This is a genomic window from bacterium SCSIO 12741, assembly GCA_024398055.1.
GTDB lineage: Bacteria > Bacteroidota > Bacteroidia > Flavobacteriales_G > Salibacteraceae > SCSIO-12741.
This window is the reverse complement of sequence record CP073749.1, coordinates 2,364,530-2,422,200: the sequence shown is the minus strand read 5'-3', so window position 1 is coordinate 2,422,200 and position 57,671 is coordinate 2,364,530. Positions and strand designations below refer to the sequence as shown.

Here is a 57,671-nt window from a genome sequence, read left to right as displayed (position 1 = left end):
TTTTAGCCGGAACGTAACTTCCCATTTGGGCGAGGATAACGATCAGCGCATTTTGCCTTAAGAAAGCCGACTTACCCGCCATGTTAGGACCGGTAATCATCAGCAATTGCTGCTTATCCTGATCGAGGTACACATCGTTGGCAACGTATTCCTCCCCTACAGGCAGCTGTTGCTCAATAACCGGATGGCGTCCATCCTGGATAGCTATAGCCAGACCGTCGTTCATAGAAGGTCGGGTATATTGATTGCGATTAGCTACCCGGGCAAAACTCAAAAGGCAATCGGTTTCGGCCAATACTTCTGCGTTGCGCTGAACGGGCTGTACTCCTCGAGCCACAAAGGCTACCAGCTTCTCAAAGAGTTCCGTTTCTAATTTCAATATCTTTTCCTCAGCACCGAGAATACGGCTTTCGTATTCCTTCAGTTCCTCGGTAATGTAGCGTTCTGAATTGGTGAGTGTCTGTTTACGAACCCACTCTTCCGGTACCTTGTCTTTATGTCTGTGCGTAACCTCCAGGTAATAGCCAAACACATTGTTAAAGCCAATCTTGAGGGACGGAATTTCTGTTTTTTCAATCTCCCGTTGCTGAATCGTCACCAAGTAATCTTTACCGGAAAACATCAATTTACGGAGTTCGTCCAATTCTTCAGAAACGCCTTCGCGAATCACATTTCCCTTGATTACTTGAGCTGGAGGATCGTCAGAAAGCTCCTTTTCGATTCTTGTGGCCATTTCCACACAATCATCTAATCGGGCATTTAGCTGCTCCAATTCTACCAGACCACTTTTAGCAAAGAGCTCTTTTACCCTTGGAATAAGTTTCACACCTACCAAAAGCTGCCTCATCTCTTTGGGGCTAATTCGACCGATAGAGGCTTTACTTATCAATCGCTCCAGGTCTCCCACCTCTTTAATCAAAGAGCTGAGTTCATCAGCAATGGAGTCCTGCTCCAGAAAAAAGCCAACCCGGCTATGGCGTGATTCTATAGCTTCTCTATCCTTCAATGGTAGAGCCAGCCAGCGACGCATCAATCGGGCACCCATCGGAGAAACCGTATCGTCGATAATGCCTAAAAGCGTTTTTGCCCCCGCATGAGGACTGTTAAACAGCTCCAGGTTTCGGATCGTAAACCGATCCAGCCAAACGAAGTTATCTTCTTCAATTCGGGCGATTCGGGCGATATGATCTACCCGGTTATGCTGCGTTTCGGAAAGGTAGTGCAAGGCAGCTCCTGCTGCTTCAACCCCTAAGGGCAAATCTTCTACTCCAAATCCCTTGAGGGAATTGGTTCCAAATTGGCGTAGTAATAGTTCTTCTGCAAAGTCTTTCTGAAAAGCCCAATCTTCCAGATAAAAGACATGAAGCTTATCGCCGAACAAAGGAGTAAGCTGCGCCTTCTTCTGACGATTGAACAATACCTCAGAGGGCTGAAAGCTTTGTAACAGTTTATCTACATACTCCGGTTTTCCTTCAGCCACCAAAAATTCTCCGGTGGAGATATCCAGGAAAGCAACCCCGGCTCTCTTCTTGTCTATGGTGACCGCCGCCAGAAAGTTGTTCCGGTTGTGATCCAACACCTTGTCGTTGTACGACACCCCAGGAGTTACCAATTCAGTAACCCCTCTTTTGACGATCTTCTTGGTCATCTTGGGGTCTTCCAACTGATCGCAAATGGCTACTCGCTCTCCAGCTCTTACCAACTTAGGTAAATAGGTATCCAGAGAGTGGTGAGGGAACCCAGCCAGCTCAATATGAGCCGCAGCACCATTCTTTCTTTTGGTTAGAATAATGCCCAGAATCCGGGATGCTTTGATCGCATCCTCACCAAAGGTTTCGTAAAAATCTCCTACCCGGAAGAGCAAAAGTGCATCCGGATATTTCCCTTTGATTTGATTATACTGCTTCATCAAAGGGGTTTCGCTAGCTTTTTTGGTTGCCAAATCTACCGCTTGTATTTTCTTTGTCCGTGAACGGATAAAGGTAAAAAGACGGCTACACGAAGCCCGAATTGCCTCTTACATCTTTTGGCGATTTATGAACAGGAAATTAAAAGTGGAGGAAATGGACCGCTTGTCGGTCGAAGCCTTTAAAAAGGCCTCTAAAATCCCTCTGGTAGTGGTCTTAGACAACATTCGTAGCCTGAATAATATTGGCTCGGTTTTTCGCTCCTCTGATGCCTTTCGGGTGGAAAAAGTGTGGTTATGCGGAATTACGGCTACTCCACCGCATCGCGGCATTCGAAAAACGGCCCTCGGGGCCAGTGAGTCGGTGGAATGGGAATACCGGGAGAATACCCTCGATCTTATTGAGGAGCTCAAGGAAAAAGGCTACCAGACCCTGGCCGTGGAACAAACGAAAGACAGCCATAATCTACTCAGCTTTGAACCACAAGCCGATCAAGCGTATGTATTGGTATTGGGCAATGAAGTAAAGGGAGTGGATCAGGATGTAGTAAATGCCTGCGATGGTGTTTTGGAAATCCCTCAGGAAGGAACCAAGCATTCTCTGAACATTTCGGTATCGGCTGGTATCGTGCTCTGGCACTTCTACCAGGCCCATAAAAAAACCCTTTAACGGATTTCCGAAAAAGGGCTTTACTTATGTAGTTGTTATCTCTTCTTAGTTTTTGGTGCAGGACCAACCGTTTTCGTCGTACTGCTCCATAATTTGATCGTACTGTCTGGATTTGCCACAAACTTCTTCGCTGGTCAATGTTCCTCTATTGGGATCTTGGTAAGTACAGGTTGAACACTTTTCACAAGAAATCATCCCCAGGCTCATGGCCATCACTGCAAGTAACATTAACTTCTTCATATCCATTTCAAATTTGAGCAAATATAGAAAATTAAGTATTGGATTTGCGAACGATTTAGGGAGTGTTCATGCAAAATACGTCTCCATATTGACCATAGCGCTCATTGAGGTCTTTTTCCAGGTTATCCAAGCCATCTTTATCGTTGCAAATCTCTGAAGTCGATTTGCGCTCTCCCTTGGCATTGGTGTATTCACAAACATAACAGTTGTTGCAGGCTCCGAAAACAAAACCGGTCAACAGGGTTAAAAGTATTAGCCGCTTTTTCATGGTTCGAATATACAAATGGAATTGATCGGAAATAAAAAATCCCCGTAAGTACTTTGACCAACGGGGACTTTCTAAAAAGATTTATGTCTAAAACTTACTTCACCAATCCACTGAAGGCAGCATCTTCACGTAGACTGATAAATTCAGCATCATTAGCAGCTTTGGACTTCAGCTTACCTTCCAATCCGAAAGCAGATTTCAGGTTGCTGGTTACCATATCGTTGTTTGAAGTACGAGCTCCGATAACCGCTTTAAGGTAGTATCCTTCAGCAGTTGCTTTAGCTTCAGAAGCATCCAAAGTTTTCAAAGCTCCGTCGTTGTTTCCGTTCAACATTTGAGCCAAGGCAGCGTTGAAGGTTTTCTCTCCACCAAACTTAGAAACTGCAGTTCCGTAGTCTCCTTTCTTGATATTGATAATACCCATGTTGTAGCTTACCTCAGGACCAGCTCCGGAAGCAGACTTGAACAAGCCTTCAGCCTTAGCTGTGTTTCCTTCAAACAATTCGCAAACACCCAAGTTGTTAGATACAATCGGAGTATTTTGAGCAGAAGCCGCTTTTTCAAATTCAGCTTTTGCACCAGAAACATTGTTTTGAAGTACCATTACATAACCTACGTTGTTGTGAGCTCTCCAGTCAGATGGATACTGAGACTGAGCCAACTTATAGATTCTCAATTTCTCATCAAGATCGTTAGTCAATGTAGCAGCGTACAACAACTCTTCTACTGAAAGTGTATCAGGGTTAGACTTGGTCAAAGCCGTGATTTCCTCATCAGTACGAGCCATTTCGTCAGCGTTCAAAGTAATCATGGAACGACGTAGAGAAGGAAGTACTTTCTCAGCCAACTCAACGTATACAGCAGCCATGTTCTTGATCTCAGCTTCACGCTTAGCGTTGTCAGCGTTCATTTTAAGAACACCCAAGATGATGTCTTTATCTTCGATATCAGAAGCCTTGGTTGCTTTTTCAAAACCTTCCCAGTCTTCACCTTTACCGATCTCGGTAATAAATCCTTCAGCCTTGGCAGCTTCCACTTTCTTACGCTTAAGAATTCTCATGATTGCTTGAGCGGCAGTCTTAGCACGATTGTTGGCCAAGTTGTCGTTCAAATCCATTTCTCCATCAGGAGAAGCGTAAGCTGAAACAGTAACTCCTTTGAAAACGTACTCATTGGCAACGGCCATTTCTACGAATTCAGTGAAGGCTTTAATATCTTCATCTCTCAATTCAGTTGAACGAACTTGAGAAGATTGAATCAAGTAGTGAATTTGAGCCTCAACGGTGTGAGGAATAACTTTCTTAAAGTTGTCTTTAGCCAAGATAGGACGAGCGTCTGACTGAACCAGGTAAGGAGTGGTAATGGTACCATCACCAATCTTGCGTGATTCGAACTCTTGAGTCTTGGTTTTGAAAGATCCGGTAGCCTGAACGAACAACTGAACGTTTTCCATGATAGGCTCGTAAGCGATCTTGTCAGTGTAGCTAAAAGATCCTCCTTTTTCGTAGTCAATCTTTTTTCCATCACCGTCTGCTTCGTTTCCGAGCAGGGTCATTTCCTTCAATTCTTTAACCACTTCTCCGTCAGCATTTTTCAATACTGCTTTGGCCTTTACGGTAGCTAATTTATGGAAGTATTTGGGTGGAATCTTTCCGCTAATGTTTACTTCTACACTATCTCCGTGCATTTCAAGGGGGTCGGGGTTCACGGAATATTTAATGTTCTCCGCGTACTTATCCATTTTCTTCAAAGGGTTACATGCTGCCAACCCCACAGATACCAACGCTACTAAGGACAGAGTCTTTATGGTATTCTTTTTCATGACTTTAGACATTTTTAGTCTTTCGATTAAAGAATCATTTTGCTAATAAAGTGCAATAATAACTAATTGTTCTCAATAAGAAGGAGGTCTCACTGCATTGAAATCAGCGAACTACGGTTTAATTCTCGTTATTCCGAAGGGATAATTTTCCTTCAACAGTCCAAGGATTATTTGATAATGTTTTGGATCTGATACAAAATCCAAATCCGTTGTATCCAAAATCAGAATAACCGATTTCCGTTGCTGCCGGAAAAAAGCCATATACCGTTTTTGAATTCGTTTAAGGTAGTTTAACGGAATATCCTTCTCATAGGGTCTACCCCGTTTTAGGATATTTTGTTTCAATTTTTCGGGCTCTTGGTACAAATAAACCGTCAAATCGGGCTTTGGAGCCTGCCGAATCATCAAATCATAAAGGGTTCGATACAGCTGCAAGGTGTCCCCTTTCAGGTTTTCCCGGGCAAAAATGAGTGACTTCTGAAGAATGTAATCAGACACCACCATCTGCTGAAACAAATCCCGGTTGCTCAGTTCCCGACCAATCTGCTGGTAACGCTCCGCCAAAAAACTCAATTCGAGCTGAAAGGCAAACTTATCGGGCTGACTATAAAATCCAGGCAGAAATGGATTGTCGCTAAATTCCTCTAGCACCACTCGGGCATTAAATTCTTCAGCCAACTTATGGGACAACGAGGTTTTTCCAGCCCCAATGGTTCCTTCTATAGCGAGGTAGTGATAATTCATAGTTCGTAAAGCTCCACCTTGGAATCGTCGGTGCAATAATCCAACATTTCTCGCACGGATTGTGCAGTAATTGGATGAATTAAATCCGGAGCTACTTCGGACAAGGGTATGAGAATAAATTTTCGCTGGTGCAATCGGGGGTGAGGAATTTCCAAATTTGAATCTGCCACCTGCTCGTTTCCATAGAATAGAATATCTAAATCCAGAGATCGTGGCCCCCAGCGGTCCTCTTTTTCCCGATCACGACCGCACTCTTTTTCAATGTTGAGCAATTGATTCAGTACCTCCGGTGCCGATAAACGGGTGTGAACCAAAACCACCTGATTCTTAAAATAGGGCTGATCTTTTACACCCCAGGGCTCCGTTCGATAGACCTGAGACAAACGTTCAAGCCTTCCTATCCGAGCTTCAATTTCGTCTAAAGCAAGCTGTTGCACAGCCTCCCAACTTCCTAAATTTGATCCCAGTGAAATCAACACCTCCATCATCTCCTCCGACTGCATAAGGCAAAAATATTCCATTCATACGACCGGAACACCTTTAATGTAATTGTAACTCCATTTTCCTCAGTAGTAAACCTACCTTTGAAGGCGAAATTCAATAGTACACACGATGAAACAGTTTATAAAAATCATGTTTGCCTCAATGCTGGGGTTTGTGATATCAGGATTAGTTCTGGTATTCATAATGGTAGGCGTGATTGCGGCCAGCATTGACTCGGGCGAAAAAGAAGTGAAGATTGAAGAAAACTCAATTCTTCGCCTTTCCTTTAATAAAGGATTGATCGATAAGCCTTCTAACAACCCTTTTGAATCTTTTGATTTTGCCACTATGGAATCCAACAAGCCTTTGGGGCTGAAGGAAGTATTGGACAACATCGAAAAAGCCAAAGATGACGACAACATTGAAGGTATTTACCTGGAACTAAAAGGCGTACCTATGGCCTTAGCTAACCTGGATGAGGTTCGCGAAGCGCTTTTGGACTTCCGTACTTCAGGCAAGTTTATCATCGCCTACGGACAATACGTTGACCAAGGTTCTTACTACCTGGCTTCGGTTGCCGACAAAATTTACCTCTATCCAGAAGGCGATCTGGAATTCAAAGGACTTATGTCTGAGTTGACTTTCTTTAAAGGCGCTTTGGAAAAGTTGGATGTAGAAATGCAAATCATCCGAGGAAAAAACAACAAGTTTAAGAGTGCAGTAGAACCATTTATCAAGGATAAAATGAGTGATGCTAACCGCGAACAAATCGATCGTTTCCTAAATTCGATTTGGGGTGTTTGGTTGAGCAAAATTGCTGAGTCCAGAGACCTAAGCGTAGCCCAATTGAACGACATCGCTGATAGTCTTGCTTCAATGGGACCACAAAATGCAGTGGACTTGGGAATGATTGACGGCCTGCTTTATGGCGACGAAGTGATCGATACTTTGATGGCTCGTATTGACGTGGAGGAAGAAGATGACATGCACCTGGTAAAACTGGGTAAATACTCCAAAGCACCTAAGAAAACAGAAGAAGACGAAGCCAAGCCATGGGAATTGAACGATAAGGTAGCTGTGGTATATGCGGCTGGTGAAATCAGAAGTGGAAGCAGTTCTTCCAGCGTTTTGGGATCAAAAACCATCGCTCAAGCGATTCGTAAAGCTCGTAAAGATTCTACGGTAAAAGCCATCGTATTGCGTGTTAACTCTCCTGGTGGAAGCGCCTTGGCCTCTGATGTTATCTGGAGAGAAACTCAATTGGCTAAAAAGGAAAAACCATTTGTTGTAAGTATGGGTGGATTGGCCGCCTCTGGAGGTTACTACATCAGCTGTGGAGCTGACCGCATTTTTGCCGGAGCCAACACCATCACCGGATCTATCGGTGTTTTTGGAATGATTCCTTACACAGAAGAATTCTTCTCCAACAAATTGGGTGTCACCTTTGACGGAACAACAACAAACGCAAACTCTAACATCGGTATCGCAACTCGTAAATTGACTCCTTGGCAGCACGACAAAATCCAGGAATCAGTGGAAACTGTATACGCTACCTTCCTGGGCCGTGTATCCGATGGTCGTGGTCTTACCGTCCCTGAAGTTGATTCTATTGGACAAGGCCGTGTATGGACTGGTAAGGATGCTCTGGAAAGAGGTTTGGTTGACGAACTGGGTGGACTAAACGATGCTATTGCTTACGCAGCGGACATGGCAAACTTGGATGACTTCCGTTTGAAATCATATCCAGAAGAAAAAGATCCCTTCGAGACCTTTACCGAAGAACTGTTTAACCAAGGTAAAGTATCCATCATGGAAAGCTACCTGGGAGATGACTTCAAATACTACCAAACTATTCAGCGCATGAAAGAAACTTCTGGCATTCAAGCCCGTATTCCTTTCGACCTGACAGTTTACTAAGAACTGTAAATCAATAAGATAAACTACCCCCGTTCGGGAGGCTAACCAGCCTCAAGGACGGGGGTTCTTTTTGCCCTAAAAATCCCATGGACATGGGTAGAGCCGGGGAATGAAATATTGACCATCTTTGTTGCTGGAGGCAATCAAAAGAAACAGGTCTATGGCTCTCGTCAACTCCATCGCCGGTTGGATTCTTAAAAAACGTATGCATCAAATTGAGCTGTTCAAGAAGTACCCTATTGAGGTGCAGAATGAATGGTTTAATCGATTAATTGGCAATGCCAGGCATACCGAATTTGGTAGAAAATACCGGTTCGAAAAATTAGAGGATCGAAAGCGATTCAGCGAAGAAGTACCCCTGCAGGACTATGAAAGCCTGAAGGGTTACATAGACCGAATCATGAAGGGAGAACAGAACCTTCTTTGGCCGACCGAAATTAAGTGGTTTGCCAAATCCTCGGGCACCACCTCAGACAAAAGCAAATTCATTCCTGTTTCCCGAGAATCGTTGGAAAACTGTCACTACAAAGGCGGAACAGACCTTCTTACCATTCACTATTGCAACCAGGAAGATCCGCATCTATTTGATGGCAAAGGATTGATTCTCGGCGGTAGCAGCGAAGTAAACAAACACAGCAAAAACTCTTACTCTGGAGACCTCTCATCCATCATTATTAAAAATTTGCCAGCTTGGGCGGAGTATCTTCGGGTACCGGATTTGAGCATCGCGCTGACTCCTCAATGGGAGAAAAAAATCGACAAGATGGCCGAAGTGGGTGCGGTGGAGAACATCACCAGCATCTCTGGAGTCCCTTCCTGGAACCTGCTTCTTCTCAATCGAATTCTGGAGATCACCGGGAAGAGCAATATGATGGAAGTGTGGCCTCAATTTGAGCTCTACGGTCACGGCGGTGTAAGCTTTCACCCCTACCGCGAAAAGTTCAAAGAATTGTTTCCGAGCGATCGGGTGAGGTTTTTGGAATCGTATAACGCCTCAGAAGGATTTTTTGGTTTGCAGGACCGCTGGTTGGAAGAGGAAGAGGACAGCGATATGCTCCTCATGTTGGATTACGGAATCTATTACGAGTTTCTTCCCCTGGACGAATTGCACAAAGACAGACCTCAAACCGTACTGCTCGAAGAAACGGAACTGAATAAGGACTACGCCTTGATCATTAGCACCAATGCCGGTTTGTGGAGATACATGGTAGGTGATACCATTCGATTCACAAGTCAACATCCCTACCGGATTCAGGTAAGCGGGCGTACGAAATACTACATCAACGCGTTTGGAGAAGAATTGGTAGCCGAGAATGCCGAAAAGGCCTTGGCTGTAGCTTGTAAAGACACTGGCTCAACGATTAGCGAATACACGGCGGCCCCCTATTTTGATGGAGTTGAACACTCAGGAGGGCACGAATGGATCATTGAATTTAGTCAGGCTCCCTCCAACTTAGCTACCTTTACTCAACGCCTCGATGAGGAGTTGAAAAAAGTAAACAGCGATTACGAAGCCAAGCGCTACAAAGACATGAACATGAAGCTGCCTAGAGTAACGGCAGTGGAACCCGGCACGTTTTATGCTTGGCTCAAAAGCAAAGGAAAGCTGGGTGGTCAAAACAAGGTACCCCGGCTATCGAACAAACGAAAAATAATTGAAGAGATTCATGCTCTGTTGCAACAGTCTTAAAACTCTTTGGGCAACCCTTTTATGTTTAGGGTTCTCTTTATCGGTTTTTTCCCAGGCCCCGGAATTGATTCCACTTAAAACTCTGGAAGAAAAGGCAGACTTTGTACGGGTTGACAATTTCGGAAAGATTTACCTAATCCGAAACAACGAGGTTTTCTTGTACTCTCCGGATGGCAAGCTGCTTTCCCGCAACAGCAACAACTTTTTGGGCAACATCACAGATTTGGATGCGACCAATGGCTTAGAGGTATTGGTCTTTTTTGAAGATCAACTTCAGGTTTTGTTTCTGGACAATCAATTGGCACTGAGAGGTAGGGACATTCCACTCGACGAACTCGGATTTGTTCAAGTATCGCAGGTATGTACATCGCATGGCAACGGTATTTGGTTATTCGATAAAACCCGATTCGAACTCATCCGGCTGGATAAAAGCAACCAACACATTGCCCGAAGCGGAGATTTAAATCAATTATTGGGTTTTATCCCCGAGCCGATTTACATGCGAGAAATCAACAACTGGCTGTATGTAGTAGATCCTGATCGCGGCGTTTTGGTCTTTGATATTTTCGGGGCCTATTACAAGACAATCCCCATTTGTTGCCCGGCCGAAATCCAAGTGAAGGATGGAAATTTGATCTATTATTCTACCCCCTATTTGATAAACTTTAACCTCACCACTCTCGATTCGGACACCGTGATGCATTTTGAGGAGGAAAATCAGCAGATTCTCCTTACTAAAAACAGAATCAACATTCTGAATAATAGCCAGTTAAACATCCTTAAACAATCCCCCTGATTGTTGAGAACTTTTACTTGACCGCGCAGTCAGTTTTTATAATTTAGTGTGCTTTTTAATTTAGCCTAGGAGGAAAAAATATGCACGTAGCCATCGCAGGAAACATAGGTTCAGGAAAAACAACTCTGACTACCCTTCTGTCCAAACATTATAAGTGGGAACCCCACTTTGAGGACGTTGATGAGAACCCTTACCTGAATGATTTCTACGATGATATGCAACGTTGGTCTTTCAACCTGCAGATCTATTACCTCAATAGTCGCTTTGCTCAAATTCAAGACATTAAGCAAAAAGGAAGAGGAATCATTCAGGATCGTACGATCTATGAAGATGCCTTCATCTTTGCGCCCAACTTGCACAGCATGGGCTTGATGACTACCCGGGATTTTGAGAATTATTTTTCTCTCTTCAACCTGATGGAATCGTTCATCGCAGCTCCGGATTTGATTATTTACTTGCGTGCTTCGGTTCCTACTTTGGTAAGCCAGATTCAGCAACGTGGGCGTGAATACGAAGAGCAAATTCGCCTGGACTATCTAAAACGCTTGAATGAACGCTATGAAGCTTGGATTTCTACCTACAACAAAGGCCGTTTGGTGGTTGTGAATGTCGATGAAAACAACTTCAAAGAAGACAAAGAAGACTTGGGAAAAATCATTTCCCGAGTAGATGCCGAGCTACACGGCCTTTTCTAATTTCCTGTTAACTTAATTAGCTTCCAGGTATGGGAGCAGGCTCAGGCTCCGCCTTCGATAAATCGAAGCGGTAAATTAACCTGCCCTGAAAAATCAGACCATCGCTAAATGTACCGTTATTCCGGTCGCGATCATCACCAAATCGGAAAGCCATGAATCCAAACGTTACCCGATCTTCTACATCGTAGGCGGCAAATCTTCGGCCGATGGAATACCCAATTTTACCTTGAAGTAAAACCGACTTGGTCAGGTGAAATTGCCCGTAAGCATAAAGCTCGTTAGACGCCTTCACCAGATACTCCTCCCTACCTTGGGTAGAATGAGGCGTTAGGTAATAAGACCGTACAAAAGAACTGAAGTTTAGCCCCGCAGTAAACCACTTCGTAAAGCGGTAGTTCAAATCAACCCAAACTGGCAGCGTTACGTTGGCCTCAAACTTCTTATTCTTACTCCGATGCCAGAAACCCACTAAAGGCACGAAAAAAGGCCCGAATAGCTCCGAATTGTAATACATACCGAAGCGGTACTTTAAGAACTCTTTTTTGTGGTATTTGTAGAGCACCAACCCTCCAAGCTGAAGATCCTTTCTACCGATGTCGTGAAAATCGGAAGAGAACTTAGGCATGAAGAGGTACGTTCCCTCGAGTTTTTCGCTGTGTTTGTAGTTCATACCCATCTTAAGGGCCGTGGAGAACACCTGATTAACATTATACCCTTCAGGGGCAGTTTGCAGGCTTAATTGCTCCAAGGTGATCCCCGTGATGATGGCATGGCCTTTTTGCAATTTAATGGGAACCGTAAGGTCCAGGTAGAATTCCTGAACACGGGCCACGTCTACCACCGTATCGGCGTTGGAATAGCGGTTAAATGGGGAATTTAAATAGGTAAACTTAGCCAGATCGACGTAGTCTTGAGCACTACCGAGTAAGGATGATCCAACCAAAAAAGCAAGCACAATGGTAATCCTCATGCCGCCAAATGTAGAAAATTCTACGAGCCCCCAAAAAAAGACCGCCTGCCAACAGCTGAAACTAATCAACTACCAGACAGGCGGTCAAGCTCTTTTAACTAAGATATATCTTATCTCACCGGATCAAACACCAGGTGGAAGTTCAGTGTAAATTCGTCGTAGATGAATTTATCACCCAAATCGCCAAAAACAGATTTGGACTTGTAAGTCACATTAAATTCAGTTCTGTCCAGGATCAAAATTCCATCAAAGATCATTTGATCGCCATTCATCTTCCGCTGTGCTTCGAAAGAAACGATACGATTAATTCCTTTGATTACAATTTCACCTTCAATCTGGAAAGTTCCATCACTACCTTTTTGAGTCATGGACATGACCATCAAATTGGCAGTAGGATACTTAGTAACGTCAAAGAAGTCTTCATTTTTCAAATGCCCGACGAAATCCTTGTTATCCTCTTCATCCTGAATATCGATACAAGTAATGGTAGTCATATCCACCTCTACCACGCCATGATTCAAGTCCATGTTCCCATTGAAACCCATGGCTCCGTTTGAAAAACTAATGTTTCCATTGTGTGATCCAGTGGGCTTATTCCCCATCCAATCTACACTACTCTCTTCCTTGTTGAGCAAGTATTCGTATGCCTTGGCCGGAGCATCCGCCTGGGTCATACTTCCTGCTTCGGTAGTAGAGTCTTGATTTTTTGCAGAATTAGAAGCTCCTTCAGAATTGCAACCAAAGGCTACCAACGCTAATCCCAGAACAGCAGTTTGCCAAATCAATTTCATACTTCTTAGTGAATAGTGTTAATGGTGCTATTAGTTGCTTCAGAAACCTCAATTTCAGTTGGGGTTTGATCTTTAGAAGCGTGCTCTCCGTTTCCTTCCATTTGACCTAAGATTGGGGCAATTACCAAACCAACCAAACAAGTCAACTTAATCAAAATGTTCATGGATGGACCAGAAGTATCTTTAAATGGATCACCTACAGTATCACCTGTTACGGCTGCTTTGTGAGCATCAGATCCTTTGTAAGTCATTTCACCGTCGATCATTACACCTGCTTCAAAAGATTTCTTAGCGTTGTCCCAGGCACCACCAGCGTTGTTCTGGAAGATGGCCCACATAACACCACTTACACAAACACCAGCCATGTAACCTCCAAGAGGCTCAGATCCGAAAACCAAACCAACGATAATTGGAGTAATGATGGTAATCAAACCAGGAAGCAACATCTCTTTCAAGGCAGCCTTGGTAGAGATATCTACACACTTGGCGTACTCAGGAGTACCAGTACCTTCCATAATTCCAGGAATTTCGCGGAACTGACGACGTACTTCCTGAACCATTTCCATGGCTGCTTTACCCACTGACTTCATAGCCATGGCTGAGAATACAACCGGAATCATACCTCCTACAAAAAGCATGGCCAAAACGTCTGCTTTAAAAATGTTGATACCGTCGATACCAGTAAAGGTTACGTAAGCAGCAAACAGAGCCAAAGCAGTCAATGCTGCAGAAGCGATCGCAAATCCTTTTCCAACAGCTGCAGTAGTATTACCTACAGAGTCCAAAATATCGGTACGCTCACGAACGTGGTCTTCCAATTCACTCATTTCAGCAACTCCACCAGCGTTATCTGCAATCGGTCCGAAAGCATCGATAGCCAACTGCATAGCTGTGGTAGCCATCATAGCAGAAGCGGCCAAAGCCACACCGTAGAAACCGGCTAAGGCATAAGAACCGTAAATGGCAGCAGCAAAAAGGATTACTGAAGCAAAAGTGGACTTCATACCTACGGCCAAACCAGCGATAATATTGGTAGCAGCACCGGTAGAAGAATTTTGTACGATATCCAATACTGGTTTTTTACCCAAACTGGTATAGTAAGCAGTCACCATAGAGATCAAAGCTCCTACTGCAAGACCAATACAAGCCGAGTAGAAAACATTGATAGAAGCTACTTCTTTATATCCTTCACCGAAGAACTTCATGTTCATGGTTTCAGGAAGCATCCAGTTGATCAGGAAGTAACTGGCGATCAAAGTCAAAATGATAGAGGTCCAGTTTCCGATATCCAAAGCTTTTTGTACTTGAGGTTCTTTAGCATCGTTGCTTCCAATTTTTACCAGGAATGTTCCGATAATAGAAGCCAAAATTCCAACTCCGGCGATAACCATTGGAAGAAGGATTGGGCCCATGTTGTTGAAAGCATCGGAGAAACCAACTGTTTCGCTCATATCGCGAATCACATAGTTACCCAGTACCATGGCCGCCAAAACGGTAGCTACATACGAACCAAAAAGGTCGGCTCCCATACCAGCTACGTCACCTACGTTATCTCCTACGTTATCAGCAATAGTTGCCGGGTTACGTGGATCATCTTCTGGGATGCCTGCTTCTACTTTACCTACCAGGTCAGCTCCAACGTCAGCAGCTTTGGTATAAATACCACCACCCACACGAGCAAACAAGGCGATTGACTCAGCTCCCAGAGAGAAACCAGCCAAGGCCTCAAGAACCACAGTCATATTTCCGTAGAAGTCTCCGCCTCCACCCATAAACTGGGAAGCAAAAAACATAAAGAACAGACTCAATCCGAGTACAGCCAATCCAGCTACACCCAATCCCATTACAGTACCTCCACCGAAGGAAACTTTAAGAGCTTGTGGCAAACTTGTTTTAGCTGCTTCTGCAGTACGAGCATTAGCTTCGGTAGCAACACGCATTCCGATGTTTCCAGCCAAGGCCGAAAAAATGGCTCCGAAAATGAAAGCCGGTACAATCATCCAACTGGTGGTAGGCACCAAAGTTGAAATCACAAACAACAGACCTGCTGCAACAACAGCGAAAATGACCAACAAACGGTATTCTGCATTCAAAAAGGCAAGAGCACCTTCTTTAATACTCTTGGAAATAAATTGCATCCGCTCACTTCCGGGAGCTTGCTTTTTTACCCAGCTCATTTTGACGAGCATAAAGAGAAGTCCGAGGATCGAAAGTGCAATTGGCACAAAAATGATGTTCTGTTCCATTCTTATTTAATTTCTATTGATAACTTATTTAATCTCTAACAGATAGCGTTAAAAGCCAGCAAAAGTAGGCTTTATATCGGTTCGTACAAATTGTATTTCCCAGATATAATAACCTGCTGAATGACAGAGGGATAATAAAAAACAGAAGGTTCGGATCTACCGAGAAGGACTTAGGCCTGATACATCAGCTCCTTCACCACACGAACCACATCTTCGGTGTGAGGAAGTGCCTCATCGATAAGTGTGGTAGCAAAGGCAAAAGGAGTATCCTTTTGAGTCAATCGACGGATAGGCGCATCGAGGTAATCGAAGGCTTCACGCTGAACCCGGAAAGAAATCTCAGAAGCGATAGAAGCAACTGGCCAAGACTCTTCCACAATCAACAAGCGATTGGTCTTCATCACCGATTTAATAACGGTAGCCTCATCCCATGGACGAATGGTACGCAAGTCGATCACTTCTACCTCAATTCCTTCTTTGGCCAAAGCTTCAGCAGCTTCGTCCACAATCTTGATGATTTTTCCGAAGGTTACGATGGTACAATGAGTACCGGTTCTTTTTACGTTGGCCTGACCAATTGGAATAATATATTCACTATCCGGCACTTCACCTTTATCACCATACATTTTTTCAGACTCCAGGAAAACTACTGGATCTTCATCACGGATCGCAGCTTTCAACAATCCTTTAGCGTCGTATGGATTAGAAGGAGTAAGAACTTTTAGTCCTGGTACGTGAGCGTAAAAGGCTTCGAAACTCTGGGAGTGTGTTGCCGCCAACTGACCAGCCTGACCATTTCCACCGCGGAAAACGATGGGTACGTGGTATTGCCCACCACTCATCTGGAGCATTTTGGCTGCCGAGTTAATAATTTGGTCCGCCGCCAAGATGGCGAAATTCCAGGTCATAAACTCAACGATGGGACGCAATCCATTCATGGCAGCTCCCACACCGATTCCGGCAAAACCCAGTTCAGCAATAGGTGTATCGATAACCCGGTCTGGACCAAATTCGTCCAACATTCCCTGGCTTACCTTATAGGCACCGTTGTATTCGGCTACCTCTTCACCCATCAGAAAGACGTTGTTGTCACGTCTCATTTCTTCACTCATCGCCTCTCTCAGGGCCTCACGAAATTGAATCACTCTCATTGTTCTTCGATTTTGAAGGGCCACAAAAATAGGATATAATACAAATTCAGCCCTAAAGAAAATTGACCATTTAACGGACCGGCCTGATCTCGCAGACTTCAAAGCAAATCCGCACCTGAAGTGGTCAGCTCTCCCCCCTCCAAGCAGGACGTTTTTTACTTACCTTTGCAGCCTTAATTTGAAGCAAATAATTTCTATGAATATTCTGGTTTGTATAAGTAAAGCACCGGATACCACAACGAAGATTTCGTTCACCGATGGGGATACGAAATTTAACGAGGCTGGCGTACAGTTTATCGTTAACCCTTATGACGAGTGGTATGCTTTGGTGCGTGGATTGGAGCTGAAAGAAACTCTTGGAGGAACAGTAACTACTATTACCGTTGGTGGTGCGGAAAATGATCCGATTATTCGTAAGGCCCTCGCTATTGGTGCCGATTCTGCCGTTCGTATCGATGCTTCTGCTACCGATGCTTTGCAGGTTGCTAACGAAATTGCCAATTACGCCAAAGACAAAAACTACGACCTTATTCTCGCTGGTAAAGAAACCATTAACTACAATGGCGCTCAAGTACCAGGAATGATCGCAGCCTTGTTGGACATGCCATTCCTATCTCAAGCTACTAAACTTGATGTGGCCGGTACTGTTGCCACTATTGAATGTGACGTTCAAGGTGGAACCGAAGTACTGGAAGCTGACCTTCCTCTTGTATTGAGTGCAGCTAAGGGAATGGCCGAGCAGCGTATTCCTAACATGCGTGGAATTATGGCCGCAAGAACCAAAAAATTGGAAGTAGTACCTGCTTCAGGTAGCGCTACTTCAACTGAGGTAAGCTCTTACAGCCTTCCTCCTGCCAAATCTGAGTGTCGTTTCATCGATCCGGATAATGCAGCTGAGCTAATTGATCTATTAAGAAACGAAGCAAAAGTTATTTAAGATGGCAGTAGTAGTTTTAGTAGAAAATAAAGACGGAAAGATTTTAAAATCTTCCAATGAAGCTGTTTACTACGCTTCTCAAATGGACGCTGATTGTACCGCATTGACTTTTGGTAATGTGGATGATAGCGCTTTGGCCGCTTTGGGTCAATTTGGTGCCAGCAAAGTGATTTGCAATACTGCCATCGATGGACATGACAATAGCCAGCTTGCTCTATGGGTATCCCAAAAGGCTGACGCTCTTGGAGCATCAATCGTTGTTACTGCCCACGATCACGGTGGAAAAGCAGTAGCTCCTATTGTAGCTGCCAAAAGAAATGCTGGTATCGTTTCTGGTGTGGTGGCATTGCCTGACACATCAAATGGTTTTGTAGTTAACAAAGCGGTTTTCTCAGGAAAAGCTTTCGCTCAGTTCTCCGTAAGTTCTGACAACAAAGTATTGACTGTATTGCCTAACTCACTTTCAGTAGAAACTACCGACGGAAGTGCTTCCGTTGAGAAAGTTGCTGAAGAAGCAGGTGCAAGCAAAGTACGTTTCAAAGAATTCCGCAAGAAAGGAACCGAAGGCAAACTCGATTTGACCGAAGCCGAAATGGTGGTAAGTGCAGGTCGCGGATTGAAAGGTCCTGAAAACTGGGGAATGGTAGAAGAATTGGCCGAAAACTTAGGCGCTGCTACTGCTTGTTCTCGTCCCGTTGCCGATATCGGATGGAGACCTCACCACGAGCACGTAGGTCAAACAGGTATTGCTATTCGTCCAAACTTGTACATCGCCATTGGTATTTCCGGAGCTATTCAGCACTTGGCTGGAGTTAACGGATCCAAGGTGATCGTAGTTATCAATACGGACCCTGAAGCTCCTTTCTTTAAGGCAGCCGATTACGGTATCGTTGGAGATGCTTTTGAAGTAGTTCCTAAATTGGTCGAAGCAACAAAAAATATCCTGGCCTAATTTGGTCTTAACGCATCGAATCTGAATCGATGGAAGAAAAAATCAAACTTGAAATATCAGGTTTATCCTATAGCCAAACTCAGACGGGGGCGTATGCCCTTGTTCTGAGCGAGGTGGAGGGAAACCGTAGCTTACCAATCATTATTGGCAGTTTCGAAGCTCAGGCTATCGCTATTGAGTTGGAGCAGATGAAACCAAGCCGTCCGCTAACGCATGATGTATTCAAGCATTTTGCCGAAGCTTTTTCAATCAACCTGGAAGAGGTCATTATCTACAACCTAAAGGAAGGGGTGTTCTACGCTCAATTGATTTGCCTATCTCCTTCGGGAGAGCGAGTGGAAATTGATGCGCGTACTTCAGATGCCATTGCCCTGGCTGTACGATTTAAATGTCCGGTCTTCACGTATGAATTCATCCTTAAAAATGCCGGTGTCATCATTGACGAAGATGCTGCCATTCGTCCGATGGAAGAAACAAGTGAAGAAGAAGTTCAAGAGGACAAGCCCCTGGTTTCCAAAACCCAGGAACAGCTTGAAGAAATGCTACGTGACGCCTTGGATGCAGAAGACTACGAATTCGCTTCCCAGATCCGTGACGAGCTAAATCGGAGAAAGTAGTAACTTTCCCGGCATGAGCTTACTACTGGCCCTCAATTTCATGTCTATTGCACGAGGTGCATTGGGCATGTTAGTCATCATCTTTATTGCCTGGTTATTTAGTTCCAACCGAAAAGCTATCTCCTGGAGATTGGTAGGCGTTGGTCTTTCCATGCAATTGGTTTTAGCCGTTCTAATTCTTAAAATCTATTACGTCCAAAGGGCCTTTGAATTGGTTGGTAAGGCTTTTATACTGATTCTGGAATTCACCAGGGAGGGGAGCTTATTCCTATTTGGCAACTACATCATGGATCAGGAATCCTTCGGCTTTGTATTTGCCTTTCAGGTTCTTCCTACAATCATCTTTTTCTCGGCCCTTACCTCCGTCCTTTTCTATTTGGGAATTATTCAGGTAGTTGTAAAGGGATTAGCCGGACTTTTCACCCGATTCTTAAAAGTGAGCGGAGCTGAAAGCCTATCGGTAGCGGGAAACATATTCCTGGGCCAAACGGAATCTCCATTGATGATCAAGAACTACCTGGCCTCGATGAACCGGTCAGAAATCTTACTGGTAATGGTGGGAGGTATGGCTACGGTTGCAGGTGGAGTTTTATCAGCTTACATCGCTTTCTTGGGTGGTGGTGATGAAGTACAGCGACTTTTCTATGCCAAGCACTTATTAGCCGCCTCTATTATGGCAGCACCAGGGGCCATTGTCATCTCCAAAATTCTGGTTCCGCAAACCGAAGAAATCAACTCCAATATTGAAGTATCTAAACAACAAGTGGGCTCCAATTTTCTGGATGCCTTGTCTAATGGAACCACAGAAGGGCTAAAACTGGCTGTTAATGTGGGAGCCATGCTTCTGGTCTTTTTTGCCTTCATTGCCATGGTTAACTATGGCTTGAACATGCTGGGCGAATACACCCACATCAACGATCTGGTTGCCGATTGGACCAACAACAAGTATACTGGCCTTTCGCTTCAAATGGTGCTGGGATACATCTTCGCCCCATTAATGTGGCTTATCGGGGTAGAAGGACCTGACATGACACTGGTTGGTCAATTATTGGGTGAAAAGATTATCGTTTCTGAATTTGTAGGCTATGCAAGCTTAGCAGAACTTAAAGATGCAGGAGCCTTTGCCAGTCAAAAATCCATTGTGATGGCAACTTATATCCTTTGTGGTTTTGCCAATTTCGCTTCTATTGGCATCCAGATCGGAGGAATTGGGTCCTTGGCTCCATCTCAGCGCAAACAGCTTTCAGAATATGGATTAAAGGCCTTAATCGGAGGAACGCTTGCCTCTCTTACTTCAGCTACCATTGTTGGAATGATTCTATAAAAAAAGCGCTACCCCGAATCGGAGTAACGCTTCCTTCTTATTATTCTTAACCGCTTACTGACCCACGATCAAACGGGCAGCATAGTTTTTTCCTTGAGCATCGGAAAGACTCAATAAATACAAGCCTTGATTCCAGTCGCTCAAATCCAGGGTCAACTGACTTCCTGACAATTGATTTTCCTGATGTAGGATTCGACCGCTCAAATCCGTTAGCTGAATGTTGGAGACCTCTCCTTGATCCAACTTAATAGTCACCTCACCTTGAGTTGGATTAGGATATACCGTCCAGCCTTCACTTTCTTCTGCTTCGCTAATTCCAAAGTAGCTTTCCAGCTCTGTCATTACAGCCAAAGCATCAATTTTCCCTCTTCCCCAGAAGTTATTTCCTCCTGAAGGAATACTACCTGTGTGTTGATCTTTAATGGAGTGGCCATTCAACAGATCTTTGATTCCATTTGGATCGAGATTTTCATCAGCTTGAAGCCAAAGAGCAATGATACCTGTGGTCATTGGAGTAGCCATAGATGTTCCTGACATTTGCCCATAATACCAGGTATCCGTTCCATCGGTCACACTGTCTACTAAGTGCCCCTCGTAGGGTCCACCTCGAAGGTATTCTTGATCGTAGGAATTAACCGCTGAAACAACCAAGTGTCCCGGAGCAGTAATATCTGGCTTAACCCGACCATCAGCTGTTGGCCCAAGGCTTGAAAACAGAGCCAGCTCTCCTTCCCCTTCACCAACCGTATCCGATTGACCAAATATGTTGGTATAATGGGTTTTGGAGGTATAAGCGCCAACGGTAATAATATCCTTAGCTGTTCCTCCAATTTCTCCCATAGTAGATAGCGTATCTCCGGCAGTTAAATTGAAAGGAGCTGGCGTAAAAGGAACAAAGTCATAAAAACCAGCACCCAGTCCAGTACCGTGGTTCCATAGGTCCACTTTTTTTCCATTGGGCCCGGTAATTCCCATCACGAGGAAGTACTCACTGGAATTGCTGTACATTTCAATACGGGCGCTCGGCTTATCGTTGATTCCATTTTTTCTAACCATGGCCACTTCAAAGGCAGCGGTATCTCCTTGGTCGTCCATCAATCCGTCGTAGGTAGTATCGGTAACCGTAATCCACCCGGTACTTCCCAAAATACTTCCTGAAGTATCGATAACACCGATGGCAATGGAAAAGCTTTCATTTTTTTCACCCCAAATATCTATAACAGTCGCCCCGACTGTTCCTTCATTCAAAGCTGGCCAGGTATTCACCGTATCTCCGGATCCAAAAGAATGTCCGATGTGCAACTGGGTTGACCCTTCATTACCGGAAGCACCAACTACAATTTTACCAGGTCCCACCATGTTGTCAATGGCTTGATCAAGTAACGAGGTTCCGTCGTGGGGTCCTAAATGAGAACCTAAGCTCATATTTACTACGGCCGGCTTTCCTTGAGCGGCGGCATAATCGAAAATGTACTTAATACCATTGATGATTTCTGAGCTACCACTGTTATCCAATTCCACCAAAACCAAATCAGACTCATAGGCTACTCCGGTGTAATCTCCATCAGGGTAACCGGATCCACCAGCGATTCCAGCCACATGAGTACCGTGAGACCCGTCGGTTGTTCCACCATAATCCCATAGGGTATCAGGATCGGTAATTTCTGAACCGGCAATTTGTCCAGCTGGAGGTGTACCGGTTTGGTCACCCATGATCCAGGCTCTTTTAACTCTCAGGCTATTTCCAGAGGTATCTAAAAAGGTTGGATGTGTAAAATCAAAACCGTAGTCAATAACTCCTACCACCACTCCTTTCCCCGAGTATTTGGCGGAGAGTCCGGTTCCATCATGTACTTGTGGGACATTACAGGCTGGCAGGGCTTTGTCTAACTTAGCCTCCACGGGCATGTCCACTTCAATGTAACGAATTCCAGCTATACGCTTTAAACCATCCAGGTTCTTCACGGGCACACGAACAGTTACAATTTCGCCCAACTCAGATCCTACCTGTCCTTGCAGGGCATTAATGTCATTGGGATTAAAGTTCTCATCGGTCAATAAAGTCACTCCAATCCATTCTTCGCCATCCACTGCTTGAATGGAATGAGGGATGTGATTTTGCCAAAAACCGTTTGGCAGTTTTGAAGATTCATGCGGCTCATTGAGCAGCAATCCACCCGAAACCGGGCTTGTCGAATTCTGCTGGGCGATTGAGGGTACAGATCCCACCAACAGGGCTAATGCTAATAGATGTTTTTTCATAACCTACTTTGTTATTTCACTTTGGGTATCCAAGTCTAAATAGGACAACTCGCTCACCTCGGTCAAGTCTTTGAGACGATCTACAGGGATAAGCAAGGTCCAGATTTCTCCTGTTTTACTTTCTATAAGGGTTCCGGTAGCTGAAATGCTTTTTGATGCCACATCTGGCTGGGTAACTTTGGCCGTACCACGTAGGTATTGCTGGCCATCTCGCTCGAGGGTGGAATATTTCTCCTGTAAAGCTGGGGTAAGTTTTCCTCCGCTTTTTTCCAGGGCGCTTAAGACAAGTTTAACGGTTGAAGAAAGGTTATCGGATGAAATGGAAGACGAATTTTCTGACTTCACGGCATCCTTGTTCGACTGACAGCCTGAAAATGACCATACCAATAGAGTCAATCCCAGGATATAAAGGACCTTCGACATAGAAAAATACATTTGGGTTTTGCTGCAACGCTCTTCTACTAATATACAATTCCTGTGGTAATCCATTTCTCTGCCCTTTTTCCGATGCCAATATTACACCGACTCTTTGTTCTATGAATTAGGGGTTTTCCCTGCAAAATAAAATTCCACGTCACCACTTCGGGGAACTGGTCTGTGCATTTTCTGTTAGTAAAAAGAGACCTCCACTCCCCCTTTTGGGTAGCGGATAACTTTACTTTGTAAGACAAAATAAATGTCATGCAGCAATACCACGATCTGTTAAATCACATCCTGGAAAACGGAACCCAAAAAGGTGACCGAACAGGCACTGGAACTTTAAGTTGTTTCGGATATCAAATGCGTTTCGATCTTAAAGAAGGATTTCCGGTATTAACAACCAAAAAGCTGCATTTACGTTCCATTATTCATGAATTGCTTTGGTTTTTGAGCGGCGACACCAACATTGGCTACCTCAAAGAAAACGGAGTTAGAATTTGGGATGAATGGGCCGATGAAAATGGTGACCTGGGTCCTGTATACGGATACCAATGGCGCTCTTGGCCTACATCAAATGGCCAAAGTGTAGATCAGATCACCCGATTGATTGAAATGATTAAAACGAATCCCAATTCTCGTCGCCTAATTGTGAGTGCCTGGAATGTGGAATTCATCGAAGACATGGCCCTGCCTCCCTGCCACACCATGTTTCAATTTTATGTGGCCGACGGAAAGCTTTCCTGCCAGCTGTACCAGCGTAGTGCTGATACCTTCTTAGGAGTACCTTTTAACATTGCCTCCTATGCTCTATTAACCTTGATGATTGCCCAGGTGTGCGATCTGGAACCGGGAGAGTTTATCCATACTTTTGGTGACGTTCATTTGTATAACAATCACCTGGAGCAAGCCCGACTGCAACTTACACGTGATCCAAGGCCACTGCCTCAAATGAAGATTAACCCAGAAGTCAAAAACATCTTTGACTTCAAGTTTGAAGACTTCGAATTGGTTAATTACGATCCACACCCTCACATTAAAGCAGCTGTTTCCGTATGATCGTTTCCCTGATTGTAGCCATGGGCTCAGACCATGCCATTGGACGAGATAACGACCTCATGTGGCACCTTCCTGCCGACATGAAATTTTTTAAGGAAACGACTCGTGGGCATCACGTGCTAATGGGCCGCAAAAACTACCTCAGCATTCCTGAAAGGTTTCGCCCCTTACCTGGAAGACCAAATCAGGTATTAACCCGACAGCAGGATTTTGAAGCTCCGGGATGTACAGTAATTCACAATATTGAAGAAGGAATTGACTTAGCCCGCCAGGCCGGTGAGGAAGAGCTCTTTGTAATTGGAGGTGGTGAAGTTTATGCCTTAGCCCTCAAGCAAGGGTTAATCGACAAAATGTACATCACGCATGTACAAGCCTCTTTCGAAGATGCGGAAGCTTTTTTCCCCAAGTTTGAGCAAGACGATTGGAACGCCAACTTAATTCAAAAGCAGGATCCCGACGACAAACATCAGTTTGCGTTCGAAGTATGGGAATACAAGAAAAAGGGGTAAAACGCTTTAGGCTACCTTTAGATTCTGGATCGTTGAATTCTTCAACTTTTCTTGAGCGTAACTCAAAGTCACTCTAAACTCAGTTACCTGATCCTTTTCAGACGGAAGCTCGTACATGGCATCCATCATAATGGCTTCGCAAATGGAACGAAGTCCACGAGCACCCAAGGCAAATTCAACGGCTTTTTCCACCATAAAGTCCAGCACCTCTTTATCGAAACTGAGTTTGATATTCTCCATTTCAAAAAGCTTGCTGTACTGCTTGATCAAAGCATTCTTAGGTTCTGTCAAAATACGGCTGAGGGCCACATTATCCAAAGGATTCAAATAGGTAAGAACGGGGAAACGACCGATAAGCTCGGGAATCAAGCCGTACTTTTTCAAATCTTGAGGAGTCACATACTGAAGAATGTTTTGGTCTTCGATATGATCAAGGTTCTTTTGAGCACCAAAACCGAGGGCCGAAGTATTGAGCCTACGTTTAATCAGCGAATCAATTCCAACAAAGGCACCTCCACAAATGAAGAGAATGTCTTTGGTGTTGATCTGAACCAATTTTTGCTCAGGGTGCTTTCTTCCACCTTTTGGCGGAACCCCAACATCAGCGCCTTCCAGGAGCTTAAGCATAGCCTGCTGCACTCCTTCCCCGGATACATCACGGGTAATGGAAGGATTATCGCTTTTGCGGGAAATTTTATCGATCTCATCAATAAACACGATACCACGTTGAGCAGCCGACACATCGTAGTCAGCAGCTTGAAGCAGCTTGGTCAGAATACTTTCTACATCCTCTCCAACATAACCTGCCTCGGTAATAACCGTAGCATCAGCCACAGCAAAAGGCACGTTTAGAATTCGAGCAATGGTTTTGGCCAAAAGGGTCTTTCCGGTTCCCGTTTCACCCAATAGAATAACATTCGACTTTTCGATTTCGACGTCGTTTTCGTCACTCTTTTGAGTAATTCGTTTGTAGTGGTTGTATACCGCTACAGAAAGAGCCTTTTTGGCCTGATCCTGTCCAATGACATGTTCATCCAAATGAGACTTAATGTCTTTGGGTTTAAGAAGGTTAAGGGTTTTAGAAATGGAAGACTCCACCCGTTGGGTAATCTCTTCCTCCACGATGTGTTGGGCTTGCGAAATACAGCCATCACAGATGTGGCCGGAAATTCCAGCGATCAGAATGTTAACTTCACTTTTGCTTTTGCCGCAAAACGAACAACGTGGTTCTCCCTTTGCCATCTTATTTCTTGTTGCGTACGAGCACTTCGTCCACCATACCGTAAGCCTTAGCTTCTTCGGCAATCATCCAGTGGTCGCGATCACCGTCTTCCCAAATCTTGTCGTAAGACTGACCTGAGTGTTCAGCGATAATTTCGTACAGTTCTTTTTTCAGTAATTGAATTTGTTTGGCTGTGATTTCGATGTCACTTGCCTGTCCTTGAGCACCACCCATTGGCTGGTGAATCATTACCCGCGAATGAGGTAAAGCGGACCTTTTTCCTTTTTCTCCTGCACACAACAGTACCGATCCCATAGAGGCAGCCATACCCGTACAAATGGTAGCTACATCAGGTGATACATATTGCATGGTATCGTAAATGCCCAATCCAGCATAAACCGATCCACCTGGAGTATTCAAATAAATCTGAATATCCTTGGTAGCGTCAGCCGATGCCAAAAACAAAAGCTGAGCCTGAACGATGTTAGCTACTTGGTCGTCGATTGCGGTACCTAAAAAGATGATGCGATCCATCATCAATCGGGAGAATACATCCATGGCTTGAACGTTCAACTGACGCTCTTCCAGGATATAAGGAGTCATCGAGGCCATAGGGCTGATACTGGAAACATATTGATCCATTACCAGGCTGCTAATGCCTCGGTCTTTTACAGCATATTTAAGAAATTCTTTTCCGTCCATTATTACATTTTAACCAGATTTGACAAGCTGTCCAAAATTCCTTTTTTGGGCGCATTGCCTGTGGCTAATTTAACGAAATCGTCAAAACTTACCTCTTTCGTTTTTAGATTGAGGGTTTCTTTGTAAAGTTTTAACAGTTTCTCAAACATGAGCTGTTCGTAGATACGACGAGACTCTTCGTTCTTCTCCAAGTAGTTCTTTGCAGCGTTTTCCAACTCCTCATCACCTACTTCAGATCCGTACTGAGCCATTTGAGCCTGGAACAAAGATTTTGTTCTTTCCAAAGCTTCGGCATATTCCACTTTCAATTCGCTTTCACGAACAATTTGGTTCTCGATCAACTGCCATTTCATCCCTTCGGAGAAATTGTCGTAATCGCTATCAATATTCTCTTCTGTAACCTCTTCATTGGTCAAAATCAACCAACGCTTCAAGAACTCATCAGGAAGAGTCAATTTCAATTTATCTTTCAGCTTATCCTGAAGTTGCTTAATCAACAATTTGTCAGAATCATTTTCCAAAGTCTGAGCTAAATCTTCGCTCAATTTCGCTCTAAATTCTTCTTCATTGCTCACTGCACCAGGACCGAAAAGCTTATCGAAAAACTCCTGATCTACTGAAGTAGGAGTCAATTCGTGAATCTTTTTAACGGTAAAGCGGAAACGGTTACCTACTTGATCCAATTTGTCTCTGTCTACATTCAACATAGCAGCCAAATCAGCCTCTCCTTTAGAGAAGTCGCGAGGATCCATTTCGATAGACTCACCTATCTTCTTTCCAACCAAAGCCTTTTTAGACTTGTCGTTTTCCAGGTAATTGATGGCGATGCTGGTGTGGTGGTGAATTCCACCTTCTACTTTTTCACCGTTTTCATCCAACTCATCCAAAGATCCGTTGATCATGTCTTCTTCGCCAGCTACCTCAACTTCTTTCATGCTTCCGTAGCGACGGGCCAAGTCATTTACATACTTGTCCAAAAGCTCATCGTCGATGGTGATTTTGAAGTAGTCCATTTTCACCTTATCGCTCAACTTAACGTCAAACTCAGGAGACAATCCTACGTCGTACTTAAACTCGAAAGATTCGCCATCTTCAAGATCTTCCAAAGGCTTCTCTTCTTTGTTAGGAATGGGGTTACCCAATACCTGTAGCTTTTCAGCATCGATATATTGGTAAAGGTTATCAACCAGAATCTTATTAATCTCTTCAGCCAAAACGGCCTTACCGTGCATCTTTTTGATCATTCCGAAGGGAACAGCTCCTTTTCTAAAACCAGGAATGTTCGCCTGCTTACGGTAGTTCTTCAAAATTGAATTTACCCGGTCTTGGTAGTCAACGGGTTCAATTTTAATGCTGATTACGGCGTTCAGATCATCAATATTCTCTTTTCTGATATCCATTTTGCGTTCTTGTTTGTGTCTTTCTCAATAATCAATCCCATACATAACCGCGCGTACAGTTAAACGGGGCTGCAAAATTAAGCCTTTTTTCCCATTCAGAAAAATGAACTAATAAGCTGTTTATCAGTGGATTTTAAGCATATATCCATTGGAATGGATATTAATGATCTCAATGTTTGGATCGGCTCTGAGATATTTACGCAGTTTGGTAATGTAAACATCCATGCTTCTGGTGGTAAAATAATTGTCGTCGCCCCAAATGGTTCTCAAAGCCTTTTCCCGGGTCAAAATATCGTTGATGTGCTGGCAAAATAATCCCAGCAATGCCCCTTCTTTGGGAGACAACACCTGGTTACCTTCTGGGCCGTGCAGTTCTCGGAACTTAGGCGTATAACGGTAGATTCCAATTTGACAATGCTCCGGTTCTTTACCCATTCCCTTTCTTCGGAGGAAGGCTTCAATCTTGGCCAACAAAACTTCCGTATCAAAGGGTTTGGTAATGTAATCGTCTGCTCCGATCTGGTAGCCTTCCAAAATATCCTCCTTCATGGATTTGGCGGTAATAAACAGAACAGGCACATCGGGGGAAGTTTTTCGAATTTCACGAGCCAGGGTAAAACCATCCATTTCAGGCATCATCACATCGAGCAAGCACAGATCAACCAGCTCAGGATCAAAATGCTTAAGCCCTTCTTGTCCATTTTTTGCCCACACCACCTCATAGCCTGAAAGCTTTAGATAGTTACTCAAAACAGATCCTAAGTTGGGCTCATCCTCTACCAGTAATAGTTTTCCCTTTTCAGCCATTCAATGGAAATTCAATATAAAATGTACTTCCTTTTCCCAATTCACTTTCCGCCCTAACGCTCCCCTGATGAAGATCAACAATGCTCTTTACATAACTTAAGCCCAAACCAAATCCCTTAACGTTTTGAATGTTTCCTGATTGAGCGCGGTAGAATCGGGAAAAAACTCTCCGCAAGGTTTCACGATCCATCCCCATTCCTTGGTCTGATACAGCTATTTGAAAATTGTTTCCCCGAACTTCAGTGGTCACGCTAATCCGAGGATTTTGAGGACTATACTTAATCGCATTATCCAAAAGATTACTCAACACATGCCTCACCTGCTCATTGTCTACTATAAGATGGTGCGGATTTGCCTGTAAATTCAAAACAAGCTCCCCACCTTTTTTCTCCAAAAGCAGATCAAAAGCCTTGGCCGCATGGCGAATCAATTCGTGCATATCGGTGGCTTCGAGCTTTAGAGGAACTCGCCCCTTGTTTAGCAACGCTAAATGCAAAACCCGCTCTACCTGATCATTCATACGACTATTCTCCTCTTTGATCACATCGGCATAATGATCGATCAAATCAGCATCCTGTTTCACCTTGGGGTGACGAATGGAATCCACAGCCAGGGAGATCGTGGAAATAGGGGTTTTAAACTCGTGGGTCATGTTATTGATAAAGTCGGTTTTGATGTCGGACAAACGCTTTTGGTTGTACAAGGATCGCACGGTGTACCAAAAGGCATAAATGATGGCAGAGGTAAACAGGAAGGAAAGCAAGGTCATCATAACCAATCCAGCCGGCCAATTCATAGAGGGTTGCTGTAGATAAACCAACAATTCCAAGGGAGCTTCTGCCTTGCGATGACCAAGAATGGCTACACGATCTGCCTCGTTATTAAACGAGGTAGTGTAATTGTACGATTGACTTACCACGTGATTGGAATCATCTCCAGCGAAAACGATTGCATAGGCAAAGGGAGATTTGATCCGCTCCCGGCGCATTTCGCGTTTAAGTAAAGAATCTACGTCGATGGTTTGAATATTGGCAATTAACAGGCTGTCGGTTACCAGATATTCTTCGGCAAGTTCCTCCGCATAAGCCATCCAGCGACCAAAGGATTTAACCCTTTTTCCACTTTGGCTGAACTTCATTCGTTGTCTCCTGGGTCGCGTTCTCATCGACCTTCTCATTTGCTCCGTACCATCCCGGGAAATAACTACTTGCTTTTCGATGTAGTCGTCACCTCCGTCGGAGTCTTCGATCACCTCAATTCGGATTTCGTTACCATCATCATCCAGGTTTTCGATCACAATGTTGTTGTGAATTTCCATTTTCCCAGACCCGCTTGACGATCCTGCAAAGGCCTGCACCCGATTTTCTACTTCCGGAATCATGGCATCCCACCGACCTTCGGACATAAATAACCTAAAGTGCTCCTTCTCTAATTGGTGCGCTGTACCAACCATAGCAGAGTGCAAGCGATGATCCAACTGTCGCTGATGAATTTCCCAGGCTCGTTTTAGCCAAACTCCCTGCAGGAATATTATTCCCACCAGAGCCACAATGGCCAACCATATTCTTCCTCGAATCGCCTGATTACTCATGGTACAAAAGTAGAGCATCGTCCGCTCTCAGCCTGAACTTTAACTTACCTTTAACCTTCTTTAGACTTACTTTAACCCCTTGATTTACAAGCCTCAGGTACTTTTGGATTGTGGAATTTGAAAACCGAAAAATCATGAAAAAGAAATTAGTATTTACCCTGTTGGTCTTTCTTGGATTAACAGCAGTTATTGTGAAAGCGAATCACAAAAATGGGAAACAAGGAAAAGCAACTCCTCACCAGGTAAAAGTGACTATTGTAGAAGATAACAATGGACAAATTAACAAATCGGAGGAGATTGTTGATGTAACCGAACGCGGCGATCTACAGAAGTACTTGAAGTCAAAAAACATTGACCTCAAAGAAATGGAGGTGTATAAAAAAGGTGGTGGCCATGGAGAAATGCGCCGGATGCATTCTCGTCATGACGTGTGGGTATTTAACCGCTCAGGCGACCACCCCAAAAGTCATGTAATGGTAATTGCGGAAGCCGATGACGACAACTTTGAAGGAGCCATTGAAGAAAAGGTGATGATTCAAAAAATCGAAATTCACGATGATGAAGGCGAAGTAGAAAATCAGGAAATCCGGGTTGAAAAAACAGTAGACGACGATGGCAATGTAACTGTAAAGAAATACGTCAATGGAAAAGAAGTAGATCCTGACACGAAAGTATTTCACCCACGTTCCAAGGTGAAGATGATGGAAGACGGAGAAGAAATGGAAATCATTGTTGAAACTTCGGATGAGGAAGAGCCTAAAACCATCAAAATCAAAAAAGAAGTAGGCGACGATGGCGAGGTTAAAGTGTACAAGTCTGTAAATGGAAGTGAATTTAAAGAAGTGCAACGTGGTGAACACAAGCGTATGAGATGGGAAGAAAAAGGTCGCCAGCACCCTGGATTTGCCGCCCGCTCAAAAGACGGATCTACCATGGTATTTGTGACCCCCGTTAAAGACGAAAGCAGCGCTAAAACGGGCCAAGTTATGAGCACTGAGCAAACCTTAGAACTTAACGAAGTAAAATTTTACCCCAATCCGAGTTCAGGAAAATTCTCCCTGAGCTTTAACACTCCACAGGAAGGCTCGGTAAAAATCACCGTAACCGATCTCCAGGGAAAAGAAGTAATGACCCAAGAATTTAAAAATTGGAACGGCACACAAGAATTTGAATTGAACGAATCGGAAGCCGGAATGTACCTGGTAAAGATTGAGCAAAACGGCCAGGTTTATTCCCACCGGTTGGTCATTCATTGATTAAACCTTTTAGCACCACCTCAACCAGCCTAGTGTAATGAAGCGAAAGCCTCTCCTGGTATCCCCCTGCCAGGTAGAGGCTTTTTTTATTTTCAAAATTGAATCACCATTGGGTTGATTCATCCAACAACCGCCAAGCATACCCACCCTTTAATTACTCCGCTTTTCTTCTGCGCATACAGATTCGAAAATCAACCTCCTCCAATTTTAGAATCGTTTCATCCAAAATCATAGAAATCTTTTCTTTAAGCTCCTGATATTGATTACTTTCGAATAAATAATTGGAGATGAAAACTCTAGTCAGCCTTACCTTATTCAATCTGCTCCTTTCCTGGTCGTGTCTGGCTCAAAATGGATTTCACAATACCTACCACGTAGAGACTCTACAATCTGCTACTGGATCCTACATTGTTTCCTACGCTAACCACGTTCGCGTACCGGATGTAGAGAAGAACAAGCTCGCTATTGTTCCCATCGGCTTCGGCTTTGAATACAACAATAAAACCTACACCCACCTGGTAGTGAGTCCCAAGGGCTGGGCGTCCTTTGACACCACGATCACCTCTATAGCGGCCGGGAACGATTTGGACAGCTCAGGCCTAAAAAATGTGATTGCCCCTTTGTGGGACGATCATGACACCGTTCATTATGGGCATGGCTACGCTTCCTATTTACACGGAACCCAGGTATTTACCTTTGAGTGGTTAGATTGGGTTTACACACCCGGCATTGGAGTAATTCAGGTGGTTATGCAATTGGAATTACACCAACATTCCAACCGAATCCGATTCAATTATGATCAAGGACATCAGGGAGCTCAGCCCATTGGCATGCAGGCTTCCATCGGATTGAGAAACGACCAGGTAGGCCCAGGAAGCTTTATCAGTATTGGCTCTCATCAATCATTTAAAAGCGGAAACCTAATTGAGACAACCGAAAAGGACACACTCTCTTTAGTTCCCGGAGTAGACTACCTATTTACTCCCTGCAAAAATCTGGTACCCGACACGATTTGGGATACCGTGAATTGCCAAGCCCACCAGGCCCTGGATGGAAAATACTATTACACACCAGGAACCTACACCATTCATTTACCTCGAAAAAGCCTGTGCGACTCCTCCTACACCCTAATGTTGGCTGCCGGGTCGAGTGCCATTTTTCGCGATACGGTCGTGGACGTAGGTTGTCAAAATTACCTTTCTACCAACCAACAGGTGTGGTACAATTCGGGCATATACCAAGAATTGGTTCCCAGCATAGACTCTACGAACTGCGATACCCTAAGACGCTACGATATTACCGTTAAAGATTACCAGGAAACACGCTACGACACGGTATGTGATAGCTATACGGCTCCCGACGGAAAGACCTACACAAGCTCACAGTACTTTTTGGCCCATAAAACCAACCTCAATGATTGTGATTCTATTTTGGGTATATACCTAACCGTTAAGCGTAAAAGCCAAACTACTTTCTGGGATACCCTCTGTGCTCCCCGGATGAGCTCTACTGGAAAACTCTTTACAACCACAGGTATTTATTTTGACACTCTTACCAATGCGGTAGGTTGCGACTCTTTGGAACGCTACGAATTGGTAATCTCTGATTCCAGCCTGACTAAGATGAAAGATACCGTTTGCCACTCTTATACCTGGAAAGAGGCTCACGGACAGGTTCTTTTTCAAACCGGTGTTTACCTCGACACCTTACCCAATCAGTTTGGCTGCGACTCCATTCTGGAGCTAAACCTGATGGTTAAACCCGAATCTCGCCTTTCTTTTTGGGACACTCTCTGCGGGTCCTTTCAATCACCTACGGGTAAAATTTGGACCAAGAGCGGCATCCACACCGACACGCTAACCAACGTATATGGCTGCGATTCACTTCTACACTTCAATCTGATTATCCACCAGCCATCCGTTGTCAATCATCGTTTTTCCTCTTGTTATGAATACATCTCCCCTTCAGGAAAAGTATGGACGCAAAGTGGCCAATACCAAGACACCCTGCTCAATGCAGCGGGTTGTGATTCCCTCCTGTATTTCGACTTGACGATATATCCGGTCACCATCGAGCAATTTTCATTTACCGCCTGCGACAGTTTCGTATCTCCAACCGGAAAAGTCTGGACACAAAGCGGCTTGCATCATGATACGCTGTTCAATCATTTCGGCTGTGATTCCTTAAGAAGAGAGTACCAATTGCTTATTGGGCATAACTCGTATGCCAGTTTGGTGGACACGGTATGTCAGGCCTATCAAACTCCTGCCGGCTCCAGATGGACCGTCAGCGGCATATACCAGGAGAAGTTGAATACTCCGTTGGGTTGCGATAGCATTATTGAGTATCGATTGACCATTTACCCTTTATCGGATTCAGTAACAATGAATGGAAACCGGTTAACAGCAGATCAGGATTCTGCCCGTTATCAATGGATCGATTGTGAAAATGGCCTGCCATTAACCGGAGATACGCTTAGGAGTTTTCAAGCGCAAACCAATGGTGAATATGCATTGGTGGTATCTAAAAACGGATGTACGGACACCTCTGCTTGCCTCAAGGTAGAAGGCTTGGGCTTCCAGGAAGAATCAGCAAATACCCAAATTCGTTTGTACCCCAATCCGGTCAAGGATCAGCTTCATATAGAATTGGAATGGGAACAATTTGAGCGCATTTCCCTTACCTGGCTCGATGGTTTGGGTAGAGAGGTAAGCCAAAAAGACCTTCAGGTTCATCCCGGATCCAACTCTTTTGACATAAATGTAGAAAACCTCGAAGGCGGCTGGTATACGCTATGGATACAAGGAAATGGACAAAGCAAGGCCTTTTTGATTGAAAAACAGTAGGGAAATTTTGGTCGCATTACGATGCAATTGAAAATTGATCCTGAAGGTTGATCATTGAAAATCTAACAAAGGTTGTATACTTTTATCTTTTAGAAGAGAGGCCTATGTTGCGGATAGTTGTGCTTATTACCCTACTCCCCCTATTGTCTTACTCCCAAATAGATACCTTGGACAAAGGCAACCTGGAAGTAATCGATTCCTTGAATGGACTTAAGACTATTTACCCCTTTAAAGACCGCCAGGTAGATGGAACGGTTAATGCTTTTTACCTGGAAAGCAATCAGCTGGCTCACACGGTAAACTATGCAGCCAACCAGCGACAAGGTGCTTGGAATTTCTTTGTTTATGATTCCACGGAGCATGGCCACCTTTACCAGCACTTCAACTTTGTTAATGACACGCTTAGTGGTCCTTTTGTACGGCTCACCGATTCCATTTACGAAGTGGGATCCTATGCCAATGGAGAGTTAGACAGCCTCTACACCTCCTACCTTATGACCTGGGACACGATCGGCGACACAGCTACCCTGATCATAGATTCTGGTTACTATGAATCGGGCCAAAAAAGCAAATACTGGTACCACTATAAAGACGGCAAAATAGATCGGGAAGGGTTTTATTCGGAAGACCTTATGAGTGGCAAATGGCGCATCTATGGTGGCCCTTCCAACGAATTAACCCGAGAGGTAACCTACGAAAACGGCAAAAAGAATGGCCCTGAAACTATTTCCATTCATCCTATAGATACCAATGTGGATGGAGAATACATTTCCACTGGCTGGGCACGTTATGAAGAGCTGATCACCTGGAAAAACGATGTTCGAAATGGTCCTTATTACCGCACCGGATTCGAATCCGAAAAACTGGAAGAAGGAACTTACCTGGATGGCAAAAAACAGGGCGCCTGGACCTTTTCCACTCCAAAGGACAAACGCGAAGAAATCATCACCTTTCAAGAAGACATTAAGAGCGGCCCTTACGAATTAAAAATTGCTGGAGTGAGCATAGAAAAAGGAACCTTCGATCAAGAGCTAAAAACGGGATTGTGGTCCTTCTACGATGGTGTTACAGGAAAGCTTATCCGAGAAGAAAATTGGGAAGGTGGACAGGCCCATGGCGAATGGAAGTACTATGTAAAAGGCCGGGTAAAGTACTCCAAAAAATTTGAAAGCGACCAGCTGATTGAGATGTTCGAATATGACCGTTCTGGCTTGGAATTAAATTCCCTCTGGATTGAGCATCGGGACGATCAAAAAATGAAGATAAAATATGAGTCGTTAAGTCAGGATAGCATCCTAACCATTCACTACTTACACACGCCTGAATCAGAATGGAAGAACGACAACTTCCTTGAATTCTTCCTCAAGGAAATCCACAACGACACCGTCTTCATCAAAGATGGCTCCTATGAAGTTAAAAAAGGTGGATCTACCGAAGTAAAAGGATCATACAAAGCCAATTTGATGAATGGCACCTGGAGCTACTACTTCAATTCATCCATCGTTTGGGAAAAGGCCTACGTAAACGGGCTAATGGAAAAGGAACGCTTTATCGACAGCCACAATGGCGAACCACTGCCTAAGGGTGAGTATATCTTATGGTATGGTCCGGAGCGACCAAAACTGGAATTCAAAATCAAGGAAGGTTTGCGCAATGGCAAATCAACTTGGTATGGTCCGGATGGCAAGGAAGAACGTTCGGAAAAATACAAGGAAGGAATCCTACAGTAAGCCCAGCCGACGGACTAAACCCACTTCGTAAGCAACAAGCCCAGCATCAAGGCTCCTATACCGAGAATCAAAGAGCCGCCCGCATACAGGGCAAATGGCCCATACTGCCCTGCTTTGAGTAAAAGAGCATTTTCGTAGCTAAACGTTGAGAAGGTGGTAAATCCACCGCAAAATCCGATGGCCAATAAATAGGAAAGATGGTGATTGGTCAATTGATATTTACTGAGCCCTCCAACCACTAAACCCAGAAGTAAACTACCCACAATATTGACGGTTAGCGTTCCAATGGAGTACACCGATTCGAAGCGCTGACTAATCAGCCAGGCCACCAAATAGCGGCTCACACTTCCTAAACCTCCGCCGAGGAAAACCAATAGAATACTAGTCCAGCTCATTCCACTTTTGGCCTATTACTTCAATAATCTTAGCTGTAGCTCCCTGATTTTCGCGAATAAAGTCAAGGCATATCTTTCCTTTTTCAGATCTGATTTCTGCCGATTCTGACCAGGCATCCATCGCGTTTATAAATTCTGATTCCTGATTAAAGGAAAAGGCACCATCCCTATCAATAAGCTCTACAGCTTCTACGAATTTATGGTAATTGGGGCCAAACATCATGGGAACGCCAAAAGCAGCTGGTTCTAATATATTGTGAATCCCGTCAATAAATCCGCCACCAATCACGGAGAAATCGGCGTAACGATAAACCCTTTTTAAAATGCCAATGCAATCTAAAATTAGAATCGGTGCATCCTGCCATTCTCCTCTCTTTTCATCAATTTCTGTAAATCGAATGGATGGAATGGGTAGCTTCTTTCTTAATTCTTCAATTTTGGAAGAATTGATTTCATGGGGCGCAATGATGCATTTCAAATTCCGATCAGGCTGTCTTTTGTACCAATTGACCATCAGTTCATTCTCCTTAGCCCAGCTGCTCCCAACTACCAAAAGTGGCTGCTCTCCCTTAAATTTCTCAATCAGAGGAAGGGGTTCATTTTCTTGCGTAACCTCCGCCACCCTATCGATTCGGGTATCCCCGCACACGGTCACTTCTTGCTTTCCAATTTGGAGCAAAAGCTTCTGGGTCTGCTCGTCCTGAACGAAGTAATGATTTGGAAAATGTAGCACTCTGCGGTAGCCCGAGCCATACCATTTAAAAAAGAGCTGATCGGGTCGTAAGGTTGCTGAAATAAGTACGAATGGAATACTGCGTTGGTGGAGCGTTTTAAAATAGAAGTACCAAAACTCATATTTAACGAAAATGGCTAAACAGGGCTTCACCCGATCCAAAAAATCGGCTGCAGATCGCCTTCCATCAAGAGGCAAATAATAAATCTGATCAGCTTGATCGTAATTGGATAACAATTGATAACCCGATGGAGAGAAAAAGGTCAATACAATTCTCTTTCCCGGATAGCGCTCCTTCAAGCTTTCAATAACGGGTTTTCCTTGCTCAAATTCTCCAACGGAAGAAACATGCACCCAAATGGGCTTATCTTCAAATGCATTTTGTTCCTTTCCAATAACCGTACGCCAATTTCGCCTCCCCTCTACCCATGCACGAGCTTTGGGAACAAACAGCGAGGCTATCCGGATAAACAGCCCATAAGAGCCGACTAAAATCGAATAGAGAAATTCCACGAATTAGTTGTAATAGCGCTTCTGCACCCGTTTCTTGTAGAATGGAATTACCCAGCCCACCTTAAATCCAACCGAGGCATCGAAACGGCTATCGGTGTTTTTTTCCTTGGTATTAAAATCGTAATCGCGTCGATTTTGAGTAAACCCTTCAGCCACCTCTACACCAAAGTAAAAATTGAGTAGCCTTGAATTGCTGAAGTATTGATAGCCAACAAATTGAGAAAGCAAAAGACCGTTACTCATACGATCATAGCCCTTCAAATATTCGCCTGAAATCTGCGGAGTATTTCTTTGGGTATCCTCCACCCGAATACGATGCTGCCAAAAACCAACACCAAGAAGAACTTTTATACCTGAATGCGGATTGGGACTTAGCAAAGGGAAAAGCTTTCCAAATTTTCCAGAAACCGTAAATCCACGAAAGTTGGCCTTAAGGGTGGCAAATTCTCCATCCGAGTTGATCAAGTGGCCCGTTGTGGTTAAAATATTGGTCAAGGTATTTTCCTTAACCTGATCACCAAATTGAAAATCGTAATCAGCGCCGTAGATAAAGCCTTTACGGTCTTTCACATAGAATGCAGCCCCAATGGTGTGGAAGAATCCAAAACGATCGGCCAGGTTTCCTGAAGGCAATCGATAGGAGTAAACCAGATCTAAATGGGGGATAATGATCGAGTCTTGTCTTGACTTTTGAGCCTGAGCATTTTCAGACCAGGAAGAAAAGGCCAAAATGAGGCCTAAAATTATCAGATAACTGGTGCTTTTTAATCTCATCGAAAACTAGTGATAATATCCAGGTTTTACGAACCTTTCGGACCGTCAAATTTAATTATATTCGCACGTTTATTTTCAAGGGTTAAAAGAAATGAAAAAACTACAACTGGTTGACCTGAAAACCCAGTACGAAAAGATTCAGGATGAGATAGAAGAATCGGTTATAAATGTCTTGCGATCAACCGCTTACATTAACGGCCCAGAAGTAAAAGAATTTCAGAAAGAACTTGAAGCCTACCTGGATGTAAAACACGTTATCCCCTGTGCAAATGGAACGGACGCCCTGCAAATTGCTCTAATGGCGCTCGGATTAAAGCCCGGAGATGAGGTAATTACTCCAAGTTTTACCTATATCGCTACTGCTGAAGTTATCGGTCTTTTGAACCTGACTCCGGTATTTGTGGATGTAGATGAGAACCACTTCACGTTGGATATGGAATCCTTGAAGCAGGCCATTACACCAAAAACCAAAGCCATTATCCCTGTGCACCTTTACGGACACTGTGCGAATATGGAAGAGATTATGACCATTGCCAATGAGCACAACATTCCCGTTGTGGAAGACACGGCTCAGGCAATTGGTAGCGACTACATTTACCAAGATGGTTCTCGCCGTAAAGTAGGTACCATTGGAACGGTAGGATGTACGTCCTTTTTCCCATCAAAAAACCTGGGATGCTACGGTGATGGCGGTGCTATCATGACTCAGGATGATGATTTAGCTCAAAAATTGCGCATGGTTTCAAACCATGGCCAGTCAAAAAAATATTACCACGACATCATTGGTGTCAATTCCCGTTTGGATAGTATTCAAGCGGCCATTTTGAGAATCAAACTCAGACACCTCGATGAATACGTTGATGCCCGGCAAAAGGCAGCTTCCTGGTATTCTGAAAAATTTGCTCCTTATGCTCAAATCTCCACTCCTATTACAGAGTCCTGGAGTACGCATGGATTTCACCAATACACCATCAAATTGAATGGTGTGGACCGTGATGCTATGCTCGAGCATTTACAAGCTCAAGGAATTCCGGCCAACATCTATTACCCGCTGCCCATTCACCAACAGGGTGCCTTCAAAGGAAAGCATGAACTAACCGTTAGTCTTGAAGTAACCGACAAGCTAACCGAATGTGTGCTGTCTTTACCGATTCACACCGAATTGGATGAGGAACAACTCAACTACATCACCAATGGTGTTATTGAATTTATAGAAAAGCACTAAAGAACTTATGAAAGTAGCAGTAGTTGGAACCGGATATGTTGGATTGGTTACTGGAACCTGTCTGGCAGAAACGGGCAATGAAGTTATTTGCGTCGACATTGACGAAAAGAAAGTCGATCAAATGAAAAATGGTCAAATCCCGATTTACGAACCGGGATTAGAGGCCTTGTTTGAACGGAACATTTCTCAAGGAAGACTCTCGTTTACCACAAACTTGAAAGAAGCGGTTGACGAATCTCTTTTCATCTTCCTGGCTTTGCCAACACCTCCGGGAGAAGATGGATCAGCTGACCTGTCCTACGTTTTGGGCGTGGCTGAGGAGCTTGGAAAAATCATGACCGAATACAAAGTGGTTATTGATAAAAGTACTGTTCCCGTTGGTACGGCTGAAAAAGTAACCGCCGCCATCCAAAAGAATACAACCGTAGAGTTTGACGTAGTTTCAAATCCTGAATTTTTGCGCGAAGGATTCGCCGTAGAAGATTTTATGAAACCGGATCGTGTAGTAGTTGGAACCAGTTCTGACCGCGCACGTGACCACATGGGGCATTTGTACAAGCCTTTCGTTCGTCAAGGAAATCCAATCCTTTACATGGACGAAAAGTCGGCAGAGTTGACCAAGTACGCTGCCAACGCCTTTTTGGCAACCAAGATTACCTTCATGAATGAAATCGCCAATGTGTGCGAGAAGGTAGGTGCCAATGTTGACGAAGTTCGTATTGGAATTGGAGCAGATTCTCGTATTGGTCGCCGTTTCCTTTTCCCTGGAATAGGATATGGTGGTAGCTGCTTCCCCAAAGATGTTCAAGCGCTAAGCAAGTCTTCTATTGAGGCCGACTACGATTTCCGGATTCTGAACTCGGTAATGGAAGTCAACCAAAAGCAAAAAACCATTTTGATACCACGTATTTTGGATCACTTTGGTGGTGACTTAAAAGGAAAAAAGATTGCGGTTTGGGGATTGGCCTTTAAGCCTAACACGGATGACATTCGTGAAGCCCCATCACTTTACAACATAGAAAAACTTCTTGAAGCTGGTGCTGATGTTACCGCCTTTGACCCAGAAGCCATGGAAAATGTGAAGGGTGTTTTAGGCGACAAGATTAACTATGCTTCCAATCAATATGAAGCTTTAGTAGGTGCAGACGCATTATTGATCTGTACTGAATGGCAAGTTTTCAGAACTCCGGATTTCTCCAAAATGGAAACCGAGCTCAGTTCAAAACTTATTTTTGATGGAAGGAACTTGTACGAGCAAGAAGAGATGAAAGAATTAGGTTACGAGTACCACAGTATTGGCCGATAAAATGGAAAGAGTTCTCATTACCGGAGCAGCCGGATTTTTAGGATCCCACTTGTGTGATCGCTTCATCAAAGAAGGGTACCATGTAATTGGGATGGATAACCTTATTACGGGTGACAAGAGCAACATCGAGCACCTGTTTCCACTCAAAAACTTTGAGTTCTATCACCACGATGTATCCAAGTATGTCCATATTCCGGGTGACTTGAAATACATCCTGCATTTCGCTTCTCCGGCCAGTCCTATTGACTACTTAAAGATCCCTATCCAAACCCTTAAGGTGGGCTCCTTAGGAACGCACAATTTATTGGGATTGGCGAAAGCTAAAAAAGCGACCATTTTGGTGGCTTCTACTTCTGAAATTTATGGCGACCCTACCGTTCACCCTCAAACCGAATCGTATTGGGGAAATGTGAATCCAGTAGGCCCAAGAGGGGTATATGACGAAGCCAAGCGTTTTCAGGAAGCCATGACCATGGCCTACCATACCTTCCACGGTGTGGATACCCGTATTGTTCGAATCTTCAACACCTATGGACCTCGGATGAGGTTGAACGATGGAAGAGTATTACCTGCCTTTATTGGTCAAGCTCTTCGTGGAGAAGATCTAACCATTTTTGGAGATGGATCTCAAACTCGTTCTTTCTGTTTTGTAGACGATTTGATCGAAGGGATTTACCGATTGCTCCTATCCGGACACACGGATCCGGTGAACATCGGGAATCCAAATGAGATTACCATTCTCGACTTTGCGAAAGAGATTTTGGCCCTAACCGGTTCAGATCAGAAATTAATCTTCAAAGATCTTCCGGTAAACGATCCTAAACAGCGTCAGCCTGATATTACCAAGGCCCGTGAAGTATTGAATTGGGAGCCAAAAGTTTCTCGTTCTGAAGGATTGAAAGTGACCTACGATTATTTCCGATCTCTTCCAGAAGATGAGTGGTATAAAAAAGAGCATTACAATTTCGATGAGTACATCAAACGATAAATCACCCTATTTTGCCCATGAGACAGCTGTCGTTGACGAGGGCTGTATCATTGGGGAGGGAACACGCATTTGGCATTTTAGCCACATCATGCCCGATTGTAATATCGGCGAAGGCTGCAATATTGGTCAGAACTGTGTGATTTCTCCCAAAGTAAAATTGGGTAAGAATGTAAAAATTCAGAATAACGTTTCGGTTTATACCGGCGTGGAATGTGAAGACGATGTTTTCCTGGGTCCATCCATGGTATTTACTAACGTTATCAACCCTCGGAGTGGGGTTAATCGCAGAGGGCAATACAGCCAAACTGTGGTAAAACAAGGAGCCAGCATCGGGGCCAACGCAACCATCGTTTGCGGGAACCCCATTGGCCGATATGCCTTTATCGGTGCTGGTTCGGTGGTCACCAAAGAAGTACCGGATTATGCCCTTGTGGTTGGTAATCCGGCCCGTCAAATTGGTTGGATGAGTGAATATGGTCATCGCTTGCAATTTGATGAAAATGGCCTGGCCAAGTGCCCAGAGAGTGGGGACGACTATGAGTTAACAGATGGAAATGTGAGAAAAAAAGATCAATGATCATGTACGATAAAATTCTGAACAAGGAGAACAAATTAGCGGTAATCGGATTGGGTTACGTCGGATTGCCAATTGCGCTGGAATTTGCGCGCAAAATCAAAGTGGTTGGTTTCGACATCAATGCTGAACGAGTAGAGTTGATGCGTCAAGGAATTGACCCCAGTGAAGAATTGGAATCATCAGCTTTTGAAGGATGTGACATTGAATTTACGGCTAATCCAGACGACCTGAAGGATGTAACCTTCTTTATCGTTGCCGTTCCTACACCGATTGATGAGTACAATCAACCAAATCTGCGCCCATTGCTTGGAGCTTCGTCTACAGTGGGTAAAGTATTGAAAAAAGGCGATTACGTAGTTTACGAATCCACCGTATATCCAGGTTGTACAGAAGATGATTGTATTCCTGTTTTGGAAAAAGAATCAGGTCTGAAATACAACGAAGATTTCAAAGTAGGATATTCTCCAGAACGAATTAACCCAGGAGACAAAGAGCACACCATTACCAAAATTTTGAAAGTGGTATCAGGTAGTGATGATGAGTCCTTGGATTTGATCTCGAAGGTTTACGAATTGATCGTTGAGCCAGGGGTGCACCGCGCTTCTTCTATCAAGGTTGCTGAGGCTGCCAAAATCATTGAGAATACTCAACGCGACTTGAACATTGCTTTGATGAACGAATTGTCCATCATTTTCAACCGCATTGGCATCAACACTTACGAAGTACTTGAAGCAGCTGGAACCAAATGGAACTTCCTGCCCTTTAAACCGGGTATGGTTGGTGGACACTGTATTGGTGTAGACCCTTACTATTTGACCTTTAAGGCTGAAGGTGTGGGGTACCATGCTAAGGTGATTAACTCAGGTCGTTATGTTAATGACAGCATGGGATTTTATGTTGCCAAGCAAACGGTGAAGAAGATATTGGCCACGGGCAAAAATATCTCTGGAGCACGCATTTTGGTCATGGGTGCCACCTTTAAAGAAAATGTAAGTGACATCCGTAACTCCAAGGTTTCTGATGTGGTTAAAGAATTGCAATCTTACCGCGCCAATGTAGAGGTAGTAGACCCTTACGCAGATTCCAAAGAATTGATGGAAGAGTATCACTTCGGATTAACGGATAAGCCTTCTGGCAAATACGATGCTATTATCGTTGCTGTTAATCACGCCGAGTACTTGTCTTTGAAAGAAGGCGACTTCAAAAACATGCTCACCGATGAAGGTCTTTTGGTTGACATCAAGGGAATCTATCGCGGAGCGATTGAAAACATTAGTTACTGGTCACTCTAATTTATCTTAATCATGTCTTTTTCAAAAACCATTCTGATAACTGGAGGAGCAGGTTTTATTGGTTCTCATGTGGTACGCCTCTTTGTTAACCAATACCCGGATACGCAAATCCTGAATCTGGACAAACTAACCTACGCCGGTAACCTGGAAAACCTTCGGGACATTGAGAACGCTCCGAACTACAAATTTGTCAAAGGAGACATTTGCGATAGTGAAGGATTAGACGCTCTGTTTACCGAATACAACATTGAAGGAGTTATTCACTTGGCTGCGGAATCTCATGTAGACCGCTCCATTGAAAATCCTTTAGCCTTTGTTCAAACCAATGTGATTGGTACGGTTACCTTATTGAATGCGGCTAAAAAGGCATGGGCAGGAGACTACGAGAATCGCATCTTTTACCACATTTCTACGGATGAGGTATATGGAAGCTTAGGAGAAACAGGATTGTTTGAAGAAACAACCTCTTATGACCCTAAGAGCCCCTATAGTGCCTCCAAAGCGTCGTCAGATCATTTTGTACGGGCCTATGCCAACACGTACAAAATGCGGGTAAAGATTTCGAATTGCTCGAACAACTACGGACCTTTTCAATTTCCTGAAAAGCTAATTCCGCTTTGCATCAACAATATCGTGAATGAGAAGCCCCTTCCGATTTACGGAAAAGGGGAAAACATTCGTGACTGGTTGTATGTAGTGGACCATGCTGAAGCTATCGAACAAGTATATCGCAACGGAAAAGACGGTGAAACCTACAACATTGGTGGCCACAACGAATGGACCAATATTGACTTGGTTCGCTTACTCTGCGATGTGACCGATGAATTGACTGGAAAGGAAGTAGGCACCTCTCAAAAGTTGATCACTTATGTAACCGATAGAGCTGGGCACGATATGCGCTATGCCATCGATGCATCTAAGATTGAACGCGAATTGGGCTGGAAACCTTCCCTGACTTTCGAAGTTGGGTTGCGCCATACCGTGGAATGGTACCTAAACAACAGCGAATGGCTGCAGCGAGTAGTTGACGGTGATTACCAGAACTACTATGCAAACATGTACCAGGAAAGGTAAATTCCCGCTTAATACTCCCATAGATCGTGCTCGAAATTGAAGATTAACTCTTCTTCTTTTTGAGCTTCCAATAAGGCATCGATTCCTGTTTTGTAATCGGCGATCATTCTATCATGGGTATTGGATACCTTGATAATGGTGGATTCAAATCTCCTTTTGAGGAAGAGTTCATCGTAGGTCATCGGGCGTGAATCGTTGTGTCGATTGTATACTTCGTTGTGTACAAACATGTGTCTGGCTTCCGGAAAGTATACCCAGAATAGATCTCGAAGGGTCGGGTTTCCATCTGGGCCTTCTACCTCCGCGACCGGTTTGATGCCGATGATACGAACTTCAAGCACCGATCGCTGCCGATCGAAAAACCACTCTTCTTTGATCTCATAGAAACGTACCTGATGTGATTGAATCGTGTCTTTAACGGTTAAGTACCCTGTTTCTTCCCCCCATTCGTTGTATTGGGGCACCAAGGTTTCATCGATAAGTAGCTTGGCCACTCCGGTTGCGTCCAGGGGCGAGTAAACATATCATCAGGAGCCGTGGGCGCCCCAGGGTGATAAGGGGTAATTTCACCGGTCACGAAAATCCCTTCCATGAGATAGTCGTACAGACTTTTGCGGCATTGATTCGGTTCAGTCGGAAAGTATAAACTCTGGTTCAACTTCTTTCTTAAATCGATTCTTCGCCATACGCGGCGTGCCCACATCACATCCGCTTCCCGCAAGTACGGATAGGGAATCACCTTTCGTCCCAATCGATGCTCTCGTTTATGACCACATGGATCGACTGGCTCTAATACTTGAGCCAAGCCAGAAAAAGTAAATCCGACCAGGCATACCACTACCATCATTAAAATTCTCATAGACTCCTTTTTAAGGCCCTGGAGAGCCACTCCGGCACGCGGAATGAGAGCAGCCCTCCGGGCAAAATTCAATTACTTAACCTCTACGATAATGCTACCTTCTAAAGGACGGTTTTTAGCTCCTTCCTTATTCATTTTGGCCACCACATCATAAATAGACAAAACATGGCCTTTACGCATCGTTTGAATGGCCCTCTTAACCTCTTGAGGGAATTGTCCTCCGGTAACATTATAAGTGATCGATCGGTCGCCATTTCGAATCATTACCTTGTAGCTCACCACATCATAATGCAGATTAAAGACGAAGTTGTCCAGTTTGGCTGCAATACCCCGACCTGTTCTCAGTTCAGCCGGGCTCATTTTCACATAGCCTGTTTTTCCACGAAATCGAGGCACCGGTTTGGGAACCGTTTTCAAACGGTATTCGATAGGTGTAAAAGTCTCCAATTGCCCATTTACCTCCGCCGACACCGATATGTTTACCGTATTGTTCGTGTTACCCGCATTAGGAATGATATCATACATACCCCGGGAGCGATCCTTGGCAACCACTTTACAGCCCGGCACACTCACTCTTAGATCTTCGGAAGGAATACCTGCCATCGATATATCGATCGGGTTTTCTAAGCCCTTGTAGAGCACATTCATCGCTCTTGGCGAAACCACTAAGTTTGGACGAGAGACCAAATACTCATGTTCAAAGTCGTAACTGGACCAGTCTCCAGCCATATTTTGGAGCTTCACCGTTCCACCCCATTTTTGCGGCCCTACAGCGTTTGTTTTTACACCGAAGGTAGCTACCCCATTTTCGTAGCTAACAGGCCCAGAATTGCCTCTTAACTCAACCAGGGGTGGCTTGGTCTTGCGAAACGCGGCCACGATAATATCCGCCTTAAACGAATCTCCCTGGTTGATATAAGTTCCATAGTGTGGAATGACCTTTACGGCCAAGGTATCGAAGGAATCATCTCCAATAAAAATATCCCTGGAAAGTCTCTTGACAATTACAGCTTCCGAATTTCGAACGGCCGCTTGGAACCGCGTCAGATTAGTAATGGTTGCTGCTAATGGTAGGTGGTAAAAATTAGCTACCTCCCACTCCTCGACCAGATCATGTTGCTTTTGGGCCTCCAGAGGTATCTGAAGTTCCCTAACCAGGGCCTCATTATCTGGAAACGTCTCAGCAATACTGGCATTAAAGGCCTCCAGGCGTTCTTTGAGTAAAAGCGCACAGGTGGGGTTATCCGTACAAGGGTTTACCTGATCCTGCCCGATCATCAACTCAGCACCTATGTCTTGGTTATCGAGGTTTTGAATATCCTCCAATTTCATGGTATCACCAGCCCCCGCCTCTAAGCCATCGGCTTTCTCTTTGAGTCTCGCTTTGATAAACTCAATTTGGTCTACAATCTCAGCTGCTTCTGTACGGATGATCTCAGCCTTTCGGAAATAGGGACCCACCTTTAATGAATCATCACGAAAGGCATTGGCCAGATTTTGATAGGCCACGTCCAACTGTTTGTCAAAGTTTTCAGTGGTTCGGTTGAGTCCCTGATTGATGATCAGGAATGAGTTTAAAATTTCTTTGGAGACGTTCATCGCAAGCAAACAAAGCAATACGAGGTACATCAGGTTGATCATTTTTTGCCGGGGCGGCAAGTCACTTAGTCCCATAGCATACTCCTTTTTAAGATTAACAATAGCGGCTTTGGGAACCCCGATGCTCGTCAGGAGTATCCTCGGCCAGGCGAGAAAAATCTATTGAAGTTGCCCTCTTCCCAAAGGGCAGTTGCTGGGTAATCTGTATCTATCCTATGAATTGGTTTTATTCGAATGGGAAACCATATAAATAACGAAGGATCAGCGAATTATTGCCAATGGAGCAAAAAAAAGCCCTGATGGAATATCCAACAGGGCTTTTCATTATGCGGTTATCTCTGTATTAGAAATGCCAGAGATCGTGTTCAAAATTGAAGATAGTCTCCTCGATCTTTTCAGCCTCAAGCAAGGCGTCCAACCCGGTTTTGTAATCCGAGATTTGACGATCGTACACATTGGAAACTTTGATCACAGTGGATTCGAATTGACGCTTCCAGAAAATATCCTCGTAAGTCCGTCTTTCCGCATCATTAACCCGGTTAAATACTTCCGAGTTAGCAAATACGTAACGAGCCTCTGGGAAATAGATCCAGAACATATCCTGCAAGGTAGGGTTTCCATCAGGTCCCTCTACTTCGATTACTGGCTTAATACCAATAATTCGAACATCCATTACAGAGCGTTGTCTTTCAAAAAACCACTCTTCTTTCATTTCGTAAAACTTCACTTGAGCCGAACGAACGGTGTCACGTACAATCTCAGTACCGGTAACATCACCATACTCGTCATAAATCTCAACTTCGGTTTCACTAACCATTCTTTTCAACACGTCATCACGAGTCAATGGACGGGTAAACATATCGTCCGGATCTGTAGGAGGTCCTGGATCGTATGCTGTCAAAATTCCGTCTTCCAGGATAGCTTCTCTGATGTAGTCGAACAAGTTCTTACGACCTTGTGCTGGCTCTTCAGGGAAGTAGAACACCTGGTTCATCTTCTTTCTTAGATCAATCCGTCTCCAAATACGCTTTGACCACATTACGTCAGCCTCTCTAAGACTGGTGTAAGGAACAACGCGTCTTGAAGGGGTGTTTTCTTTTACGTATACCCCATCCAATACTGTACTCTGCTGCGCGCTCACATCAAGCAAGGCCAGACAAAACAGAAGGGATAAGATTAATCCAAGATTCCTCATGACTTAATTATTTTACGTGAATAATAATGTTACCATCAAGTGGACGGTTCTGAGCTCCAGGGCGGTCCATTTTGGCAACCACCTTTTGGAAGATCACTGTTTGTCCAGGCTTCATGGATTTTATTACACTCTTCATTTCACCGGTCAAACGTCCACCTTTTGCACGGTATGCTTGGGACTTTCCACCAACAGAAACGAACATTTCAAAACTTACGGTCTTGTATTTCAGGTCAAACAGGAAGTCATCCAGTTTTGAACTCACGAAGTTACCAGTCACTAACTGACTCTTCTTCATGTCAACAGAACCTGTTTTACCGTTGAAGTAAGGGATAGGCTTAGGCACCGTTTTCAAACGATATACCTGAGCTGGGTAACTCTGTCTCTTACCATCGATCATGGCACTTACAGAAACCTTAACTTCTTTAGCTTTAGACTTAGCACTTGGAATAACCTCGTACTTACCTTGAGACTTGTTAATAGGCTTAACCTGGCATCCTTCTACAGTCAAAGACAACTTCTCAGAAGCAATACCCGAAACCGAAATGTCAACTGGGTTCTCAAGACCTTTGTAGAATACGTTCATCTTAGTAGGTGCAACTACCAAGGAAGGTTTAGCAACCATGTACTTGTGCTCAAACTTGTAGTGTACAAAACTTCCGTCTGGCTTCATAACCTTAAGTACCCCACCCCACTCTTGCTCACCAAGAGTAGTAGCTTTCACACCGTAAGAGGCGATACCTTCAGTTTCGAAGTATACGTTAGAAGTATCCTTTCCAATAACCTCAGGACGCTTAGCATCGGTAGTATCAAAACCACCGCTCACGTTTGTAGTAGTGTGAAGAATTGGGTTTTTAGTTGTGTTATAAGCCGCCACCACTACATCGGCGATAAAAGAGTCACCTTGAGTGATGTAAGTACCGTTACGTGGAATTACCTGAACCTGCAACTGGTCGAAGGCAAAGTCGTTCGCACGAATGTTACTCATCAATTCTTTCAGGATACTAGCTTCTGTATTTCGAATAGCCGCTTGAAAACGAGACAAGTTTGTAATCGTTGCAGCCATTGGAAGGTGGTAGAAGTTAGCAATCTCCCAATTTTCCATTTTGTCATGCTGCTTCACTTGCTCCAACGGAATCTTAAGTTCATCAGCAAGTGCCTTATCATCTGCAAACAAACGATCGATAGAATTATTGAATTCTTCAATCTTCGCCTTCAAAACCAAGGCACATGTTTCTTTATCAGAACAAGGATTGGTAGGCTCTTGTCCAATCATCAATTGGGCACCTACATCCTGATTGTCCAAACTGTGAACATATTCCAAATGAACAGTATCTCCGTAACCTTCAGGCTGCTGATCAGCAGTCTCAAGCAAACGGGCCTTGATCATAGCAATGTGCTCAACAATCTCGTCGGACTGGTTCTTAATAGTTTGTGCATCCTTCCAATACTTCTCAACCTTTTTCGGGTCATCATTATACGCTTTTTTAAACTGCGTATAAGTGTCCTCAATTTTGTGCTGGAAGTTATCCGTCGTTCTGATCAAACCTTTGTTGATAATCAAAAACGAGTGGAGGATTTCCTTGGATACGTTCATCGCCAAGAGGCAAAGAAGTACCAAGTACATCAAGTTAATCATCTTCTGCCGTGGTGGCAAATCTCCTAATGACATTTTCTAAACTCCTGTTTTAATTTTTAAAATCTACTATTGAGTTCCTATCCTAGTCAATTAGGCGTTGTTCGGATTCATTGCAGTAAGCATGTTACCGTAAACCGTGTTCAAAGAGCTAATGTTACGAGACAATTCGTTCATTTGCTCAGCATAAACGCGTGCATCTTCTGCAGAGTTGTTCAAGTCAGACAACAAGCTGTCAACACCTGTAAAGTAGCTCTTAGAGTTTTCAAGAGTATCCTGAGCGCTCTTCAATTGCATTTCGTAAGCCGCGTTCAATTCACCCAAGTTACGAGACATATCAGACAATTGCTGACCCATATCCGATCCGTTGCTTGTTTCAGCTGCCAAACCTGACAGAGAATCAGCCGCACGGGTGTAGATATCAGAAAGATTATCTACTGACTCAGATGCATTTCTAACGCTTGATACGTAATCAGTAGTAGCGGCAGAAGCATCAGAGATGTCTGTTAATTGTTTTGCTTGATCAGAAAGACCACGTAGACCGTCGCCAAGACTTTCGATCAATTCAGGTCCGATCTTAGCCTCTTCAAGCATGTTATCGAGTTTCTGAGTAACGGTCAAGTCATCACCTGCCTCGCCGATTTCCTCGCTTCTCTCAAATTCTTCAAGCTCATCTTCGTCCTCAGTGTGAGCCAGTTCGGGATAAACCTTAGACCAATCAACGGCCAAGTGTTGTGGCTCGATAGCACCCAAAGCAAATAGAGCAGATTCAGTACAAAGCCCAACGATGAGCATTACACTCGCACCTGGATAGTGCTGAATTTTAAACAAGGCTCCCAAAATTACAATGGCTGCACCAAGGCTCATACACATGTTAACAATGGTTTTTCCCTTTACTGTTCCATAGAGAAAATGAGCCAATCCTCCTTTTTTTCCTGACATAATTCTTAAAGTTTGTTTTTAGTTATTTTACTTAAATCCTGCGTGCCTTGTTAAATCTGAGACTTACCCATCCCAAGGTAACTCATCACACAGCGGAAGCCGATATAGGCTTTAGCTGTATCTTGATATTCGTAGGTTCGGGTGCTGGTTTGCAGGTAATATCCAACATCCTTCCAGGAACCTCCACGAATAACTTTTCTTTTTAAAACTGGTGGATCATCATTCTTTGCTTCGTAGATGTAATCCATGTTCAAATCGTGTGCGAAGTCGTATACTGACTCATCGTAGGCAGTAGCAGTCCATTCAGCTACGTTACCAGCCATACAATACAGTCCAAAGTCATTTGGCTCATAAGAAACTACTGGTACGGTGTGAATTCCACCATCATCATAGTAGTTACCGCGCAAAGGCTTAAAGTTGGCCAGGAAACATCCACGAGTGTTACGGATATATGGACCACCCCAAGGATAAGGAGACAAATCCAATCCACCACGAGCAGCATATTCCCACTCAGACTCGTTTGGCAAACGGTAATCTTGTACGTAAGAAGAACCTACCGTTGACAAGTAACCGTTGTGCATTTGAGTTCTCCAGATGCTAAAGGCACGAGCCTGCTTCCAGGAAACACCTACTAACGGATATTCATCGTAAGCCGGGTGCCAGAAGTACATATTGGTCAACGGCTCGTTAAACGAGTAGGTAAAGTCATGAATCCAGCAAAGGGTATCAGGGTATACAGGGATTTCATCTCTGTGGATAAACACAGAACGGTCTGTCATTCCACGCTCACGAAGAGCATCTCCATTGATGGTAGGATTTTTACGAGCAGCATCACGCCAGTCAATCCAGAAGTATTCATAAATCAACTTACGGGTATCCAACTCACGGCGGCCGTAGAAACGCTCGTACTCAGGAAGGAACATAACCGACAAAGCTTCACGGCTTTCAGGCTCATTCCAATCAATTTCCGATTCCCAGTTAATTCGAGGAGGCTCAAGGTCTTCCTCATATTCGTTAACCGTAATAAGGTACTCCTCTTCACTAACCTCTTCACCTAGGATGCGGTAAGCCATGGAGTCGCGAACCCAGAAAACAAACTGGCGATATTCGTTATTGGTAATCTCAGTTTCATCCATATAGAATGGTGAAATCGAAACTGTCTTTGCTTTAGATGTATAGGAATATGGGGCATCCTGATCATTAGGGCCCATAACGAAACTACCCGGTGGAATGTAAAGCATTCCATACGGATCTGGTTGATACCAGGGTTCGCGATCCTGTACTCCAATCAGCTGACCGCCTGCATCGGAAAAACATCCGGCAAACAGGAGCGCCGACAACGAAAAAAGCAGCAACTTCTTCATGTTACCTCCTTTATATTTTAGTACACTTATATTCAATGTTTTATACATAGACACCTCGCCTAATGTAACGCAAAATAAGTAAATTATTGCGAAACTTTCTAAATGTTAGAGCCAGAAAGGGTTTTTGTGAATTGTAACCTTGGGTGGGATGGAAATGTTGAAGCAGTAGTTAACAAATACTTCAAACGTTCCGCTGCTGTAGTTAGACAGCTTCTGTGTAGTGATGTCGTACGACATTCCAATTTTAGCAATCCCTGGTCCAAGGGCGCTGGTCTGATAACCGACCATGGGTGCAATTGCATCCTGGAAACGATAAGATACTCCTCCCCATACCATTTCTTTATATAGGGCACGAACATTCAAATCGAACTGCATGGTCCGGAATTCTGTTTTGATGAATACAGTAGGTGTAAAGGTCCAGTCAGCATTCCATTCGTAGTTGTATCCTCCAATGAAGTACATGTGAGACTGTGACTGATACTTTGTACTTTGAACTACTCCACTATTAAAGACCTCACCTTCCAAGGCACTTTGATTCAAGTGCTGAAGGGAAACCCCACCAAAAATCTTTTTGTCTTCAGACTTAAAGTACAACCCTAAGTCCATATCGAAACCATATTGCTGGCTATTTGCATTCGGGTTAAGATTCGGGTCAACAATGGTTGAATTGGTACCACCACCATTAGCAGCGTTTCCGTCAGGAGTAACAAACTCACTACCATCAAAAGAAACTCCCATCGCTCCCAGTCCAATACCGAAGCTCAAGTTTCCAATGTTTGGTAATACAAATCGGTTAGCCAAGGAAAGTTTAAAACCATTAAGACTTTGAACTCCAATTACATCATTAACGAATGTAAATCCAACCGCAGGATTCAATTGAGGAATCCCTTTAAAAATTTTGATTGGCGAATGAACAGAGAAAAGAATATCTCTCGGCGCTCCTTCAAACCCCATCCATTGCTGACGAAACACACCCGTCGCACAGATGGCCTGATTCATTCCGGCATAAGCAGGGTTGTTATACAGTTGTGTCGCAAAGTTTTGCGTAAACTGCGGGTCCTGCTGAGCCTTTACGCCTAATGCGCTAAAAATCAGAAATATAAAAAGTATTCTCTTCATCATACCTGCTCCATTTTCTCCGAATCGCGGCTGCTAAAATAGTTAAAAATTAGTAGCATCCAAAAATTTTCAACACCACTGATAGGATTAGACTGTCAAGCCAATTGGGGCGTTGGGTAAAATTTCAACAATCCTTTGGTAACAAATCAGCGCCCTATTCATAAGCCAACCTTACGACTTTGTAATTCTTATCTTATCTTCCAGACACCCCTATAACCAGAATGGATTTTTGTGAACATTTCTTCCCGAGGGAGATTGAAGCAGTAGTTGGCGAATAACTCGAAGCTTCCACTGCTATGTTGAATGAGCCTACTCGTGGTTATATCATAAGAGGCCCCAATTTTCAACAAGCCTCTTCCCATTCTCATTTGATAGCCGATCATTGGGCTCACAGCATCCTGAAAACGATAAACAAGTCCTGCCCAAATAGACTGACGATAAATAGCACGAACAGACGCATCAATCTGAAGGGTCCGAAATTCTGTTTTCACCAAAAGACCCGGCTCGAAGGACCAGGCTCCCCTACCTCTAAATTGATAAGATCCATGAATTGTCAAATTGGGAGCCAGATGAAAACGATTGCTTTGCACGGTATTGGAATCCCGAACAAACTGCCTTCCATCAATTGTTAACCCGTTTAAATGCTTCAGTGCGGCACCGGCCTGAAAGTTTCCTTTAAAGGATCGGTAATAGACTCCGAGATCCAAGTCCAGGCCATAATCAGTATGTTGATCACGAGCGTTGATAAATTCATCTCGGATACCTGCTCCATATTCTCCATCTGTAGATAGAGCTTCCGAAAAATCAAAATGAACGCCATAGGCCCCTACACCAAGTCCAACATGCAAGTATCCTTTATAAGGAATATAAAAACGATTGGTCAAGGCTACTTTATAGCCCAACATACTCTGGAAGCCAATTCGGTCGCGAACAAACGAAAATCCAATCGCCGGATTTAATTGTGAGGCGGAGTCGAACAACACCAAGGGTGCATGTAAAGTGAACAACATGTCTTTCGGACTTCCTTCAAAGCCAATCCATTGGTTGCGATAGGCCATGGTGGCACAAATGGACCCAGTGGCACCGGCATAGGCTGGATTGACAAAAAGTTGATTGGCAAAATTCTGAGTAAATTGAGGTTCTTGTTGGGCACTGGCTGTGAATCCAAACAAAACCGTCAGGGTACTAATTAAGAGGTTTTTCATAACTGCTAATGTTGGTTCCGAATCGCAGTTACTGGCCGTCAGGCTATTAGGATGTACTTAAAAGATTAATCCACAGTTGGGGCTAATGCAGTTTCTGGTAGTTTCTCCACCACTTTTGAGGAACCTCATCGTTGCATGCCAATTGGTAATCCTGATAAGAACAAGGCACCAGCTGATGACGTCTATAGCGAGAAAGTTTACTTTCTGGATAGGGCACATCCATCCACCAACGATCTGAGCGGAGGTTTTTGTAAAAGATAATTTCGTTGGCCTCTGTATTGGTCGCTACAATGTATTTAAGAAGCTCTTTCTTATCCCGGTTAATGGTATCGTATTTCCGGTTGTAGAAACCTTCTACGAAGTACCAAAGCATTTCAGAGACTAAAAAAGAAGTCTGATCCATTTGATCTACCGAAGGATTCAATTCATAGAATCCGATGGACGATAGCTTATCACTCAAGCCAGCGTAACGAGTTATGGCACAAGCCTCTTCCCCGTTAAATCCGTTAGGAGTGGTGTTCTTATTCCCGGGAGCATCAGCGAATCGAATAGCTGAAATATCGAAACTCAGCACATCGGCATTTCTCACCACCGGTTCAACTTCGCGAATATCTGCTTTCACCTCTCCAAGACGATACACATCAAAATATAAGCGCTCCATCAATTGACGCTCTTCCAATGAAGTGAAGTAGGTCTGGTAACCCAAATTGCTATAATTGAACAAATAATTGGGTTGATGAAGAATGATCTTATTTAAGAAGGAACGAGACGAAATGGATTCATTTACATCTCCGAGATCAAATCGGTTGTCGATGGATACAATATTTACCACCTGCTCCAATTCTTCATAAGCCTGGTAGTTGGCAAAGGTCAAGTCCTGACTTCCTCCTAAGATTACCGGCAAGGTTCCCATTTTAACACATTCCGCCACTACTTGACGAACAGCAAAGTAGGTATCCTCTACAGATTCTCCAGGTTGAATATTACCGAGATCGGCAATTTTGCAATCCTCCCAATTGTTCTTCAGCTTGTAAAACTGCTTACGAATGGCATCCGGGGCCTCAGCGCAACCTTTATTGTTAATGGACAAGCGATCTTCGAGAACACCGATTAGAACAATATCAAAGTCTGCTGGATTAGGGAAGTCTTCCCCATCATTAAACAAGGCAATAGTTGAACCCAAGTCCTCGGGAGTATACTCCGAGTTGTAAAATTCAATTTGCTTAAAATAAATCGACAGCTCCATAATGATGGGGATTCTGTCTCAAAATTAGCTACTTTTTTTCCTGCGTCCCCGCTTGCGTTCCGGAGCTTTTTCAGCAAGTTTTAAACATTCCTCAAGAGTCAATTCCTCGGGCTTGGTTCCCGATGGAATCTTTACGTTTTTCTTACCCACTTTGATGTATGGCCCGTATCTACCGTTGAGTACTCTCACGGTGTCATCTTCGGGAAGGCCTTGATTATGGCGCTGGCATCCGCTTTACGTTTAGCTTCAATAAGCTCCACCGCTTGTTCCAGGGTAACTTCCATAGGATCAATCTCACCCAAGGAAACAAATTTGCCATCATGACGAACGTAGGGACCGAATCTTCCTACTCCAACAATCACCTCGTTGGCTTCAAATTCTCCCAAGGTTTTAGGCAATCGGAATAACTCCAACGCCTCTTCGAGGGTTATAGTTCCAATTTTCGAACCGGCCCTAAGTTTTGCAAATTTCGGTTTCTCTTCATCTTCAGCTTCTCCAATTTGAACCATAGGTCCAAATCGTCCGATGCGCGCATATACATTCCTTCCAGACTCAGGATCTACACCCAGCTGACGCTGTCCAGTAGCTTTTCCTTTTTCTTCCAGAGTTACGTTCACATTGTTATGAAAAGGTCCATAGAAACGACCAATCATGTCGTTCCACTTACTTCCACCTTCAGCAATCTGGTCGAATTCCTTTTCCACATCAGCCGTAAAGCTGTAGTCCAACACCTTTGGAAAATGATCTACCAAAAAGTCGGTAACCACGATCCCGATATCCGTAGGGAACATTTTCTTTTTCTCTGCTCCGGTAATTTCGGTTTTGGTTTCAGTTTTCACCTCTCCATCCGACAAACTCAAGTACCGGTATTTTCTTTCTTTTCCTTCCTTGTCTTCTTTTTCTACGTAGCCCCTTTTCTGAATGGTAGAAATAGTTGGAGCATAAGTAGATGGTCGACCAATTCCCAAAGTTTCCAACTTCTTCACCAAACTTGCTTCGGTATATCTTGGAGGGTGATTCGTGAATCGCTCAACCGCCTTAATTTCTTTTAGGTCAAGAGTTTGCCCAATTTTCAACGGAGGCAAAATTCCAGAACGCTCAGACTCCTTATCTTCATCTGTTCCTTCTGTGTACACCTTTATAAAACCGTCAAACTTTAGTACTTCACCCTGGGCTTTAAACTTCTCATCACTTCCGGAAATATTAACCGTTGCAGTCGTTTTTTCCAATTGAGCCGGAGCCATTTGAGAAGCAATCGCTCGTTTCCAGATCAGGTCGTAAAGTCGTTTTTCATTGTAATCCCCTTCCAAACTGTGCAAAGAGAAACTGGTAGGGCGAATGGCCTCGTGAGCTTCCTGCGCTCCTTTTGAACGGGTGGCAAATCTTCTTGGAAAGGAGTAGTTATCTCCATAGCTTCCAATAATCTCTTGCTTGGCTCCTTCAATCGCTGTTTCCGAAAGGTTCAAGGAGTCAGTTCTCATGTAAGTAATCTTACCTGACTCGTAAAGTTTTTGAGCAACCACCATGGTCTGCTGCACGGAGAAGCCTAATTTCCGGCTCGCTTCCTGCTGCAAAGTAGAGGTTGTAAAGGGGGGTGCAGGTGAACGCTTGG

Annotated in this window: 49 protein-coding genes and 2 pseudogenes (2 of these 51 running past the window's edge); 20 read left to right on the top strand and 31 right to left on the bottom strand. The window is 44.0% G+C overall.

Translation table 11 applies throughout. The features are described 5' to 3' along the window. Positions 1-1,909, bottom strand: a pseudogene (gene mutS / locus KFE98_10240) (DNA mismatch repair protein MutS) (it extends 658 nt beyond the left edge of the window). A 127-nt stretch (positions 1,910-2,036) separates the two neighbouring features. Here mutS and KFE98_10235 point away from each other — a divergent pair. Further along, complete coding sequence (locus KFE98_10235; protein UTW64493.1) at positions 2,037-2,576, top strand: RNA methyltransferase; 540 nt, start codon at positions 2,037-2,039, stop codon at positions 2,574-2,576. Positions 2,577-2,621: 45 nt separating this feature from the next. Here KFE98_10235 and KFE98_10230 read toward each other — a convergent pair whose 3' ends face one another. The 5 genes from KFE98_10230 to folK all read right to left on the bottom strand — a co-directional run bounded on the left by KFE98_10230 (position 2,622) and on the right by folK (position 6,153). After that, positions 2,622-2,816 carry a hypothetical protein gene (locus KFE98_10230; GenBank protein UTW64492.1) on the bottom strand — a complete coding sequence of 65 codons (195 nt, stop codon included), beginning with the start codon at positions 2,814-2,816 and terminating at the stop codon, positions 2,622-2,624. 55 nt (positions 2,817-2,871) lie between these two features. Further along, positions 2,872-3,084, bottom strand: a complete 213-nt coding sequence (locus KFE98_10225) for a hypothetical protein (GenBank protein ID UTW64491.1) — start codon at positions 3,082-3,084, stop codon at positions 2,872-2,874. Between the two features lie 94 nt (positions 3,085-3,178). Next, the gene (locus tag KFE98_10220) at positions 3,179-4,906 is read right to left on the bottom strand and encodes a hypothetical protein (GenBank protein UTW64490.1); all 1,728 of its coding nucleotides are present in this window, start codon (positions 4,904-4,906) and stop codon (positions 3,179-3,181) included. A 111-nt stretch (positions 4,907-5,017) separates the two neighbouring features. Continuing rightward, a complete protein-coding gene (locus tag KFE98_10215) occupies positions 5,018-5,650 on the bottom strand; it encodes a deoxynucleoside kinase (protein UTW64489.1) in 633 nt (210 codons plus the stop codon). Next, entirely contained in the window at positions 5,647-6,153 is a 507-nt protein-coding gene (gene folK, locus KFE98_10210) for a 2-amino-4-hydroxy-6-hydroxymethyldihydropteridine diphosphokinase (protein UTW64488.1), read from the bottom strand. Before folK ends, KFE98_10215 begins: the two co-directional genes overlap by 4 nt. A 109-nt stretch (positions 6,154-6,262) precedes the next feature. Here folK and sppA point away from each other — a divergent pair, with 109 nt between their 5' ends. The 4 genes from sppA to KFE98_10190 all read left to right on the top strand — a co-directional run bounded on the left by sppA (position 6,263) and on the right by KFE98_10190 (position 11,231). Next, positions 6,263-8,050: a signal peptide peptidase SppA gene (gene sppA, locus KFE98_10205; protein ID UTW64487.1), complete on the top strand. Its 1,788-nt coding sequence runs from the start codon at positions 6,263-6,265 to the stop codon at positions 8,048-8,050. Between the two features lie 160 nt (positions 8,051-8,210). Continuing rightward, a complete protein-coding gene (locus KFE98_10200; protein UTW64486.1) occupies positions 8,211-9,740 on the top strand; it encodes a GH3 auxin-responsive promoter family protein in 1,530 nt (509 codons plus the stop codon). 64 nt (positions 9,741-9,804) lie between these two features. Then, complete coding sequence (locus tag KFE98_10195; protein UTW64485.1) at positions 9,805-10,536, top strand: hypothetical protein; 732 nt, start codon at positions 9,805-9,807, stop codon at positions 10,534-10,536. An 80-nt stretch (positions 10,537-10,616) separates the two neighbouring features. Continuing rightward, positions 10,617-11,231 carry a deoxynucleoside kinase gene (locus KFE98_10190; GenBank protein UTW64484.1) on the top strand — a complete coding sequence of 205 codons (615 nt, stop codon included), beginning with the start codon at positions 10,617-10,619 and terminating at the stop codon, positions 11,229-11,231. Between the two features lie 16 nt (positions 11,232-11,247). Here KFE98_10190 and KFE98_10185 read toward each other — a convergent pair whose 3' ends face one another. The 4 genes from KFE98_10185 to KFE98_10170 form a co-directional block, all read right to left on the bottom strand. Further along, positions 11,248-12,201: a hypothetical protein gene (locus tag KFE98_10185; protein UTW64483.1), complete on the bottom strand. Its 954-nt coding sequence runs from the start codon at positions 12,199-12,201 to the stop codon at positions 11,248-11,250. A gap of 110 nt (positions 12,202-12,311) precedes the next feature. Continuing rightward, on the bottom strand, positions 12,312-12,992 hold the full coding sequence (locus tag KFE98_10180; GenBank protein UTW64482.1) for a YceI family protein: 681 nt from the start codon (positions 12,990-12,992) through the stop codon (positions 12,312-12,314). A gap of 5 nt (positions 12,993-12,997) precedes the next feature. Next, on the bottom strand, positions 12,998-15,238 hold the full coding sequence (locus KFE98_10175) for a sodium-translocating pyrophosphatase (GenBank protein ID UTW64481.1): 2,241 nt from the start codon (positions 15,236-15,238) through the stop codon (positions 12,998-13,000). Between the two features lie 170 nt (positions 15,239-15,408). Beyond that, entirely contained in the window at positions 15,409-16,389 is a 981-nt protein-coding gene (locus tag KFE98_10170) for a pyruvate dehydrogenase complex E1 component subunit beta (protein UTW64480.1), read from the bottom strand. Between the two features lie 196 nt (positions 16,390-16,585). Here KFE98_10170 and KFE98_10165 point away from each other — a divergent pair, with 196 nt between their 5' ends. The 4 genes from KFE98_10165 to KFE98_10150 are packed head-to-tail and all read left to right on the top strand — an operon-like array spanning position 16,586 to position 20,219. Next, on the top strand, positions 16,586-17,326 hold the full coding sequence (locus KFE98_10165; GenBank protein UTW64479.1) for an electron transfer flavoprotein subunit beta/FixA family protein: 741 nt from the start codon (positions 16,586-16,588) through the stop codon (positions 17,324-17,326). 1 nt (position 17,327) lies between these two features. After that, positions 17,328-18,278, top strand: coding sequence for an electron transfer flavoprotein subunit alpha/FixB family protein (locus KFE98_10160; GenBank protein ID UTW64478.1), 951 nt, complete (start codon positions 17,328-17,330; stop codon positions 18,276-18,278). A gap of 29 nt (positions 18,279-18,307) precedes the next feature. After that, the gene (locus KFE98_10155) at positions 18,308-18,895 is read left to right on the top strand and encodes a bifunctional nuclease family protein (GenBank protein UTW64477.1); all 588 of its coding nucleotides are present in this window, start codon (positions 18,308-18,310) and stop codon (positions 18,893-18,895) included. Positions 18,896-18,908: 13 nt separating this feature from the next. Beyond that, positions 18,909-20,219, top strand: a complete 1,311-nt coding sequence (locus KFE98_10150) for a Na+ dependent nucleoside transporter (GenBank protein ID UTW64476.1) — start codon at positions 18,909-18,911, stop codon at positions 20,217-20,219. A gap of 54 nt (positions 20,220-20,273) precedes the next feature. Here the strand turns inward: KFE98_10150 and KFE98_10145 are convergent, their stop codons facing one another. Both KFE98_10145 and KFE98_10140 read right to left on the bottom strand, forming a co-directional pair. Beyond that, the gene (locus KFE98_10145; protein UTW64475.1) at positions 20,274-22,481 is read right to left on the bottom strand and encodes a S8 family peptidase; all 2,208 of its coding nucleotides are present in this window, start codon (positions 22,479-22,481) and stop codon (positions 20,274-20,276) included. 3 nt (positions 22,482-22,484) lie between these two features. Continuing rightward, positions 22,485-22,904: a hypothetical protein gene (locus KFE98_10140; protein ID UTW64474.1), complete on the bottom strand. Its 420-nt coding sequence runs from the start codon at positions 22,902-22,904 to the stop codon at positions 22,485-22,487. A gap of 258 nt (positions 22,905-23,162) precedes the next feature. Between KFE98_10140 and KFE98_10135 the strand changes: the two genes are divergently transcribed. Together KFE98_10135 and KFE98_10130 are read left to right on the top strand one after the other, a co-directional pair. Next, positions 23,163-23,957 carry a thymidylate synthase gene (locus KFE98_10135; GenBank protein ID UTW64473.1) on the top strand — a complete coding sequence of 265 codons (795 nt, stop codon included), beginning with the start codon at positions 23,163-23,165 and terminating at the stop codon, positions 23,955-23,957. Next, entirely contained in the window at positions 23,954-24,466 is a 513-nt protein-coding gene (locus KFE98_10130; protein UTW64472.1) for a dihydrofolate reductase, read from the top strand. The genes KFE98_10135 and KFE98_10130 overlap by 4 nt, the downstream gene beginning before the upstream one ends. A gap of 6 nt (positions 24,467-24,472) precedes the next feature. On the opposite strand, the gene clpX is transcribed toward KFE98_10130, so the two are convergent. The 5 genes from clpX to KFE98_10105 all read right to left on the bottom strand — a co-directional run bounded on the left by clpX (position 24,473) and on the right by KFE98_10105 (position 30,188). Then, positions 24,473-25,708, bottom strand: a complete 1,236-nt coding sequence (clpX, locus tag KFE98_10125) for an ATP-dependent Clp protease ATP-binding subunit ClpX (GenBank protein UTW64471.1) — start codon at positions 25,706-25,708, stop codon at positions 24,473-24,475. 1 nt (position 25,709) lies between these two features. Then, positions 25,710-26,390: an ATP-dependent Clp endopeptidase proteolytic subunit ClpP gene (gene clpP, locus KFE98_10120; GenBank protein ID UTW64470.1), complete on the bottom strand. Its 681-nt coding sequence runs from the start codon at positions 26,388-26,390 to the stop codon at positions 25,710-25,712. 2 nt (positions 26,391-26,392) lie between these two features. Continuing rightward, entirely contained in the window at positions 26,393-27,790 is a 1,398-nt protein-coding gene (tig, locus tag KFE98_10115) for a trigger factor (protein UTW64469.1), read from the bottom strand. A 123-nt stretch (positions 27,791-27,913) separates the two neighbouring features. Then, on the bottom strand, positions 27,914-28,597 hold the full coding sequence (locus KFE98_10110; GenBank protein ID UTW64468.1) for a response regulator transcription factor: 684 nt from the start codon (positions 28,595-28,597) through the stop codon (positions 27,914-27,916). Further along, positions 28,590-30,188, bottom strand: a complete 1,599-nt coding sequence (locus tag KFE98_10105) for a HAMP domain-containing histidine kinase (GenBank protein ID UTW64467.1) — start codon at positions 30,186-30,188, stop codon at positions 28,590-28,592. Before KFE98_10105 ends, KFE98_10110 begins: the two co-directional genes overlap by 8 nt. Before the next feature lie 134 nt (positions 30,189-30,322). Between KFE98_10105 and KFE98_10100 the strand changes: the two genes are divergently transcribed. From KFE98_10100 to KFE98_10090, 3 genes are all read left to right on the top strand, one after another. After that, positions 30,323-31,444, top strand: coding sequence for a T9SS type A sorting domain-containing protein (locus tag KFE98_10100; protein UTW64466.1), 1,122 nt, complete (start codon positions 30,323-30,325; stop codon positions 31,442-31,444). A 287-nt stretch (positions 31,445-31,731) separates the two neighbouring features. After that, positions 31,732-34,290 (top strand): hypothetical protein, encoded by a 2,559-nt coding sequence (locus tag KFE98_10095; GenBank protein UTW64465.1) that lies wholly within the window; start codon positions 31,732-31,734, stop codon positions 34,288-34,290. A 104-nt stretch (positions 34,291-34,394) separates the two neighbouring features. Continuing rightward, the gene (locus KFE98_10090) at positions 34,395-36,020 is read left to right on the top strand and encodes a hypothetical protein (GenBank protein UTW64464.1); all 1,626 of its coding nucleotides are present in this window, start codon (positions 34,395-34,397) and stop codon (positions 36,018-36,020) included. Positions 36,021-36,034: 14 nt separating this feature from the next. On the opposite strand, the gene crcB is transcribed toward KFE98_10090, so the two are convergent. The 3 genes from crcB to KFE98_10075 are packed head-to-tail and all read right to left on the bottom strand — an operon-like array spanning position 36,035 to position 38,435. Continuing rightward, on the bottom strand, positions 36,035-36,415 hold the full coding sequence (gene crcB, locus KFE98_10085; protein UTW64463.1) for a fluoride efflux transporter CrcB: 381 nt from the start codon (positions 36,413-36,415) through the stop codon (positions 36,035-36,037). Then, complete coding sequence (locus KFE98_10080; protein ID UTW64462.1) at positions 36,402-37,661, bottom strand: 3-deoxy-D-manno-octulosonic acid transferase; 1,260 nt, start codon at positions 37,659-37,661, stop codon at positions 36,402-36,404. Before KFE98_10080 ends, crcB begins: the two co-directional genes overlap by 14 nt. A 3-nt stretch (positions 37,662-37,664) precedes the next feature. Continuing rightward, positions 37,665-38,435 (bottom strand): hypothetical protein, encoded by a 771-nt coding sequence (locus tag KFE98_10075; GenBank protein ID UTW64461.1) that lies wholly within the window; start codon positions 38,433-38,435, stop codon positions 37,665-37,667. 91 nt (positions 38,436-38,526) lie between these two features. On the opposite strand from KFE98_10075, the gene KFE98_10070 reads away from it, so the two are divergent. Genes KFE98_10070 through rfbB form a run of 6 tightly spaced genes read left to right on the top strand, consistent with a single transcriptional unit; the run spans position 38,527 to position 44,897 of the window. Further along, a complete protein-coding gene (locus KFE98_10070; GenBank protein UTW64460.1) occupies positions 38,527-39,660 on the top strand; it encodes a DegT/DnrJ/EryC1/StrS family aminotransferase in 1,134 nt (377 codons plus the stop codon). Positions 39,661-39,667: 7 nt separating this feature from the next. After that, positions 39,668-40,966, top strand: coding sequence for a UDP-glucose/GDP-mannose dehydrogenase family protein (locus tag KFE98_10065; protein ID UTW64459.1), 1,299 nt, complete (start codon positions 39,668-39,670; stop codon positions 40,964-40,966). Between the two features lies 1 nt (position 40,967). Continuing rightward, entirely contained in the window at positions 40,968-41,954 is a 987-nt protein-coding gene (locus tag KFE98_10060) for an SDR family oxidoreductase (GenBank protein UTW64458.1), read from the top strand. Then, entirely contained in the window at positions 41,935-42,531 is a 597-nt protein-coding gene (locus KFE98_10055; GenBank protein UTW64457.1) for an N-acetyltransferase, read from the top strand. The genes KFE98_10060 and KFE98_10055 overlap by 20 nt, the downstream gene beginning before the upstream one ends. Positions 42,532-42,533: 2 nt before the next feature. Further along, the gene (locus KFE98_10050) at positions 42,534-43,823 is read left to right on the top strand and encodes a nucleotide sugar dehydrogenase (GenBank protein UTW64456.1); all 1,290 of its coding nucleotides are present in this window, start codon (positions 42,534-42,536) and stop codon (positions 43,821-43,823) included. A gap of 12 nt (positions 43,824-43,835) precedes the next feature. Next, positions 43,836-44,897, top strand: a complete 1,062-nt coding sequence (rfbB, locus tag KFE98_10045) for a dTDP-glucose 4,6-dehydratase (protein UTW64455.1) — start codon at positions 43,836-43,838, stop codon at positions 44,895-44,897. An 8-nt stretch (positions 44,898-44,905) separates the two neighbouring features. On the opposite strand, the gene gldN (KFE98_10040) is transcribed toward rfbB, so the two are convergent. The 11 genes and pseudogenes from gldN (KFE98_10040) to topA form a co-directional block, all read right to left on the bottom strand. Further along, positions 44,906-45,391 (bottom strand): gliding motility protein GldN, encoded by a 486-nt coding sequence (gene gldN, locus KFE98_10040; protein UTW64454.1) that lies wholly within the window; start codon positions 45,389-45,391, stop codon positions 44,906-44,908. After that, the gene (locus tag KFE98_10035) at positions 45,319-45,756 is read right to left on the bottom strand and encodes a hypothetical protein (protein UTW64453.1); all 438 of its coding nucleotides are present in this window, start codon (positions 45,754-45,756) and stop codon (positions 45,319-45,321) included. The genes gldN (KFE98_10040) and KFE98_10035 overlap by 73 nt, the downstream gene beginning before the upstream one ends. Positions 45,757-45,828: 72 nt before the next feature. Then, a complete protein-coding gene (locus KFE98_10030) occupies positions 45,829-47,397 on the bottom strand; it encodes a hypothetical protein (protein ID UTW64452.1) in 1,569 nt (522 codons plus the stop codon). A 301-nt stretch (positions 47,398-47,698) separates the two neighbouring features. Beyond that, positions 47,699-48,550 carry a gliding motility protein GldN gene (gene gldN, locus KFE98_10025; GenBank protein UTW64451.1) on the bottom strand — a complete coding sequence of 284 codons (852 nt, stop codon included), beginning with the start codon at positions 48,548-48,550 and terminating at the stop codon, positions 47,699-47,701. 7 nt (positions 48,551-48,557) lie between these two features. Further along, on the bottom strand, positions 48,558-50,219 hold the full coding sequence (gene gldM, locus KFE98_10020) for a gliding motility protein GldM (GenBank protein UTW64450.1): 1,662 nt from the start codon (positions 50,217-50,219) through the stop codon (positions 48,558-48,560). 57 nt (positions 50,220-50,276) lie between these two features. Then, entirely contained in the window at positions 50,277-51,125 is an 849-nt protein-coding gene (gene gldL, locus KFE98_10015) for a gliding motility protein GldL (GenBank protein UTW64449.1), read from the bottom strand. 50 nt (positions 51,126-51,175) lie between these two features. Beyond that, positions 51,176-52,489 carry an SUMF1/EgtB/PvdO family nonheme iron enzyme gene (locus tag KFE98_10010; protein ID UTW64448.1) on the bottom strand — a complete coding sequence of 438 codons (1,314 nt, stop codon included), beginning with the start codon at positions 52,487-52,489 and terminating at the stop codon, positions 51,176-51,178. 105 nt (positions 52,490-52,594) lie between these two features. Beyond that, positions 52,595-53,611, bottom strand: a complete 1,017-nt coding sequence (locus tag KFE98_10005; GenBank protein UTW64447.1) for a type IX secretion system membrane protein PorP/SprF — start codon at positions 53,609-53,611, stop codon at positions 52,595-52,597. Between the two features lie 185 nt (positions 53,612-53,796). Continuing rightward, positions 53,797-54,813 carry a type IX secretion system membrane protein PorP/SprF gene (locus KFE98_10000; GenBank protein ID UTW64446.1) on the bottom strand — a complete coding sequence of 339 codons (1,017 nt, stop codon included), beginning with the start codon at positions 54,811-54,813 and terminating at the stop codon, positions 53,797-53,799. Between the two features lie 82 nt (positions 54,814-54,895). Next, entirely contained in the window at positions 54,896-56,059 is a 1,164-nt protein-coding gene (locus KFE98_09995) for a formimidoylglutamase (GenBank protein ID UTW64445.1), read from the bottom strand. 24 nt (positions 56,060-56,083) lie between these two features. Continuing rightward, positions 56,084-57,671: pseudogene (gene topA, locus KFE98_09990) on the bottom strand (type I DNA topoisomerase); it runs 715 nt beyond the window's last position.

Excerpts from the sequence above, each read along its gene's own strand:
- KFE98_10235 (UTW64493.1), top strand. The coding sequence starts at position 2,037 with ATGAACAGGAAATTAAAAGTGGAGGAAATGGACCGCTTGTCGGTCGAA.
- KFE98_10230 (UTW64492.1), bottom strand. The coding sequence starts at position 2,816 with ATGAAGAAGTTAATGTTACTTGCAGTGATGGCCATGAGCCTGGGGATG.
- KFE98_10225 (UTW64491.1), bottom strand. The coding sequence starts at position 3,084 with ATGAAAAAGCGGCTAATACTTTTAACCCTGTTGACCGGTTTTGTTTTC.
- KFE98_10220 (UTW64490.1), bottom strand. The coding sequence starts at position 4,906 with ATGAAAAAGAATACCATAAAGACTCTGTCCTTAGTAGCGTTGGTATCT.
- KFE98_10215 (UTW64489.1), bottom strand. The coding sequence starts at position 5,650 with ATGAATTATCACTACCTCGCTATAGAAGGAACCATTGGGGCTGGAAAA.
- folK (UTW64488.1), bottom strand. The coding sequence starts at position 6,153 with ATGCAGTCGGAGGAGATGATGGAGGTGTTGATTTCACTGGGATCAAAT.
- sppA (UTW64487.1), top strand. The coding sequence starts at position 6,263 with ATGAAACAGTTTATAAAAATCATGTTTGCCTCAATGCTGGGGTTTGTG.
- KFE98_10200 (UTW64486.1), top strand. The coding sequence starts at position 8,211 with ATGGCTCTCGTCAACTCCATCGCCGGTTGGATTCTTAAAAAACGTATG.
- KFE98_10190 (UTW64484.1), top strand. The coding sequence starts at position 10,617 with ATGCACGTAGCCATCGCAGGAAACATAGGTTCAGGAAAAACAACTCTG.
- KFE98_10185 (UTW64483.1), bottom strand. The coding sequence starts at position 12,201 with ATGAGGATTACCATTGTGCTTGCTTTTTTGGTTGGATCATCCTTACTC.
- KFE98_10180 (UTW64482.1), bottom strand. The coding sequence starts at position 12,992 with ATGAAATTGATTTGGCAAACTGCTGTTCTGGGATTAGCGTTGGTAGCC.
- KFE98_10175 (UTW64481.1), bottom strand. The coding sequence starts at position 15,238 with ATGGAACAGAACATCATTTTTGTGCCAATTGCACTTTCGATCCTCGGA.
- KFE98_10170 (UTW64480.1), bottom strand. The coding sequence starts at position 16,389 with ATGAGAGTGATTCAATTTCGTGAGGCCCTGAGAGAGGCGATGAGTGAA.
- KFE98_10165 (UTW64479.1), top strand. The coding sequence starts at position 16,586 with ATGAATATTCTGGTTTGTATAAGTAAAGCACCGGATACCACAACGAAG.
- KFE98_10160 (UTW64478.1), top strand. The coding sequence starts at position 17,328 with ATGGCAGTAGTAGTTTTAGTAGAAAATAAAGACGGAAAGATTTTAAAA.
- KFE98_10155 (UTW64477.1), top strand. The coding sequence starts at position 18,308 with ATGGAAGAAAAAATCAAACTTGAAATATCAGGTTTATCCTATAGCCAA.
- KFE98_10150 (UTW64476.1), top strand. The coding sequence starts at position 18,909 with ATGAGCTTACTACTGGCCCTCAATTTCATGTCTATTGCACGAGGTGCA.
- KFE98_10145 (UTW64475.1), bottom strand. The coding sequence starts at position 22,481 with ATGAAAAAACATCTATTAGCATTAGCCCTGTTGGTGGGATCTGTACCC.
- KFE98_10140 (UTW64474.1), bottom strand. The coding sequence starts at position 22,904 with ATGTCGAAGGTCCTTTATATCCTGGGATTGACTCTATTGGTATGGTCA.
- KFE98_10135 (UTW64473.1), top strand. The coding sequence starts at position 23,163 with ATGCAGCAATACCACGATCTGTTAAATCACATCCTGGAAAACGGAACC.
- KFE98_10130 (UTW64472.1), top strand. The coding sequence starts at position 23,954 with ATGATCGTTTCCCTGATTGTAGCCATGGGCTCAGACCATGCCATTGGA.
- clpX (UTW64471.1), bottom strand. The coding sequence starts at position 25,708 with ATGGCAAAGGGAGAACCACGTTGTTCGTTTTGCGGCAAAAGCAAAAGT.
- clpP (UTW64470.1), bottom strand. The coding sequence starts at position 26,390 with ATGGACGGAAAAGAATTTCTTAAATATGCTGTAAAAGACCGAGGCATT.
- tig (UTW64469.1), bottom strand. The coding sequence starts at position 27,790 with ATGGATATCAGAAAAGAGAATATTGATGATCTGAACGCCGTAATCAGC.
- KFE98_10110 (UTW64468.1), bottom strand. The coding sequence starts at position 28,597 with ATGGCTGAAAAGGGAAAACTATTACTGGTAGAGGATGAGCCCAACTTA.
- KFE98_10105 (UTW64467.1), bottom strand. The coding sequence starts at position 30,188 with ATGAGTAATCAGGCGATTCGAGGAAGAATATGGTTGGCCATTGTGGCT.
- KFE98_10100 (UTW64466.1), top strand. The coding sequence starts at position 30,323 with ATGAAAAAGAAATTAGTATTTACCCTGTTGGTCTTTCTTGGATTAACA.
- KFE98_10095 (UTW64465.1), top strand. The coding sequence starts at position 31,732 with ATGAAAACTCTAGTCAGCCTTACCTTATTCAATCTGCTCCTTTCCTGG.
- KFE98_10090 (UTW64464.1), top strand. The coding sequence starts at position 34,395 with ATGTTGCGGATAGTTGTGCTTATTACCCTACTCCCCCTATTGTCTTAC.
- crcB (UTW64463.1), bottom strand. The coding sequence starts at position 36,415 with ATGAGCTGGACTAGTATTCTATTGGTTTTCCTCGGCGGAGGTTTAGGA.
- KFE98_10075 (UTW64461.1), bottom strand. The coding sequence starts at position 38,435 with ATGAGATTAAAAAGCACCAGTTATCTGATAATTTTAGGCCTCATTTTG.
- KFE98_10070 (UTW64460.1), top strand. The coding sequence starts at position 38,527 with ATGAAAAAACTACAACTGGTTGACCTGAAAACCCAGTACGAAAAGATT.
- KFE98_10065 (UTW64459.1), top strand. The coding sequence starts at position 39,668 with ATGAAAGTAGCAGTAGTTGGAACCGGATATGTTGGATTGGTTACTGGA.
- KFE98_10060 (UTW64458.1), top strand. The coding sequence starts at position 40,968 with ATGGAAAGAGTTCTCATTACCGGAGCAGCCGGATTTTTAGGATCCCAC.
- KFE98_10055 (UTW64457.1), top strand. The coding sequence starts at position 41,935 with ATGAGTACATCAAACGATAAATCACCCTATTTTGCCCATGAGACAGCT.
- KFE98_10050 (UTW64456.1), top strand. The coding sequence starts at position 42,534 with ATGTACGATAAAATTCTGAACAAGGAGAACAAATTAGCGGTAATCGGA.
- rfbB (UTW64455.1), top strand. The coding sequence starts at position 43,836 with ATGTCTTTTTCAAAAACCATTCTGATAACTGGAGGAGCAGGTTTTATT.
- KFE98_10035 (UTW64453.1), bottom strand. The coding sequence starts at position 45,756 with ATGAGAATTTTAATGATGGTAGTGGTATGCCTGGTCGGATTTACTTTT.
- KFE98_10030 (UTW64452.1), bottom strand. The coding sequence starts at position 47,397 with ATGATCAACCTGATGTACCTCGTATTGCTTTGTTTGCTTGCGATGAAC.
- gldN (UTW64451.1), bottom strand. The coding sequence starts at position 48,550 with ATGAGGAATCTTGGATTAATCTTATCCCTTCTGTTTTGTCTGGCCTTG.
- gldM (UTW64450.1), bottom strand. The coding sequence starts at position 50,219 with ATGTCATTAGGAGATTTGCCACCACGGCAGAAGATGATTAACTTGATG.
- gldL (UTW64449.1), bottom strand. The coding sequence starts at position 51,125 with ATGTCAGGAAAAAAAGGAGGATTGGCTCATTTTCTCTATGGAACAGTA.
- KFE98_10010 (UTW64448.1), bottom strand. The coding sequence starts at position 52,489 with ATGAAGAAGTTGCTGCTTTTTTCGTTGTCGGCGCTCCTGTTTGCCGGA.
- KFE98_10005 (UTW64447.1), bottom strand. The coding sequence starts at position 53,611 with ATGATGAAGAGAATACTTTTTATATTTCTGATTTTTAGCGCATTAGGC.
- KFE98_10000 (UTW64446.1), bottom strand. The coding sequence starts at position 54,813 with ATGAAAAACCTCTTAATTAGTACCCTGACGGTTTTGTTTGGATTCACA.
- KFE98_09995 (UTW64445.1), bottom strand. The coding sequence starts at position 56,059 with ATGGAGCTGTCGATTTATTTTAAGCAAATTGAATTTTACAACTCGGAG.